Source organism: Chryseobacterium salviniae (genome assembly GCF_035819015.1).
In the GTDB taxonomy this organism is placed as follows: domain Bacteria; phylum Bacteroidota; class Bacteroidia; order Flavobacteriales; family Weeksellaceae; genus Chryseobacterium; species Chryseobacterium salviniae.
The window spans coordinates 57,672-115,342 of sequence record NZ_JAYLAA010000006.1; the positions used below are offsets into that span (position 1 = coordinate 57,672).

Sequence of the window (57,671 nt, forward strand, 5' to 3'; positions counted from 1 at the left end):
GCTGAACGGCTTTATGAAAAGCCTTTCAATCATGTACCGTACGTAAGCATTTCCTTTTTGGTAAATATAATCCATTCTGTTTATGCCGGTTATTACTTTTGTGATGTGATTGCTGGCGATTGATGTTTTCAGTTCCTCTACCAGCATCTGCAAAATACCTCCAAAATTGTGTTCAGTGTGCATCTGACTAATCTGATTTCTTATTGAAGGATAAAAAACTTTCATAAGTTCTACGGCCATTTTTTCATTTAATTTTTTCATCCCTTTACTTTTTTTAATTTTTAAAATTGCTACAGATACTGTAGAATTGCCGCTGCAATAAAAACTCCGGCAATTACAATAATATGAGTAGCATATACTTCTCTTTTGTGCATTCTGGAAGTCTTTCTCCATTGTTCCCAACTTCCGTTTTTTCTGATTTTCATATCTCTACATTTTAAAGTCCAGTTTTATAAACCTGTTGTAAATATTTAGTGTTAAGGCCGGCTGAAAGCAGTGAAAAAACTAATTTCCGTCTCTCGCTTCCACAGCTGAAAGTCATACTGTCAAGAGCATAAACAAATACATTTTCAATTGCATTTTTAAGAGCTGTATCTCCTTTATCATACAATTCATTCATCTTTTGCAAAGCATCTTTAAGAATTCTTTGGTTTTGATCCTGAATTAGATTTCTGATCTGCCTTGTAAATGTACTGATGACCATAAAAGAATTATTTGCTTTGTACGCTTCCTTAAATGCATTCTCACACGACGGGAGTGCAAGGTTAATCTCTGCAATAGCATCCTGATAATTCATAATTTTTTTTGAAAAGTTATGCCAAGATCTGTACCTTTTGGTATATGTAGCTTGTAATTGGTTAAAATAGAGTATGTTGTAGGTGTTGTGTTTTTCCTGAGGCTGGAAAAGTGTATCAAAATGAAAGGGTTTTATTAGTAATTTAAAAGACTTAAGTCCTGATATAAATATAAAAACACCTTTATGTAGATAAAGATGTTTTTGATGAATAATGAGGATGGAAAATTTAAATCGTCTTTAAATATAGTTCCTGAAGTTCTTCAGCAGAAAAGGCTTTTGATGAGAGATTTTGTATGAGTTCGCCTTGTTTCATGATCCCAATATTAGTAGCAACACTTACAGCATTGAAAATATCGTGGGTTGCCATAAGAACGGTTCTTCTTTCTTTTCCCAGCTGTCTTACAATCTCCGTAAATTCAGCTGTGGCAATAGGGTCGAGTCCGCTGGTTGGCTCATCGAGAAGAAGAACTTTGGCATCTTTAGCAAGAGCTATAGCAATTCCAACTTTTTGCCGCATACCTTTGGAGTAACCGCCTAAAGGTTTTTCATGGGCAGTTTCCTGTAATCCCGTACGCTTCAGAAACGCGGAAAGTTCTTTTTTAGAATAATTGAAACCTGCAATTTTCGAGAAGAAATCAAGATTTTCAATTCCGGTGAGGTTGGGATAAAGCAAAACGGTTTCAGGAATATAAGCCAAATGTTTTTTGATCTTTTCCGGATGGTCTTTTACCGAAATATTGTTGATGTATGCATCTCCTGAAGTGGCTTTGATTAATCCTAAAAGGATATTGATCGTTGTACTTTTCCCGGCTCCGTTTTGTCCCAGCAGTGCAAAAATTTCACCTTCCTGAATTTCCAGATTGAGAGAGTGTAATGCAGTAAAATCGTTGTATTTTTTATGGAGGCTGATGGTTTTTAACATAGCTTTTTTAATGTATTTTGTGAAAGAATTAGCAATAATAAGATGAAAATCAAGTAAGGTAGAAACGCTGCTAAAATATTAGGTTTCTCCTGATCAATAAAGGTTTTTACAGTCTGTTTTGTCCAGTCGATAACTTTTCCGTTTGCATTTTCAAAGATATACGGATAAAAATACAGCCTTTGCTTTTCATGGAAATTCTTTAACGCTTCGGCATAATTCAGCTGGTTTTCCATGCCTGTTCCGGCGATTTTACTCTGAACAAGCTGTGTCTGAATATTCGGTAAAACATATCCCAAATAAACGGCTGCATTATTTCTGCGCTGCATTTTTTCATAATATTGTTTTGAAGATTCTGCCGATTCCACATCCGCCATGTGCTGCATAGCGTAGTACCAGGTGTAAGAATAACCGCTCTCTTCCGAAACGGTGTATTTGCTGAACTGCGGATATATTTTATGAAATTTCTTCATCGTAGGAACCTTTGCTTCATCCCATTTGTTGTGATATCCTTCACGCTGCTCAATTTGCGCCTGCAAACCTTCTTTTACAGGAATCACTTTCTGAATGATCATATTTCCGGTCATTGGAATAATGAAATTCATGCTCATCCAGAAAATCACCAAAGCCAAAGCATTCCATGAAGACGATTTTTGCAAACCGATAATCCACCGGCACAAAGCAAACCAGAAAATCAGATACAAAAGGCCTGAAAAAGTAAAAATAATGAAAGCGGAATTTACGGGAATTTTAATGTAAAGAACAGCGATGAGCAGTAATAAAAAGTAAACCGAACTTACTGCCAGTAAACGGATCTGCAGCTTAACATCAATTAGTTTTTTAATGTTTTGACTCTGTAGAGAAAGAAGTTTCCAGGTTCCTTTTTCCTGGTCTTCTGAAATAATATTATAACAAAACGCAATAACAACCAGCGGAAAAAGAAAAACCAGCACAAAAGAAAAGTCGAAATTTCCTACCGCAGCATTGGCCGGATTGAAAAAGTCGGAATTATTTTTCTGTTCTTCCAGGTTTCTTATGGTAACACTTTTTACGGAAGGATTCAAATCTCTCAGCCCGATATTCAAAGCTGCGAGTTTAGGCATTTTATTGACGAGATTAAATTTAACATAATACAATAGAAGACCGATGTCATCACTGTGTAAAGCTATATTTTTATCAAGACTATTTTTTTGATATGTTGCGCTTTTAGCAATGATATCTTCGTTTCGTTCCAGAAATTTTTTACCGGTGTACAAAGAACTCAATCCTGCAAAAAGTAATATTATTAAAGAAATAAGGTAAGCTTTATTTCGGTAAAACTGTTTATATAAGTAATGATTCATGAGAGTAATTTTAAATTTTTAGCACTTAATTCAACCATCAATATGCAGGCAAAAAGCCAGAAAATGATTGCCAGTAAGGGCAGAAGCTGTTTGCTGAGACTTTCTCCCAGGGAAATAAATTCATATTCAAAATCCGGAAATTTCTGCCAGTTTTCTTTACTCACCATGGCCTGTTTTTCTCCCGGCTCCGGCTTGCTGTTACTGATCTGCTCAATCTGCAGGTCGTTCATTCGCTGAGCAAGTTTGTAACGGTATTCTTCCGCCTGATTCTGAAACTGCCGGTACGCAAAATAATCTGTTCCGGAAGCCGTCATCGAAAGGTTTTTAATCGCCATTACCGGATTGATAAACCCGAAAATTTCATTCAGTTTCTGCTGTCGGCTGTATTGTTCCTGAAGTTGCTTCAGATGTTCCACATACAGTTTCGCACTGATTCTTTCTCCTTCTTTCATCACAATACCTCCATAGTTCACGGGAAGTTCGTCGGTTGTTTTTACCTTATATTGTGCCAGTAAAGAATCTTTAATATGTTTGAAATGCGGATCGTCGGGATTATGGCTGTCGCCCACTTTCAGGACATCTTCTTCTACACCGGTTTCAAAAGCAATCCTTGAAGGGGTAGGATAGAGGTTCTGAGCGGCAAACTGAATTCCTTTAGGTAAGAAAATAACGAGAATCAGCCAGGAACCGATTAAGCTTATTAAAGCTGATGACGAACTTTTGCTTGCTGAAGATAACAAAACCGTTAAAGTGCAGAAGAAAAAATAGTATACCATATACGCCGGAAAGATCACCATGATTCTTGATAAAATATCGGTGAAATCACTTGCTTCAGCCATGAATCCCATTAGTAAAACAACAGGGATCAGAGGAAGTAAAAACAGCAATGCAAACTGCCAAAGTCCAAAAATTTTTCCCCACAAAATTGATCTCGGGGATGCACCCTGAACGGTAAGGATCTTCAAAGTGGCATCTTCTCTTTCCTTAATAATGAGCCCGAATCCCAGAAATAAAATAATCAGCGGAACAATTGCCTGCAGAATAAATGCAGTGCTGAATGCTCCGAAACGCACGAGAATTCCAGAACTTCCCGCTTCAGAAAGATTGGCCGTGTTCTGTTTGTGGGCTTCCAGGAAAATAACATTTCCAAGATAATCATCCAGCCCATTATCAAAAATACTAAGGGGATGCCCGATCCTGAAAACAAGGTAGCCGTAATGTGCCATCCTGTGCGGATGTTTGTCTGGCCTCTGTTCCCAGTTTTCACGGGTTTCGTGACGGTATTGCTTTATATTTGAATAGTTTTCGCCGTATTTGGTAAATCCAATTCCGATGCTTAAACAGCAAAACAGGAGAACGGTGGCGGCAATGAGCAGGTTTTGTCTGCTTTTCAGCAAATCCTGCCGGGTTTTTCTTACAATGAGCTTCAAGCTTGAAAAATCCATATTTTTAAAATTTATAAGTTGTGGTGAATAAATAACTTCTTGGTGTTCCAGGGAAAAGACGCAGGTAATTTTGTGCACCTACCCAGTATTTTGTATTCGTAATATTGTTCGCATTCAAAGCCAGCTGAAGCCCGGTTTGCGGAACGGAATAATACATTTCTGCATCTAAAGTGGTATAAGCCGGAAGTTCAAAACTAATTTTTAATATCGCCGGGATAAAGAATAATCAGTTTCATAAACCGGAATATTCACAAAAAAGAAGCTACAGATTAAAAAAATCTGTATTAAAGAATTTTAGCTTAAAAAAGAACGGGCGGTGCCCTTGAAGAGAAATAATCGAGAAGGCACCGATAGGTTTTTGCCTTTTGCTGAAGAAATTTATTAGTTGGCTTTTCTGAAACGTTAAAATCGGGCAAAGCAAAATCCGGTAGCAAGACGTTATTCATTTGAAAATGAAGGGCGCACTGGCATTCATCATCCTGAGAAAAGGAGGCCGCTTTATCTCCTTTAGCGTGCTTTTTCTCAATGGTTTTGGTCGTGAGATGGGTTGCGTGATCCAGACACACGCTTACACCGCCGACATTTGAAATGAAAATCAGTAACAGTGAAAAGATGAAAAATGTTTTCAGTGTTTTTTGCATAAGGATTGACAAAAGTAAACATAATATTTTAGATTGCTTCTTTTGTAAGCAAAAATTAAGAAAGTTTTAAAGATGGTTGTAATATAAAAAAATTGGCTCCATTTATATTCAATGGTGCCAATCTTCTGCTTTGGATCTAACCGTTAATGCTTTCACATAATTATCGGCCTCCTGAATTGTCTGATGATAAGAATTCCCTGATTACCCGGATTATCTCATTTGGGTTTTCTTCAAACATATAATGACCGGTGTCTGCAAGGTGTACAATTTCGTAATTTTCTGCCTGCTGAGGCATTGCATACTGGTAAAATCCATAGGATACATTGCTGGCAATACCCAAAACCGGCATTTTAAGTTTAGCATAATCTTTACTGTCTTCAATATCCTGATAAAAGCTTTGATACCAGGCATTTGATGCACGTATTCTTTCAGGGTCATTGTAGGCATGGGCATAGACCTGTTTTTCAAATTCAGTGATTTTACTCTCGTCAATCATCACATAATGAAACAGCCAATCCAGCAAATGGTAATATCTTCCTTCCAGAAGCTTTTCCGGCAGGTGCTTGATCTGGTTGAAACCCATCCACCAGGTATAGGGCTGATTAACGTTGATTTTATCCTCAAATGTTCCTGCTGGCGGAATCATCGGCATCTGGAGCATTCCTTCATTAGGATGCAGCCCATCGGCAATCATAAGACGAGAGACGACTTCAGGAAAATTATATGCCAGGCTCATTGCTGCCATTCCGCCGATATCGTGTCCTAATACGAAAGTTTTCTGAATACCAAGCGCTTGTATAAGTTCATATATATCTTTAGCCATTGTCTTTTTATCATATCCTGAAACGGGAGTTTCCGAAGTTCCCATTCCTCTTAGATCAACAACAATAACCCGGAAATGCCTTGCAAGTTCAGGGGCAATGTTGTTAAATGAATAAAACGTCTGTGGCCATCCGGGAAGGCAGATCAGAGGAGCTCCTTTTCCTCCTTCCACGTAGTGCAGTTTTGTACCGTTTACTTCAATCATGTGGTTTGTAAATCCTTCCCAGTTGCGGAGAAGAAATTCATCAGTGTATTGGCTTTCCATATTTTCAGTTAATTTCTTTTAAAACTTTTTCAGCGGGAATCCATTGTATTCCTGAATACCTTTCATTTTCGGTTTTCTGATGATGAGCGGCAAACATACAGTACAGATACTGCATTTGCTGCCAGGAAGGATAAAGTTCTTTTTCATCTTCCGGATGTTCTCTGCGAATTTTGTTTATGGTTTCCATGAAGTGATCCATAGTCCCTAAGTTCTGAAGCTGAAAAGGAGTGTTGTACATGTTTTCGGAAAGAGCCTGAAGCTCAGAAGGGCTTATTTGAAAATCTGCAATGCTGAGTGAGCGCGGCGCATGGTCATCCAGGGCGGCACACGCCGTAAAAGCTGCTGTGTTCTCAAGGGTCGTAAAATCAATTTTCCAGTCGGATTTATCTTCAAAATAACCGATTGAATGTTTTTTAATATCCAGAAGTGGAATATTGTACTTCAAAACATAGGAAAAAGCACCGTTGAAAATAGAAGTTGCCTGTATGGAACTGTTATTGATAGTTTCTGAAAAGGCTTTCCGGAGATCGAAATTCCGGTTGACTCCCAATGGCAAAAGTGTATAATCGGTACAGAAATCGGAAGGTATAAATCGGGGAACTTTTGCCTTTATTGCTGCATAAAGCAAAGCCGACTGAGTGTTTATAATAACTTCTTCCAGTCCTGCAAGTGCGGAAATTACACATGATGCCCCTGAACAGGCGGATTCAAGTATTGATGGATTGTTAAAATCTACTTCAATAATCGTTACTCCTGCATTTTTCAAAGCTGTTACTTTCCCGGGATCGCTGCCTGAACGAACTGCTGCCTTTACATCTGCACCCTGCTTCAGCAATTCTCCGCATATTTTTTCTCCGAGATTTCCCGTAGCCCCTGCTACTAAAATTGTTTTTTTCATAGTAATGATCTTATTTGTTGATCAAAACTATAGATTAATCAAAACGGTACAACTACCATTTGGTAGATTTTATTTTCGTATGTTTTTCCGAATGCGGCTCAATGCATTGGGTGTGATTCCTAAATAGGAAGCCAGTTGCTTTACCGAAACGCGCTGCATAAATCCGGGCTTTTGTAAAAATTCAAGATACCGCTCTTCCACAGTCATGGTCTGAAACCGGATAATTTCATCAATCATCCGTATCGCCATCGATTCCCATATTTTTCTTCCGAATTCCTGCCATGCCGGGATTTGGCGGTAAAGAATTTCCATATCTTTTCTTTCAATGTAATACAATTCGGTTTCCTCAATGGCTTCTATATTGAAGCGTGTTGGTTCCTGATACTTAAAGCTCGAAATTTCTGTAAAAAATTCGCCGGGAAGTACTACCCATGCAGTGAGTTCCCGTTCTTCTCCGTACACAAAACGCAGCGCGCCACAGGAAACATAATAATACCGGTCTGCTACCTGTCCTCTTTTCAGCAGAAGCTTTCCTTTATCTAAGTTCTTTGAATGGAATTTAGACATAATCAAATACAATTCATCTTCAGAAAAGCAGCCATTAATGTTAATAAAATCGGATAAATCTTTCATAAAAATGATTGTATTTATTGATAAAACTTTATAACAGACCTTTTTGATCAGCCATTTAATTTTTTTATTACTTTTTCAACGGTAACGCCCTGAACAATAATCGAGAAAATAACAATCACAAAAGTAATGGATACGATAATATTTTTAAAAGGACTTGATGGAAGGGATAACGATAATGCGATGGATATACCGCCTCTCAGGCCTCCCCAGGTCATGATCAGCAGGGATTTCGTTCCCAGCTCTTTTTTAAACCTGAAAAATAGTGCAGGAAAATATAGGGAAAAGAATCGGGCAAAAATAAGAACGATTGCCATGATAACACCAATAATGAAATAATCCGGCTCAAAAGTCACTACAACAATTTCAAGGCCTATCAGCATAAACAGAATGGCATTTAGCACCTCATCAGTCACTTCCCAGAACTTTCCGAAATAATCCCGTGTAATGTCGCTCATTGCTAATTCCGTACCTCTGTTTCCTGTGAGAATTCCTGCTACAACCATCGCTAAAGGCCCCGATATGTGCAGATAATGGCACAAACTGTAGCCTCCCATAACCATAGCCAGCGAAATGAGAATCTCAGTCTGAAAATGATTTATGGATTTTATCAGCCGATATCCTGTATACCCGATGATCAGACCTGCCAGAATTCCCCCGATGGCTTCCTGCAAGAAGAGTTTTGCAATATCTGCGGTGCCAAAATTATCAGTTCCTGCTACTGCTATTTGGGATATGGTAGCAAAAATCACTACTCCGATGCCGTCATTAAAAAGAGATTCGCCTACAATATTGGTTTCAATTTTTTTGGAAAGATTGGCTTTTGTAAGAATTCCCATTACGGCAATAGGGTCTGTGGGAGAAATTAAGGCCCCGAAAAGAAGACAGTAAATAAGCGGTATATTTTGTCCGAAAAGCGGCAATATATAAAATAAGGCAAATCCTACGGCGGCGGTTGAAATAAGGGTTCCCAGCGTGGCAAAGCTTACGATGCTTTTGGATGAAGCTTTCAAATCCGGGAAAGATATATGCAATGAGCCTGCAAATAGCAGAAAGCTTAATAATATTCCCAGAAGAAACTCTGAAAAATCGATTAACAATAATTTTTCTGTGATAATTTCGGTAAACCCTTTCGAAAAATATCCGGCAATAATGACTCCCATTGCCGCAATAACGCCCATTAGCATGAGGCTTATTCCCGAAGGAAGCCTGAAAAACCTTACATTTAAATAAGAAAAGAAAGCAGCCAGTGTCATTAAGCTGGAAAAAAGTATAAATAGCTCCATGTATTAGTTCATATTATCTGCAAAAATACTTAAAATTAAATGGAAACATTGAAACTAAAGGTTAAACGAAACCTATCCATAAAAGAATTTTGTTAGGAGCCTGCTTCAAATTCGTATTTTAAAGTTACCATGTGTTTTTATGATTTTGCCAATCTTCGTCAATTTATTCAAAATTAAACAAGGAAAATTTACTAAACGCCGAATGGTGGGATGTTTGCAGGTAAAGCCTGATAAGCAATTAATATAAATAAGGATTAATTAAAAAAACAATGTATGGATAGTATATTTTTTGAAAGCTGGACTAAAGTAGGACATGTTGCCTTGCTGACGATTATTGCTTTTGTAACACTTTTCCTGTTCATAAGAATTTCAGGAAAACGAACACTTGCGAAGTTTAATGCATTCGATTTTGTGGTAACGGTAACACTCGGATCGGTTTTAGCCTATATGATGCTTGCACAGGTGAATCTTACAGAAGGTACCGTGGTACTGCTTCTTATTATTGCAATGCAGTTGCTTTTTGCGAAACTTTCCAGGAGATCCGTTGTTATAGAAAGGCTGCTCAACGCCTCCCCGAAGCTGTTGTTTTATAAAGGCTCTTATCTTGAAAATAATATGGAAAAGGAATTGGTTACCAGGCAAGAAATTTTGGCCTCCATCCGTCAGAAAGGAATTGGGAATGTAGATGATGTACTGGCGGTAGTGATTGAAGCGAATGGAGATCTAAGTGTTATTAAAAAGTCTCATAACAGCAATACAAACAGTTCATTAAAAGGAATAGAAAGCCATGAAAATGAAACGGTTTAAAACAATTATTTTTAGCTTTTTACATTACCACAAAAATCACAAACTGCAAATAAAAAAGCCATAATATCTATAAATTAATTTAATCAGGTTTAAAATTGAAAAATGAAAACTTTTGCATACATAATGCTATTTTATTCTGTTTCACTCTTGATTATTTTTACGTTTTTTTCATTAAGCCTTTTTTGCAGCCACCTGCTCAGCTGATCCTGATCGATTTCATTCCCGGAATACAATAAAGTGAACTGAAGTCTCGTACTGTCGGTATTCGGGTACTGTTCAATCTTTCCGTAAGAAACATTAGCGATCTTCGGGTATAGGATTTCTATTTCTTTAAGAAGCGTAGAATCGCCTACTTTATAAGAATCCAGCTCCTGCCGGAGTTTTGAGATAGCGATATCTTTTTCCGAAATATTGCTGTCAAATTTATTGATCTCGCTTAATATTTCAGATTTAATGTCGGTTTCATTCTGTCGGATAGTAAGCTGTGTATCCAAAAGCCCGTGATCTGCAAGCATTTTGTTGAACGAAGCAATTTCTTTTTCCGTAAATTTTTTATTAAGGAAGGCCAGGTCAATCGTTTTGGGACTTGAATTATAATTGATTTTTTTATAAATTACCGTATAGCCATTGTTTTCAAATTCCTTTTGAATAAACGTTTCCGCTGTTTTATTAAACTTTTTTTCATTGAATAAACTGTACGCCAGATAGAAGCTGGGAACAATCATCACAATAATCAAAATTGAAATGCCGTACCTGATCCTTTTTTCGTATTTGCTTTCAATGAGCGAAGAAGGATACTGGAGAAATTTCACCACAAAAAACGTGGCAATACAAATGAAAAAACAATTGATGGTATACAGATAAAAAGCACCGAAAAAATAAGAAAAATTAAATGTTGCCAACCCGAATCCTGCAGTACAAAGGGGCGGCATCAATGCGGTTGCAATGGCTACACCGGGAATGGGATTCCCTTTTTCAACCCTGGTGATGGCAATAACCCCCACCAATCCGCCAAAAAAAGCAATCAGCACATCGTAAATCGTAGGTGCTGTACGTGCTAAAAGTTCTGACTGAACATCTTTAAACGGACTGATATAAAAATAAACAGCAGAAACCGTAAGGCTCACAAACGTGGCAATCAGAAGATTTTTGAATGACTTTTTAAGCAGAGAAAAATTATAGGTTCCCAGCGCAAAGCCCGCACCAACGATAGGTCCCATCAACGGGGAAATAAGCATTGCTCCGATAATTACCGCTGTTGAATTTACATTCAGCCCAATGGAAGCAATGATGATGGCACATGCTAAAATCCAAAGGTTAGAGCCTCTGAAGGATATATTTGCAATGACATTATCAAGAACTTTATCTTTACTTTCTTCGCCATTATGAAGATTGATAAAATTGAAGATATTTCTAATCATATTACTTTTATTTTGCAGATCTTCCAAGTACCTTAATTTCTCTGGAAGATGCCACAAAAATAAAGATTTTTAACTGTTGATGCTATTTTTATTGAAATAAACCATCCGGTACAGCTTTATACCTTAAAATTTATTATAAAAAAATTGTCATTCCAGCGATAAAAAAATGTAAGGTTAATAACTACAAAAGAAAATGAAGGGTTGTTCAAAAAAAATCTTTGATTTTTATTCTTTTGAAAGTTCTGAATATCTTAATTATTGCGTCATGATGATATGTTCAGACGAAAATTGAATAAAGAAAAACAATAGAATTTTAGCCTCGTTCATTTGCTCTTTCTTTTAAGGTTGGAAGAAAAACGATTTACTTATATTTGTCCAGCAAAGCCCATTCAAATGTTTAAAAAAATTTTTACTGTACTTATTCTTAGCTTTTATACGGTTTTTTGTTCGGCCCAACAGGTGCGGCCTGCAAAATCTTCTGACATTTACCGTGAACTTAAAACACTCAAAAACCTGCCTAAAGTGTTATACCTTGCCGCTCATCCCGACGATGAAAACACCGGACTCCTTTCCTGGCTGGTAAACGACCGGAATGTGGAAACGGGATATTTGTCATTAACCAGAGGTGATGGCGGTCAGAATTTATTAGGTACCGAGCAGGGTGCAGCATTGGGTTTAATCAGAACGCATGAACTTTTAGAAGCCAGGAAGTTAGACGGAGCACAGCAGTTTTTTACCCGCGTCATTGATTTCGGGTTTTCTAAAAACACCACCGATACTTTTAAACAGTGGGATGAAAACAGTATTGTTGCGGATGTAGTCTGGGTAATCCGGAAATTCCGTCCTGATGTGATCATCTGCCGTTTTCCGCCTACGGCTGCGGCGGGTCACGGGCAACATGCAGCTTCGGCAGTGGTGGCAGAAAAAGCGTTTAAGCTTGCAGGCGATAAAACGGCTTTCCCCAATCAACTGAAATATGTTAATGCATGGCAGCCAAAACGCCTTATGTGGAACACATTCCGCTTTGGTTCCGTAAATACTACCGCAGAAAATCAACTGAAAATTACAGTCGGGCAATATGATCCACAGTTGGGAATGGGCTATGGTGAGCTGGCCGGAATCAGCAGAAGTCTGCACAAAAGCCAGGGTGCAGGAACACAATCTGTCGCCGGAATTAAAACGGAATATTTTTCACACGTTGCCGGTGAGCCTGCCAAAGCAAATCTTTTTGACGGAATCAGTAAAGCCTGGACTAAAGAAGGAAACCCGGATATTGACCAGTCTTTGGATAAAATTATTTCTGATTTCAATTTCAATCATCCGGAAAACAGTTTGCCTGCTTTGCTTGCATTGAGAAAAAAAGTAATAGCATTAAAGGATTCGGATTTGAAAAAAGATAAACTTACATCTCTTGACCAAATTATTGTAAGCTGTGCCGGTTTTATGGGCGAGGTGGTGACGAATCAACCCGAAGCGGTTGCCGGAAATCAATATAATTTCAGGTTAAATGTAATTTCAAGGGCTGAAAATCCAGTCATTTTAGAAAAGGTAAAATGGCTCAATACATCAGAAAATTTCAACAGAAAATTATCCAAAGATTCATTAATTACCATTCAGCATGAAATTCAGATTCCGGAAGAAGCAGCACTCACAGAACCTTACTGGCTGGCAAAACCACCCGTAAATGCGGCGATGTTTTCCGTTTCGAGTGACACGCTGATCGGTTTGCCCGAAGCAGAATCACCGCTGAATGTTTGGGTTGATTTAAAAATTGGCTCGGAAAAGTTTCAGGTTAAGCTTCCTTTATCTTTTAAAAAATTAGACCCGGTTCGCGGTGACGTAGTCGAACCTTTACGCATTGTTCCTGCATTGGAAGTGAAATTTACCCAGCCGCTTTATCTGGCAAAAGAAAATGAAGATGTGAAGGTAAGTTTACAGTTTAAAGTAAATTCAGACAAACCGTTCCGCAATGGTACAGTAAACCTGATGTATAACGGAGAACGGTTAGGCGGCGGTGATCTTCAATCGTTCAATGGAAAATATGTTACCGTAGATTATACAATTCCAAAAACAAAGCTTGCTTCCATACCATCCAATCGACTGCAACTGGATGCAAATTTCGTTGCAGACGGAATCACGTATAATAAAAAACAGGTGTTAATTCAGTATCCGCATTTGCCTTCCCTGCAATATTTTGCACCTGCGTCGGTGACTGTAATGAAAGGCGATATTCAGTCAAATGTTAAAAAAGTCGGTTATATTGAAGGTGCGGGAGATTTTATTCCAGAGTTTCTCCGTATCGCAGGAATTCAGGTCGATGTCCTAAAAGACGAAGATTTTTACGGCAAAGCAGATGAATCCGGAAGCGGTACTCAAAATAAGCTGTCGCAATATGATGCCATTGTGATGGGTGTTCGTGCCAATAACACGGAGAAAAATCTGGGCAGGTGGATGCCGTTTTTATGGTCTTACGTGAAAGCCGGGGGAAATCTGGTGATGCAGTATAACACCAACCAGGATACCACGGTTGATCAGCTGGGAATGTACAATTTCCGTATTGCCAATAAACGCGTTACCGAAGAAAATGCAGCGGTTACCTTTGTAAACCCCGACCATAAACTGCTGAATTTCCCCAATAAGATTACTCAAAATGATTTCAACGGCTGGGTACAGGAACGAGGTGCGTATTTTCCGGATCAATGGGATGCAGCTTATGAGTCGCTTTTTGAAATGCACGATACGGGTGAAGAGCCATTACAGGGTTCAACCTTATATGCAAAATATGGGAAGGGGAACTTCATTTATACGCCGTTGGCGTTTTTCCGACAGCTGCCTGCCGGAAATGTGGGAGCCGCAAGATTGTTTTTAAACTTTTTATCTGCACAGAAAAACTGATGAATAAGAGAATTAATTGGGAGATCTGGTATCTGTTATTAGCATTTGCTTTAGTATTGCAGATCGTATTGTATTATTGGTTTACTAAATTCTGGGCATGAGCACAATAGATTGGACAGTTCTTATATGTACTCTGGTTGCGGTGGTTGTTTACGGCGTTTTCATCGGGCGTGGACAGAAAAGCAACGCATCCTACCTGAAAGCAGATAATAAAATGCCGTGGTACATTGTGCTCATCGGGATTATGGCAACGCAGGCAAGTGCGATTACTTTTCTTTCGGCGCCGGGACAGGCGTATACCGACGGAATGCGTTTCGTGCAGTATTATTTCGGGCTGCCTTTGGCGATGATCGTGATCTGCATTACTTTCATCCCGATTTTTCAGCGTTTAAATGTGTACACGGCTTACGAATATTTAGAAAACCGTTTTGATAAAAAAACAAGAGTACTCACTTCACTGCTTTTCCTTTTTTCCAGAGGGTTGTCTACAGGAATCAGCATTTATGCACCGAGCATCATCTTATCCAGCGTGTTGAACTGGAATATTTATTTAACCAATGTTTTAACAGGCGGAATTTTATTGATCTACACCTATATTGGAGGAGCAAAAGCGATTGCACACACCCAAAAACTGCAATTTCTCATTATTTTGGGAACCATGGCTTTTGCCGGGTATTTGCTTATTCAAAATATGCCGAACGGAATCGGTTTTAAAGATGCGCTTTATCTGGCCGGGAAATCAGGAAAACTCAATGTCATCACTACAGAGTTCGACTGGAAAGACAAATACAACATCTGGAGCGGAATCATCGGCGGATTTTTCCTTGCCCTTTCTTATTTCGGGACAGATCAGAGTCAGGTGGGAAGGTATATTACCGCGAAAGACAATACCAATGCAAAAATGGGCTTGCTGCTGAACGGGTTGGTTAAAATTCCCATGCAGTTTGCGATTCTTTTAATTGGTGCTTTGCTTTTCGCTTTCTTTTCCCTGAAACCGGCTCCGATTTATTTTAACGAACGTTCTTATCAGTATTTAAAAGAAAATCAACCGGAGAAAGCTGAGGTATTTGAAAAAGAACATCAGGATTTACAGGCAAAATTCAATACAGAATCAAAAGAAATTTTAAAGCTGAAAGAAACAAATGCGCCACAATTGGAAGCAAAAATTCAGGATTTTAAAAATACGCAGGCCCAGGTAAAAGATCTTCACGGAAGGGTAGAGGAAGCGATCAACCGCTCAAACTTTAATGCCGAGAAAACGGATACCAATTATATTTTCCTGTATTTCGTGAAAAATACGCTGCCGGTAGGAATGATCGGGTTGCTGTTTGCCGTTATTTTCCTGGCGAGCTGGGGTTCTATTTCGGCGGCGCTGAATTCTCTGGCAGCCTGTTCGGTAAAAGATATTCATCTGATCTTTAAAAAAGAAATTCCGGATGAAAAAACCGAACTGAAGTACAGCCGACTGCATACGTTAGCCTGGGGAATTTTTTCGATTGGCGTTGCCATGTTTGCCACGCAGATGGGTTCGCTCATCGAAGCGGTGAATGTATTAGGCTCCCTTTTCTATGGCCCGATCCTGGGGATTTTCCTGGTGGCATTTTACTATAAAAAAATCAACGGACAGAATGTATTTATTTCTGCCATCTTAGCTGAAATTACGGTCATTGCGGTGTATCAGTTCGATATCGTTTCTTTTCTCTGGCTCAATGTGATCGGTGCGGCGGCGGTCATTTTATTTTCTTCCATCGGGTTATTGTTTTATAAGCCGAAAGCAGTACATTCGTAAACGAAAAAGAATAATATAAAAAGCCTGTTTACATTTTGGCAGAAAACCAAAGGCTCACGCAAAGTATGGTGATGACGCAGATATCTACGCAAAAAAAATCTGCCAAATCTGCCCGATCTGCGAGCGTATTATTAGCATAAAGGGAACATCAGCCTAAGAACAGGTAAAAAATATCATTCTGAAAATATACTTTGACAACAAACAAACAAATAAAGTGTTATGAAAACAATTTTTAAATCTGCTACCGTACTTGTTGCTGCGATGACGATTTCCGTAAACGCCTTTGCACAGGAAACTAAAAAACCGGCAAGTCCTCCAATGACGGCTACGGGAAAAATCAAAGATGCCGACATTACCATCAACTACAGCAGTCCTTCTGTGAAAGACCGCAAAATATGGGGCGACCTGGTTCCTTACGATAAAGTTTGGCGTGCAGGTGCCAATGAGGCAACGACTTTTGAAACAAGCAAAGACATTACCGTTCAGGGTAAAAAACTTCCTGCCGGAAAATACAGCTTTTTCCTGATCCCTAAAGCCAGCGGTTTGTGGACGGCCATCTTCAACAAAGAGCCAAAACAATGGGGCGCTTACAAATACGAACAGGCGAAAGATGCGTTGCGTGTAGATGTAAAAACAAAAGCGTTACCAACAACCCAGGAAGCGTTGGTGTACAAGATCAACAAAAACGGATTCACCATGGATTGGGATCAGATCTCTGTTCCTGTGGAGGTAAAGTAAGCTTGAATATGAAATTTGAAATCCCGGTTTTGCCGGGATTTTTTTTGATTATCTGTCAAGATAAGTATGTCAAATTTCATATGCTAAAATAGTAAGGCTGAAGAACACTAAACCCTATATTTTAGAGGGTTTTAATTATTTTTTAGAAGATTTTGATTTTACAACAGCATTCACTTTAATTCGACCATTATGTAATTTCTCAATTTCAAAATTACCATTAAAGGTGCTTATATTCGCTAACCTTAACAAATCTTGGTGAGAAAATTTATGATAAGGGTTAGAAATATCATTTCTTGTTTTAGAATTATATGTAATTTTCTTTAAAGACATTACCATGTATTATTCAAACAATCATACAACAAATCGTATGCCTGTTTTTGAGTATCCAAAGTTAAACAATAATCTTTCTTTCTTCTATTATTTTTTAACGCAACAATAGTATATTTATTATTCGTGTCGTTATATGTACAAGTTACTACATAGTTTTGTTTCTCCCATTTTTCGAGATTAGTGGTCTTTGAATATACCCAATCATCGCTATTATTTATTTTGCTTAAATCATTCAACATTTCTAAAACTGAATCATATCTTTCATTTGGATCAGCCTTAAGTGCTTTTCTGATTACTTGTATAATACCTTTTGGTATATGTGGTAAAAAATAATTTCTAATTGGAAATTTTTCACGAATTAAATTATTGATAAAGATGCCATCATTGGTAACGCCCTTAGATGTAAAAGATTCATCTAATTGTTGAAAAAAGATGTCATCACCATTGCACATTCTAAATAAAGTTAATCCTGATTGATAAATATCAAATTTAATATTATGTGCTGGTTGTGAAAATAATTCTGGGGGCGCAAATTCTTTAGTTGTACCTCTGATATTAGCAAATCCATAGAACCCTAAGTATTCTGCTAATCCAAAATCAGATATAGATGCAGTATTAGTGTTGTCAATTAATATATTTTCAGGTTTGATATCATAATGTATTAATTGTTTTGAATGAATAAAGTTTAACCCTGAAAGGAATTGTAATGAATATCTAATTATTTCTCTGGATGTTAAGAATTTATCATCAATTATAGATTTCAGGGATCCTTTTGGATATAATGGCATGGCGAGATATATAAAATCATTATCTTGACAGCCATACATTACTTTTACAACATTATGGTGAGATGAGAAGTATAATTTTTGTGATTCTTCAAAATACTTATCAATATCAGTAAAATTACTTTTTGGAATCTTTTTAATTACAATTTCAGCATTTAATTGTGTGTCTATAGCTTTATATACAGTAGCTTCGCCGCCAGAGCCAATTCTGCTACCAAGTGTGAAATTTAATAAGGTATTTGTAAACATAATTAAAGATTTAGCGCAGCATTTGCAGTTAAAATAGTTTCTCTTTCTTCCAATGATAATTTATCCCAATTGATTTCTGTTGGGATATTCTCATAATGTAAGTCTGCTTGTGCATATTTCTTAAACTCATCCCTTTTAATTCCTAAAAGTGATGTAAATTCTGCAATTTGTCCAGCTTTATATTTTTCTACGTTAGAACTTGCAATCGTTTCTTGTAAGACACCCTCTATATAGACCCTCTCATTTATTGTACTATTGAAAGTTATACCAAATTCACAAATTCTTATTATTGCCTTCTTAACCCCGTATTGAAGAAGAATATCCAATATTGTATTACGAACAAAGTTTAAAGCTTCTGGCCAATTAAGTGCTAATGGTATTTTTAAATGTGTAATGTCAACGTAGTTAAGTGAGCCATCTGGTAACTCTTCTAGAATGCAATAATAAATCTTACTATTAGATTTTACTCTTAAACCGATTACTGTCATGAAATATTTGTTATTAGTTTTTTCAAATATAAAAATATTTTTCACATCGGATTTACGGTTTTCCGTAAAGATTATTATTATACTGCTTCTTCTTCTAAATTTATATTTTCCTAATAATTTCCTGATTTTCATCAACCTGTTTTTCTATATTTTCTTGAACAGTTGTAAAAGTCGAATTTTCTAATTTTCTGCGATGAATTCTTTTAATGATTTCATAATATTGAATTTATAGTATATATGTATTGTATCTAATAATGATGGCTTTTCTGTTAATTTAGTTATTGTAAAATACTTAAACAAAATGAATGATATTAATTGACAATTAATAAATTTACAGTAAAATAATAAACTAATACTATGAATCGTATAATATTAATTGGAAATGGTTTTGACTTAGCTCATGGAATGAAAACAAGTTATGGCGATTTTATTGACGATTATTGGATGACAAAAAAACAAGATATGTTTGATAATCACATAGGTGAAAAATATCAAGATGACTGCATATCAATTGATAGGATACCTAATGCAAGATTTGTTGACAGTGAAAATGATTACCAAAATATTCTGAGAAGTTTAAGCAGTATTGGTCAAAAAATAAGCTATAAGAATGAGTTTTTTAATCTTCTTAACAAAAATAAATCAACATTAAATTGGGTCGATATTGAAAATGATTATTACCTTTTGTTAAAAGCTTGCTATAAAAAACCATCAAAATATACCATAACAAAATTAAATAAAGAATTTGCTGTTATAGAATCTTTACTAGAAAAATATTTGACAAAAGTCCAACAACAATTTTCTATAAGTTTCCCAATTTCTGCTGAAGATATTAGTTTTAGAAATTCAATCAATGAAGTTATATATTCTGATTTTAATTTGAGAGATTTTTCAGAAGCTACTATTAATCAATTGACAGAAGAAATTTTTCAGAAATTTCATTCTAATATTAAAGATTTAGAAAAGGGTCATATTGATATTGAAGACCTTAATTTAAATGAAAGAGAAAGTAGATTACATATTGCTTTAAGCAATATAAGTGATAAGAAAAAAAAAATAAAAGAATTATTAACTTCTAATTCGTCACTAAATTATTTTCGATATAGACCAAGCGAAGTGTTATTTCTAAATTTTAATTATACTTCAACTGAAAACTTTTATGATAGTAGACCAACTGATAGAGAATTTGGCAATGATATATCAACTGATGTAATTCACATACACGGAATTTTAAATAATAAAACTGATAACAAGATAATTTTTGGCTTTGGAGATGAAATAGATAAAGATTATTTAGAAATAGAAAATCTTAATGACAATGAATATTTGCAAAATATTAAATCAATGAAGTATCTTGAAAGTGATTCTTATAAAAAATTATTGGAATTTATTAACTCAAATAATTATCAAGTATTTATATTTGGTCATTCTTGTGGTATTTCTGATAGAACTTTATTAAATACTTTATTTGAACATAAAAATTGCAACTCAATAAAACCATATTACCGACTTAAAGACGATGGAAAAGACAATTATAGTGAAATGATTAGAAATATTTCGAGAAATTTTACAGATAAGGCATCAATGAGGGATAAAGTTGTAAATAAAGAATATACAAATGCACTATTTAGATAGTAAAATGGAGAACACAATGTTCTCCATTTTTATAGCTGTAATGTTGTTTACTTAACTTGGTATTAACTAATATATCATTATCAATTATAATTACTTATAATAGGTGAAGAATATAAATACTGTTTGTAGAAGTTTATAAAACCCCAACTCTCGTCAGGATTCTTAATATATTTACTTTAAAGCCCAGCCATTTCAAAAAATTTAGATAATTTAATATTTTGGGCTTCACATATTCTCATGATGGTAATTAAACTGATCTGATAATTTTCATCTTCCCTAATTCTTCTTACCGTCTTTTCATCAATATTATTTTCATTAGCAAATTGGCTGTTATTGTTCATAGGAATAACCCATTTATCCCTTATAAATTCAACGATCTTTCTATTTGCAATTTCCATAGAAACAAATAAAAGCGTAATTCTGTAAAACAATTCGGACTGAAATCCGAATTGTGGCAAATTTTTATTACATTTGCAAAGTCCGCTATCAAAAAAACCCAAAGAAAAAAACACCCATGAAAAAAAACAAAAACTTCGAATCCCGTTTCTGGTCCGGCCGGAACAAACATTCCGCATTGGCGCTGATGGAAGTATTTTTCCAGTTCCATGACCTGGTCACCGCCAAAGAACGGCTCCATCACATCATACAATACGCTGCACAAAAGAAAACCCGTATCCCGGAAGATCCTTCCGTTGTCTTTCACTTTCACCAGTCGTTGAGGTCGTTTATTCGGGCAGGGTGGTGCCTTCAAAAGAAATGCAGGAAATGGCGGGTTCATACACTTCCGGAACAAAGCAGTCCGCTCTTGCAAAGTTCACTGTCGGAAGAAGAATACCGCAATCCGGCAAAAGTTTTCCAAAAAGCTTTTAAAGAATACGATCTTGAGGAATTCGGGGAGTTCCTGTCGGAAGTCGTACATTTCTCACTCGGCACGTTCAATAATACTCCGGAGCGAAATATCGTAGGTCCGTATCTGCACCTCACCAAAATGCTGGATGCATCATGGCTCATCCTCGAGAGAAAAAACAGCAAAAAAGAATCTTCCATCTAAGCTCTGTTTTACAACGCCTGCAATACTATCCATGTTGGATTCTGGTGTGCTTTACCATGCTAAACAGCTTCTGTATTCTGTTAAAAATTACTATAAAAGCACATCCATCAGTGTGTTAATGCGGTCATTGTCTTTGCACTCAATTAATAATCTGCTCATTATCATTTCATTTTTTCTGAAAACTTTAGATACCACATAGAACCATAATTATGGCGAAACCCGTAATGGCGGTCTCTGTTTTGCTGTAAGTACTGCAACACCAATAAAAAAATATAATATGTTAGCAATGAATTTTCGCGGACCCTTCCGCGTACGGGCAGACCATAATATGCCCGAACCGAAAATAGAACATCCTGAAGACGCTATTGTGAAGGTATTGAGATCCTGCATCTGCGGATCGGATCTGCATCTTTATCACGGACTGGTTCCCGATACACGAACAGGAACTACTTTTGGCCATGAGTTTATCGGAGAAGTGGTTGAGATCGGCTCTTCCGTACAAAACCTGAAAGTGGGCGATAAGGTAATGGTTCCTTTTAATATTTCCTGCGGTAAATGTGCTTTCTGTAAACAGGAATTGTATGGCAACTGCCATGAATCTAATCCGATGGCCACTGCAGTAGGCGGTATTTTCGGATATTCTCATACGGCCGGTGGTTATCAGGGCGGACAGGCAGAATATGCCCGCGTTCCTTACGCAGATGTAGGCCCAACCGTCATTCCCGACTGGATGGATCCCGATGATGCCGTGCTTCTTACCGATGTCGTTCCAACAGGATATCAGGCGGCAGAAATGGCAGGAATTCAGAAAGGCGATACGGTAGTGGTTTTCGGAGCCGGACCAATCGGTATTATGGCAGCAAAATCAGCATGGCTTTTCGGAGCCGGAAGAGTAATCGTGATTGACGAGCTGGAATACAGGCTTGATTTCGTGGCGAAATATGCTCAATGTGAAGCTTATAATTTTAACAGCATCGGCGACCCGGTGGTTTTCATAAAAACACAAACCGATTCTCTGGGTGCGGATGTCTGCATCGATGCTGTGGGCTGCGAGGCAAAAGGAAATCTTATGAATACCATTATGGGAACCAAGCTGCTTTTACAGGGTGGTTCTACCACGGCGCTCCATTGGGCGATTAATTCTGTGAAAAAGGGCGGAATTGTTTCTATTGTAGGGGTTTACGGCCCTACGGATGCTTTGGTGCCGATAGGAAATGTGGTGAATAAAGGAATCACGATCCGGGCTAACCAGGCCGCGGTAAAACGCAACCTGCCAAAGCTGATTGAGCACGTAAAAAACGGAATTCTCAATCCGAAAGCGATCATTACCCACCGTGTTCCGATGGAAGAAGTAGCGGATGCCTACCATATATTTTCAAGAAAGCTTGACGGCTGCATAAAGACTGTGCTTATTCCGCCAACCGCTTAAAAGTTTTAACCTAAAAAATAGTACAACATGATTACAGACGAAACAAAGCCTTCCGACTTTAAAAAAAGCGAACAGGCAGATTATACGCATATAAAAGGGTGGGGAATCGATGCCGATCCTGAAAACGACCCCGTTTATCCCATGAAAAAACGAACCAATGAAGAACATGAAGGTTATTCCTGGCAAAGACCGGAACAGCAGCCTGAAGAGGTTGAAATTTTAAAATCCGTGGAACGTCCCAATTTAACAGCAGCTTTCGGAACGGCTTCACCGCCGGAAGGACTTAATGGAGAGATCAGGAAATTTGCTTTTAAATACAGTGAATCCAGCTATGGAAGATGGCTTCCGCTGGTATTGGCAGACCGTATCGGCGCTATAGAAGGGATTATTGAAGACCTGAAAAAAGGTCATGTTCCCAACATTTTTGCCGAACGCGGCTGGGGAGCCGAATGGAAATACAACAGAAAGAATTTTCTCCTTAAGATTGCTGCGGTAGCGGCTGTAACTGCCGTTACCATAAGTGTGCTGTCGGCGAAAAAGAAAAACAAAAACTGATGTACATGAGGCTGTTTCAAAGTGTCATTCTGAACGAAATGAAATGTAGTGAAGAATCTGATTATTGATTTTTATAGATTCTTTGCTGCTCTCAGAATGACAAAAATTTATTTGTTTGACTTTTGGGACAGCCTCGTTTTTAATTGTAAAATCGATTTAATACTACTTCGTCCATATCTGCAGGACATTCTGGAAGTGGTACTGCTTAAAATAATTATGTTAAAAAAATCAATGACTGAAAAGCAACTGAAAATCCGGCAGCAGGCATTCGCACTAAGTATCTGTACTATCGTATTCATGATCGTTTACAATCTTTGCACATGGCATGCGACTTCTTTGGAAAATTTACCATCATTTACTTTTGAATTCGAGAGATCAATCCCATTTATTCCTTTGTCAATCATTCCGTATATGGCGAGTGGCGTTTTCTTCTGCCTCGTATTTTTTTCATGTAAAAATAAGCATCAGCTAAAAATACTAACATGGAGAATGCTTTTTGTAACGATGGTTGCCGGAATATTTTTCATAATCTTTCCTTTACAGTTTTCATTGACAAAACCGGAAGTATCCAACACCATCCTGAATCTTCCTTTCTCTTTTTTACAAACCTTTGATTCGCCCTTTAACCAATCGCCTTCGCTGCATATTACGTTTGCTTTTATATTCTGGTCGGTATTTAAAGACCTTACCAAATGGCGTACTTTCTTACTGGTCTGGCTGATTCTTCTGGGAATTTCAACATTGACGACCTATCAGCATCACGTCGTTGATCTACTAACCGGAGCCATTCTTGCGCATATCAGCTTTATCATCATTCCTTACCGAAAAAGCGATCGCAAATACCGAAATTGCTGGATGGCAAACTATTATTTTTTAGCGGGCTGGATCTTCATTGCAGCGGCTTTATTGTTTCATCAGTACTTCGGAACCGAAGGATTACTATTTTTACTGCCTGCATTATTCACAATGATAATTGGTTATCTTTATCAAAAAAATATAGCTATTGTTTTTCCGTTTATGATAACTGTGAAACAAAATATTCGTCAGTCCGGTGAAAATTAATCTCAGTTAATCTTTCTAAAATCCGATAGCCGGTTTAAAATACAGACTATTTTTAATATTTTATGATTACAATGAACTGCATTTTAAAAAAATTCAAAGCTTTGGAAGTGCCAAGTGGTTTTTATTTACCCAATGAATAATCTGTGTAGTGATTTCACTACATGAAATTTCTTTTTTCAGCTACAGATAAACATTTATTGCTGCCGTAGATTTGTAGTGTTCAAAGAGAATAATTAAACAAGAATAAAAAAAATAATATTACTGTCATGACAAAGCAAATAACAATGACAGTTGTGTAATAAATAGAGTATGACAATCTTACAGTTGTTTTAAATTTTTTAAAAATAATTTCTTGCAAAATAAGTATATAAAAATAATTTTATGAAAAAATTTTTACCGTACATCGCTGTACTTACCTTTTTAACAGTTTTATCTTGTCAGAATGACGAAAACGACTTTCAGGATCAACAGGAAACTGGTCCTATTTTGAGTTCTGATGCTGGTGCATTAAGCAAAAGAATTGACTTTGGAAACGCCGGAGTATTGGATATGAAGCCAGGTTCCGGTGGAAAAACCGTAACGGCAGGTAATTTCCCCCTGGTATTGGTAGCTGAAGTAGCACCGCCGGTTTACAACGGGAAAACCCTCAGAGCAACACATGTTACGGTAGAAGGAAATTATGCCTATGTTTCCTACAACACAGAAGGAGAAACCTATCTTGGAGCCATCGAGGTTTTGAATATCACAAATCCGAATGCTCCACAGCTTGTAATGCAGGCCATTCTTCCGGATACGGATGTAAGTTCGGTACGATATGATAACGGTAAATTATATATTGCAGGGGCGAGAGATATTTATGCTTCAGGAGCATCTTCGCCTGCTTTTGTAGGAAGCATGACGCTTAACGGCGGTATGCTTACCAACTCCCTTCAGCAGACTGTTCTTACCGGTAAAGTAGGAACGGATGTTACTGCAGGCAGTTCCAAATACTATGCAGTTTCTGGTGCGACGGGTGTTTTGGCACAGCTTAATAAAAGCAGTCAGCAGGTTGAAATGTCTATTCCTCTTAACGATCTCAGAGCATTGGGATATAACAACAATAAAATTGTTGTACTGAGCGGAACGGAAGGGGTGAAAATCTATGACGCAAACGGTCTTAATTTAATCACTTCTTTCTCAACTTCTGCGGATGTGGCAGAAGCCAAAAGAACAATAGATTTTATCGACGGAAAATTATTGGTGTCGGAAGGATATAACGGAGTAGGAGTTTATAATTTGACTTCAGGTACAAAACTTCAGAAACTTTCCTTACCAGCACAGGTTCCGGGTGTTAATCCTTCGGATATCGTAAGCAACGCCGTATCCGTAAATTCAGGAAGAGTATTTGTAGCCAATGGTGGAGCCGGTCTTTATGTTTATACGACAAACAATACTCAGCTTAGCCTTTTGGGTTCGCTTGATTTAACAGGCTCATCGAACTTTGTAATGAGTAAAGGGGAATATATCTTCGTGGCAACAGGAACGGGAGGTTTGAAAATTATAAAAACGGTAGCTCCTGAAAGTGGCGCTCCCAACTGTTCCGGCTATGCAGTTTACAACGGAAGTGATTGGCTGAATGTAAATTCCGGGCAAACACTGGAATATTCAGGAACAAAGAGCCTTCAGGGAATCAATGTAAACCAGAAACTTACCTGGTGTGGCGCATTAACCGCTTCTCAGGCAGTTAACCTGAACAGCAATTCAACATTCAATATGTACGGGCAATTTTATCAGGGTACCCAAAACAATCCGTGGAATTCTCTTAATATCAACAGTGGAGCACTCCTTAACCTGAAAGGCAACCTTACAGCCTACGGACACATGATCCTTAACAGCAACGCCAACTGGAAAATTGAAGGGAACGTAACCATCTTCGGAAACCTTACGATTAACCAGGGATCCAAGATTGAATTTATAGGAACAAACTCAACCATTACCATTCACGGAACAGTTACCAAAAACGGTACTTCAACCATCACCGGAACATTTACGGATGTGAAAAATAAATTGTAATGCTTAATAAATAAATCTTACATGATTTTAAATATTGTAGTCTTATATAATTAAATTTCAATAGCCATTTCGATCGAAATGGCTATTGAAACTAAAAAAGTCGCTATTTTTATAATGAATTAAATGTTATGATGGATAATGATTTTATTTATTTAGATTACAACGCAACAACTCCGGTTGATTCCAGGGTATTGGATGCCATATTGCCTTACTTTAATCAGTTCTATGCAAATTCAGGAAGCTCCCATCTTTTCGGGCTTACGGTAAAAGAAGCGGTGGAAAATGCAGCAGAAGAAGTAGCGGAGCTTATTGGCGCAGATTCTAAAGAAATTATCTTTACGTCCGGAGCTACTGAATCTGTAAATCTTGCGTTAAAAGGATTTAAAACAGATACCAATAAAAACCATATCATTACAGTTACCACAGAGCATAAAGCCGTTTTAGACACTTGTTCGCAGCTCGAAAGAGATGGATTTTGGGTTGATTATTTAAGTGTTGACCATTTGGGAAATATTAATCTTTCTGAGCTGGAATCTCTGATCACTGAAAGAACTTTGATGGTCTGTATCATGTTGGTTAATAACGAAACAGGAGTCATTCATCCCATCAAAGAAATTGGCGAAATCATTCACCGAACAGATGGTTATTTTTTTTGTGATGCAACGCAGGCAATAGGGAAAATACCGGTTGACGTAAAGGATCTTAATATTGACCTGATGGCTTTCTCTGCCCATAAATTTTACGGACCGAAAGGTGTAGGCGCACTTTATATATCATCTGCCGTTAAAAATAAGATGCAATCGCAGATTCAGGGAGGGGGGCAGCAGAATAATCTGAGAAGCGGAACGCTAAATGTACCGGGAATTATCGGATTGGGAAAAGCAGCCGAAATCGCACTTATGGAGATGGAAAAAGATGCGCAAAAAATTAGAATGCTAAGAGCCCATCTTGAATATGAATTGCTGAAAATTCCTGAGACGTTTATCAATGGAGATCATTCTGCAAGAATTTTTAATACTACAAATATTTGTTTTGAAGGTATTAATTCGGAAGAGCTGATTTTATCCTTGGGAAATATCTGCATTTCAAGCGGTTCTGCCTGTAATGCCGTTACAACCAAGCCTTCTCATGTCCTTCAGGCAATGGGAATGAGTGACGCGAATGCATTATCTTCCATACGATTCAGCATAGGGAAATACACTACACTTTCAGAAATTGAAACCGCTGTAGAAAAAATAGAGAAAACACTTCTTCTCCTGAGAAATAGATAATTAGTGAGTTTGAAAGAACAACGCAAAATATTGATAGGAATGGGCTTTAGCCCACTTTAATGATTAAGATGGAAAATTGGCTTTAGCCAAAACTTATACTTGATTTCGGATGGTTAATTTTAATTTGGGATCTTTACATCGAGCCGAAGCCTAATATAATTGATAAAATACAACATTTTGACTATCAATTAATTTTTAATCTTTTTTATATTGAACTTAAGTTAGAATTAAATTTCATTTGTAACTTCTACATAAGATTGTTTAAAGTAAAAGAATTTTGCTCCTTTAGGAGCAGAATCTGTGTAGATAAGAATACATCCATCAATCAATCCGTAGGATTGATATCTATAATACGATAATATCCTAAAGATAGCGTTCCTACGGAACGCCAAACATCTTCCGAATATGGTGTCTACACAGATAAAACTCCATGGAGTTTTTTAACTATTTACTTTTAGCTACATAGAAATGAAACTCAACATCGTTAATGTCGGTCTCCATTCTTCACAGAAAATACGTGTAAAATCTGCGGAAACAGTGCCTGGAAATATTCTTTTACCGCACCGGAAGATCCGGGAAACGTTAAAATCAGTATGTCATCAGAAAATCCGGCAATTCCTCGGGAAAGCATTGAGGTTTTCACACGATCCTGTCCGTAGTTTCTTGCCGTTTCCATAATTCCCGGAATTTCTTTGGTAATGAATGGCAAAACCGCTTCCGGAGTAACATCACGATCCGAAAGGCCCGTTCCGCCTGTAAAAACAAGAAGATGACAGCCTTTATTTTTAAAAAATTCTATCTTTTCCTGAATGGCAGAAACATCATCCGGAACCACTGAATAATCAACCTTGCTGATTCCCTGGTTTTTAATCGATTCAACCAAAAGTTTTCCGGAAGTATCATTTTTAATTCCCTGAGATACAGAATCACTGCAAACAACAACTGCGGCAGTAAGATTTTCCGTTTCAATATTTTTCTGACTGCTTTTTCCCCCCTGCTTTTCCAAAAGCCGGATATTGGAAATCTCAACATTTTTATCGATAGGTTTCAGCATGTCATAAATTACCAGAGCAGCTACAGAAGCGCCATGCATTGCCTCCACCTCAACGCCGGTCTTATAAATGGTATGAACTTCAACGGTGATGTTGATATTCAAACCATTCATTTCATAATTAATGGCTGCAAATTCCACAGGCAAAGGATGACAATCCGGAATAACATCGCTGGTTTTTTTTATCGCCAGTAAAGCGGATGCTCTTGCAAATTCCAGAACGTTACCTTTCGGGACGGTTCCGTTTTGTACGGCTTCTACCGTTGAAACAGCCGAAGTTTTTATGGTAGCCGAAGCAATTGCTTTTCGCAGGCTAAAGGTTTTAAACGTAATATCTACCATGTTTTATTGGTTTATTTTCCATTGATGCGTTTCATCTTCAAAAATTTCCCTGCCCCAGATCGGAAGTTCTTTTTTGATGCGTTTAACGACTTCGTTGCAGGCTAAAGTTGCTTCGTTACGATGTTTGGATGAGGTAAACACAAAAAGACATATTTCTCCTGCATTCACAATGCCTAAACTGTGATAAATATGCATGCAGGTAAGATTGTATTTAGCAAAAATTTCTTCCCGTATCGTTGCCATTTGAGTAAGGGCTACATCTTCATAAGCCGTATATTCTATGGCTTTCACTTTCTTATTGTCGGTTTCATCTGCGCGGATCTGTCCCAGAAAAATCTGATGGGCTCCAATTTCCGTTTTTGTGGCATGTTTGGTAATGCTTTCCGCGATGAATAAAGGTGAAATAGGGCTGTTCTGAAATATATTTTTAATCTTATTCATGAGTTTCTTTGTTTAGATGATTGATTCCGCCTTCCAGATGACTGATGCTGTATTCCGTTCCTAAAATTCCCTGTAAAATTTTTGCCCCGGTTATGCTCCTTTTACCTGATTGACAGACCACAATGATATTCCGATTTTGAATCTGACCGGAATTTTCCTTTAACTGAGATAAAGGTATTGAAATGTAAGGAAGATCAAGCTTTGGCTGTTCTTCCGGTTCACGAACATCAAGCACGACGGTATCAGGAAGGATTGCTTTTTGATTAAATTGTAAAGGAGAAATATTTTTAATTCCGCTGTATTCTACTCCGCAGTGAAGCTGGTAATTCATGTTCTCAAATTCTTCAATGCTGTAAGGAATATTTTTATCCGTTAAATTCATCGAAGGAATTTCAAAAACAGCAGTCTGATAATTCAGAACATTGATGGTCATTAATTTATTGGCTAATGCTTCGCCGATTCCTGTAATCAATTTAATTGCTTCTGTCGCCTGTAACGTTCCAATTACTCCGGGTAACACGCCCAAAACGCCTGCCTCATTGCAGTCCGGAACTTCTCCAGGTTCAGGTGGTTCCGGAAAAAGATTTCGGTAATGGGTGGCAAACCCTTCTTTACTTCTGATATTAAAAACGGCAACCTGGCCTTCATATTGATAAATTGCTCCGAAAACTAAGGGTTTTTCCAAAATCCTGCATGCATCATCAAGCAAATACCTTGTCGGAAAATTGTCGGTACAGTCTATAATTACATCATATTCGGAGATTATATTAACTGCATTTTCGGTGGTAATCCGCGTGGAAATACTGTTGAATTGCACTTCGGGATTCATAGCGCTTAATCTTTCAAAAGCTGCTTCGGTCTTCAGTTTTCCAATATCATCCGAAGTATAGAGAATCTGCCTGTGTAAATTGCTTAATGAAACATGATCTTCATCCACAATGCCTATATTTCCGACTCCTGCTGCCGTTAGATATAGGAGAACCGGGCAGCCTAAACCACCAGCTCCAATCACCAGCACTCTTGCGGATGTAAGTTTACGCTGAGCTTCGATGCCGAAACCCTGTAATTTGATTTGTCTGTCGTATCGTTCTGAATTTAACATAATTTATCCTCCTGAATAAGGTGGCATTAAGGCTACCACATCATTATTTTGTAAAGCCGTGTTTTCTGAAATGATTTTCTGATTCACCGCAATTTTCAATTTTAAATCTTTCAATTGGGGAAATTTTTCTATCAGCTGATTGAGCAGTTGATCGGTATTTTCCGCTTCCGCTTCAAAATCCGGACCTAAAATTTCTTTCAGTCTGCCGAAGCTTATTATTTTTACAGTACTCATTCATTTACTTTTTTTAGCTGCATTGGATTATCTTCAGTTATTTAAATGGTGCTTGATATTAATTTATAGGAAGCCATTAAAAGTACAACAGCAAGTACATATTTCAGGCCGTTCTGATTCAGTTTTTTTGAAGCTAAATAAGCACCAAGCAATCCTCCTGTAAATGCACAGATGATGTACATCCACATATCGCTGGTAAAGGCGATCTCTTTGGTGAACATTCCTCCTAAACCCGCCACGGAATTAACAAAAATAAAAGCTGCGCTGATTGCGGCAGTCTGTTTTTGGTTCGTCCATTTCAGTAAAATAAGAACCGGAGATAATAAAATTCCTCCGCCAATGCCGATCATTCCTGATAATAAACCGATCACACCTCCAAATAACAAAGATAAATAGATTTGGGGATCTTTCAGCTCGCTGTCTTCCGGACTTTTAAAAAAGAAAAAACGGAAAACAGGAAAAAGTAATAAAATACCTAAAATACGTTTGTATAGTGTATCTTCAATATGAACCATTCCACCCAAAAAAGCAAGAGGAATGGATGCCATAGCAATCGGAATAAAGATCCGGAGTTTGAAATGCCCTCCGCGATAATATTGTATAAAAGAAGTGAGTGACACAAACAGATTAAGCACCAATGCAGTTGGTTTCATCTCTTTAGGAGCGATACCGTATAAAGCCATTAATGCCAGATAACCGCTTGCACCACCGTGCCCTACTGCCGAATATAAGACTGCGATAACAAATAAAATCAGATAAAAAAATTCAACATTCATTATTTGATCTTTACTTTAATAGTATAATTTCAATCTCATCATCTTTTTTACAGCCTTCCGAATTTTCAGGTAAAATCATCAGGCAATTGGCTTCTGCAAAAGACTGGAGACGATATGATTCCTGCGCATGAAGTGGCGTCACTTTTCCGTTTTCATACGTTGCTTTTAAAAAATGCGTAAGACCGGGTTTCTTTCCATACGAAGAAGTGGAAGTTGCATTGGTTCTTTCCGTAATCGCCGGACGTTTAATCATTTTTGAAAGTAATGGCGCAATATATAAATAAAAACACGTTAATGCCGATGACGGATTTCCGGGTAATCCGAAAATAAGTTTTTCTCCCTTCGTTCCGAAATAGAAAGGTTTTCCGGGTTTTTGCCGGATTTTATGAAATTTCTGCTCAACGCCGCATTGTTTCGTGGCATCAATTACAAAATCATAATCGCCGACACTTACGCCGCCCACCAAAATCACAATATCTGTTTTGGAAATGGCCAGATGCAGCATTTTTCCAACTTCTGAAGGATCATCTTTTACCCAAAAACTTTTAATGGTAGTAATTCCACACTGTTTTAAAACACTTTCCAACTGATAGGAATTGGATTCGAAAACCTGCCCGAAGCCTAAATTTTCTCCTGGCCGCACCAGTTCGTTGCCCGTAAGAATTAACGAAACCGACGGGGCTGTAAAAACCTTTACTTCCGTACATCCGATTCCGGCAAGATATCCGATGGCAGCAGCCGAAAGATAACTTCCTGAACGTATTGCCACATTGTCTTTTTTTGCGTCGCTTCCGGCATTTCGTACGTGCAGCCCTTTTTCGAGCTCATTATCATTTACGGTAAGATATCCGTTTTCTATCAAGACTTTTTCCTGCATAACAACCGTGTCTGCGCCGATGGGAAGGGGAGCTCCGGTAAAAATACGACAGGCATTTCTTTTTTCGAGATGAAATTGTTTTGTAGAACCCGCCTGCATTTCGCCTGAAATTTTCAGCTTTAAATCTTTATCTTCAAAACGGATCGCATAGCCGTCCATTGAGGACTGGGAAAAATTCGGGATATCATATTTTGAATAAATATCTTCTGCGGTAGTGTGTCCGAATGCTTCTTTCAAAGGAAGAATCCGGGTTTTTCTTTCCGGAATATTTTGTCCGATTATTTTTTTTGCTTCCTTTACGCTTATCATGGTTGGGTTTTTAAATGATTGTAATCTGATGGAGTATCAATGTCAACAGCACCTTTTTCAAATTCAAAAGGTTCCACATCGTTCATATTCTGCTGAATGATCTTTTTAGCGCCCTGTTCACCGGTAAGTTCCATTAACGGTTTAAAATATTTCTTGGAAAATAAAACAGGAACGCCCAATGTATCGGCATATTTTGTGACAACAATTTCCTTTCCCGAAGTTTCCTGTAACTGAAGCATTTTTGAAAATAAATCACTCGTAAGATAAGGCTGATCGCATACCGAAATGAAACATCTTTCCATTTCCGGAAATAGAACGGACAGTTTTTTCATTCCTGTCTGTATGGAGGAAGCCATTCCTGATTCCCAGTTTTCATTGATAACGATGTGTATATTTCTATTTTTAATGACAGAAGCTATTTCATGATGACAGGCTCCGAGAACCAAAACGATTTGATTCGGATCAAATACTTCTAAAGCAGTATCAGTTATTCTTTCCAACAATGTTTTTCCCTGATATAACAAAAGCTGTTTCGGAGATCCCATTCTTGAAGAATTTCCGGCTGCCAATACTATAATTCCTGTATTTTTCATTATCCGCCAATATTGATCATGCTTCTGTTCTCAATGATGGAAGCATTTATTTTTTCAAATTGTTCATTCAGTTGTCCGCCTTGTGTTTTTGCTTTAGACCAGATGGCAGATTCTATAATCGGTAAAATATCTTCACCGTTTCGTAAAGGCGTAAGAAGATCGGTTTCTTTTTTTGAAAAGAGACAGTTCTTTAATTTTCCGTCTGCGGTAAGCCGGATTCTGTTGCAGCCGCTGCAAAACGGTTCGCTCATTGTACTGATAATGGAAAAACTTCCTTTATGACCATTAATGCTGAACTGTTTCGCGGTATCATGAAATCCAATTGGGAGCGGAATAAAATCAAATTTTTCTCTGACAATATCCAGAATATCTTTTTGTGTCATCACTTGGTTGCTGCTCCATCTGTTTCCGCTGAAAGGCATAAATTCTATAAAGCGCACTTCAACAGGATGATCTTTTGTAAAAGCTATAAAATCTGAAATTTCATCATCATTAATACTTTTCATGGCAACAACATTAATCTTGGTTTTGATGTTATGCTGCAGTAAAAGATCAATATTTCTGAGGACGCGGTCAAAATAATCGCGGCGGGTAATTTTCAGGAATTTTTCCTTCTGTAAAGTATCAAGGCTTATGTTGATGCTCTGAAAATCTGACTGAATAATTTCGGGAAGCATATCATCAATTCGAATTCCATTCGTGGTACATGTCAATTGTACAGGTAGTTTTCCCAAATTTCTGATGATCTTTGCCGCATCTTTTCTCACGAACGGTTCACCTCCGGTAAGTCTGATTTTATTAACACCATGCTTTACAAATAATTGGGCAATGGTATCAATTTCATCCGCCTGCATCAGTTTTGAATGCGGTGTAAAATCATAATTTTCTTCCGGCATACAGTAAAAGCAGCGCAGGTTGCAATTGTCCGTTAAAGATATCCGAAGATAATTATGGGTTCTCCCGAATTGATCTGTTAGCATAATTCTTTATATACTGAGAATATCAGTATGTATTTTTTCCGGCTTATCGCGTAATGATGAGCCTTTTCTTCCGCTTAAGACCGCTTTGATCTCTGCAATTACGGAAATGGCTATTTCTTCCGATGTCTCTGCACCAATATCTATTCCAACCGGCCCAAAAAGTTTATTTAATTCTTTTTCTCCGACCGTAATTCCTGAATTTTTAAGATCATCCATCATTCTGTTGAATCTTGTTTTCGGTCCCAGTAATCCGATATATTGCACAGGTTGATGAATGATGAGCTTCAGCAAAGCGAGATCATAATTATAATTGTGAGTCATCATCACAAAAATCGTTGTCTCATCAATTTTTATGGTCTTCATGATTTCTTCGGGTGTTGTGAGCAATACCTCATCTGCAAGAGGAAATCTTTTTTTCAGGGCATGTGTTGCTCTTCCGTCTGCAACTATTGTTTTCCAGCCTAAGATGGAAGCCGTTTCTACCAAAGGTTTAACATCGTTTCCCGCTCCTGCAATAATCAGTGTGGTCTGTGGCGGAACATATTGCAGCAGAATTTCATTCGACGAAATCTGAGTCAGTATATTTTGTTTTTTTTCTAAAACTTCTGAAGAAAACCGATTCAGTTCAATTTCTGAAATACAACATGAGTCCGATATTATTGTATTTTCCTCTTTTATCAATCCGACAGTTCCGGTCTGTTTATTTCTTTTTTCCAGTGAAAATAGGGTAATAATAACAGATTCATCTCTTTTTTCCGTTGTTTTCTCTAAAAGGGAGATGGGATTTTGAGGTGAATTTTCATCAATATACTCAAAAAGAATATGCACGATTCCATTACATCCCAACTGAACGCCAAATTCCAGATCATCAGGATTACTGGTGTCATAGGTAATGAGCTTATTGTTTTTCTGATGAATGGCAAGTAAAGCTTTTCTCAAAGCATCACCTTCCAGACATCCGCCGCTGATGGCACCCGTAAGCTGTCCGTCTTCCGTAACCAGCATTCTCGCTCCGGCCTGTCTGTAAGACGAACCTTGCACTTTTACAACTGTTGCCAGAGCAGCTTTTAATCCATTAACCTGCGCTATTTTATAAGCTTTTACAATATCATTGATCTCTTTCATCAGAATACATTTTTTATGGATTAATACTTGTCTTTAATTTTAAGTATGATTTTTGTTAAGATAAAATCATTAAAAAGTTATTATATATTCAAATTTACATAAATAATATCTGTTTTTTTAGAAGCTTTATTTAAAAGCTGCAATATTGGTATAAAAAACGATACTATGTATCAGTTTGTAATTTTATTTGATGATATTTGTTAAACTATATCCACATCCAATTATATTGATTAAAAACTAACTTATGGAATTAAAAGGACATTACAGCAGGAGAAGCTTCCTCAAAGTTTCCGGATTGCTTGCCGGTTTTATGGCTATTCCGTCTACGGTGAAAGCGTTTTATCAGGACGTAAAACAGTATCTTATTCCGAAGAAAAACGTATCCAGGCTTACTTTATCCATCAATAAAAAAAGTCATACCCTTTATGTTGATACGAGAACAACCTTATTGGATCTCTTCAGGGAACAGCTTAATCTTACCGGATCTAAAAAAGGCTGCGACCACGGACAATGTGGTGCGTGTACCATTCACATAAACGGAGAAAGAGCACTAAGTTGCCTTACTCTGGCGGCCATGGCTCAGGAAAAAGAGATCACAACCATCGAAGGTCTGGCAAACGGAGATGAGCTTCATCCGATGCAGAAAGCATTTATAGAATGTGACGGCTTCCAGTGCGGATATTGCACGCCGGGGCAGATTATGTCTGCTGTTGCCTGCGTCAATGAAGGACGTACAGGTTCTGTAGAAGAGATTAAAGAATATATGAGCGGCAATCTCTGTCGTTGCGGAGCGTATAACGGTATAGTTCAGTCCATTCAAAAAGTTGCAGCCAATGAGACCATTTAATTTTGAAAAAGTAAAATCCGCTGCTGAAGCTTCTTCCATGAAATCAGCAGTCAGCCAGTATATTGCAGGTGGAACGAATCTGGTAGATCTGATGAAAAAAAATATTGCCCATCCGGAGAAACTGATTGATGTTACCACAGCATTATCCGATGCAGTAAATCATCAGAATAACAGTTTGCAGATCGGTGCAATGGCAAGTAATAGCAAAGTTGTAAATAACAGAGAAGTTATTGAAAGATTTCCGCTGATTTCAAAAGCTATTCTGGCGGGTGCATCACCGCAGATACGAAATATGGCAAGTTCAGCTGGAAATTTGCTGCAAAGAACCAGATGTCCTTATTTCTATGATGTTACAACACCCTGTAACAAAAGAAAACCAAATAGCGGCTGTAGCGCCGTTGAAGGAGCCAACCGCATGAGTGCTGTTGCAGGATATAATAATCAGTGTGTTGCTGTTCATCCTTCCGATTTTTGTGTGGCTTTAGCTGCATTGGATGCAACCGTAACCGCACAGACAAAGGATCAGAAAGAAATTAAAATACCTTTTAAAGAGTTTCATAAACTGCCGGAAGATACACCGTGGCTCGATAACAATTTACCACAGGATGCGATAATAACGAATATAGAAATTCCGGATAATTCATTTGATAAGCATTCTGCTTATGTAAAAGTTCGGGACCGTACTTCATACGCATTTGCATTGGTTTCGGTTGCAGCAGCTCTGGATCTGGATGGGAAAAGAATAAAAAATGCGCGTCTGGCTTCAGGAGGTGTGGCACACAAGCCCTGGCGTTGGTTTGAAGCAGAAAAATTTCTGAGTGGGAAAAAAGCTACGGTAGAAACCTTCGAGGAAGCTGCGAAACTGGCAACCAAAGATCTGAAGCCCTTGTCTGAAAATGGTTATAAAATACCGATGCTTCAGGGCGCTATCGTAACCGCATTACAAAACTGTGTCAATCAATAAGGTTGGTGTATTAAAAAGTAACAATTATGGGATTACTCGAATTATTTAAAATCAAATCCAAAAGGCCCGAAGGACGTGTAGAAGGCATAGAAAAAGTTACCGGAATTGGTAAATATGCCGCTGAATACGAAGTTAAAAATATGTGTTACGCCGTATTGGTTAACAGCACAGTGCCTTCTGGTAGAATACAATCTATTTTTGTTGATAAAGCTAAGGAAGTGGAAGGTGTTATTGATGTGATCACCCATCTGCACAAACCCTTCGTTCCGGGTATGGCAACCGAAGAAAAAATCAAAGAATCGAAATTCGGATTGCCGGTATTTCATACAGATAAAATATTTTTTAAAGGACAGCCTATTGCAATGGTTATTGCCGAAACACTGGAAGATGCCACTTTTGCTGCATCGTTAGTAGAGGCTGAATACCAGAAAGATAGTTTTGCGGTTGATTTTGATTCTGCGAAAGAATCAGTTGCTTTAAAAGCTGAAGGAAAAGAACGTGGAAATTTTGACAGCTGGCAAAATGCACCGTTCGTAGTAGACCAGCAATACAATATTAAGGCAGATGTGCACAATCCTATGGAAATGCATGCCACTATTGCCCATTGGACAGGGAATGATACATTGAGGCTTTATGATAAAAACCAGGGCGTAAACAATGTCCAGAAGATATTTGCCAAATTATTTTCTCTCCCTGAAAAAAACATAGAGGTGTTCAGTGAATTTGTAGGAGGTGGTTTCGGATCAGGATTAAGAGTCTGGCCTCATGCTCTGGCTTCCGTGATGGCGGCAAAACAGGTTGGTCGTCCCGTAAAGCTGATGCTTACCCGTCCCCAGATGTTTGCGGCTACAGGATACAGGCCTGCCTCGTGGCAAAGAATAAAAATAGGATCAGATCCGTCTGGAAATCTTTCAGGAATCTTGCATCAGGCAAAGAACGAAACTTCAGTATATGAAAACTTTAACGACGGTATTACCCGTGTTACAAGATTAATTTACAAATTTCCGAATTTAAAAACAGAAGCAGCGAGTGTCCCTCTAAATTTAAGTACACCAACCTGGATGCGAGGTCCTGGTGACTGTACGGGAGTGTTTGCTTTAGAATCTGCTATAGATGAATTATCTTATAAGCTTAAAATGGATCCTGTAGCGTTGAGGTTAAAGAATATTTCACTGCAAAATCATCCTGATTCAAACCTTCCGTGGTCTACACATTTTCTCGATGAATGCATAAACAAAGGTGCTAAAATGATCGGATGGAATGCCAGAAAAGCAACTCCCGCTACTGTTAGTGATGGAGATTGGTATATTGGCTACGGAATGGCTGTCGGCATGTGGAATGCAGGAAGAAGAGAAGCAAAAGCCGCTATTATCATGCATAAAGATGGCAGTCTTGTTGTACAAACGGCAATGACGGACATCGGTACGGGAACAGGAACAGGAATGCAGAACATTGCCCACGAAATTACCGGAATTCCCAAGGAGAAAATCAATATTGAACTGGGAAATTCTGCGCTTCCTCCAGCGCCGAGCCAGGGTGGAAGTACAGGACTGTCTTCCGTAAGCGGAGCCGTCTATGATGCGAGCAATCAATTAAAACAAAAACTGGCAGAATATGCATCGTCATTTAATGAAAGCTTTAAAGGAGCTGCCCTGGAAAATATTCTTCTTTCAGATAAAAGCATCAGTTTAAAAAATAATTCAACTGTTTCTGTTTCTTACGAAGAACTGTTTGAAAAAAATAATCTGGATGAAATTCGTCTTGAAGTAGCTTCAAAACCGGGAAGCGAACGTGAGAAATTTGCCTTCTGTTCATCAGCGGCACATTTTTGCAAAGTCCGCGTCAATAAACGAACCGGAAAAGTAAAAATAGAAAAGCTGGTTGTGGTTGCAGATGGCGGAAAGATCATCAATAGCCAGGCGGCTGCCAATCAGATGTCGGGAGCCGCAGTTGGCGGTATCGGAATGACGCTCATGGAGGAAAATCAGATCGATGCAAAATTAGGTACCTTAATCGGAAATGATTTGGCTGGATATCATTTTGCCGTGAATGCCGATGCTCCGATTATTGAAGTCGACTTTATTCATAAACCTGATCCGAATATCAATCCCTCCGGAGCAAAAGGTCTCGGTGAGGTCGGAATTATAGGTACGGCTCCTGCAATAGCCAATGCTATTTATAATGCCATCGGTATACGGATGAGAGATTTGCCGATTACTCCTGATAAAATTTTAATGGCATTGTCACACAGATAGACTGCTGTTTAATATTTTATCATCATAATAAATATTCTGTATCTGAACGGTACAGAATATTTTTTGTTATGATCTGTATTCTTATTTAGATTGAATATATTTAAATCAATTTAAGGCTTTAATATACTTAACGGTTCTTTTTTTGTATCACTACCCATAACCAAATTACTGATCTATGTCAAATACCCAAAAACAATCTGTAACATTAAAAGTTAACGGAAAGGAACATCATCTTGAGGTACTTCCCTGGGTTTCACTGCTCGATGCTCTGCGAGAAAATCTGCATTTTACCGGAACAAAAAAAGGCTGCGATCATGGGCAGTGCGGCGCATGTACGGTTCTGATTGACGGCAAAAGAGTTTTGAGCTGCCTCAGTCTCTGCGTTATGAAAGCTGGTGCTGAAATTACAACCATAGAAGGGATTGCTTACGGTGAAAACCTGCATCCCGTTCAGAAAGCTTTTATCGATCATGATGCTTTTCAGTGCGGATACTGTACTCCGGGACAGATTTGCAGTGCCATAGGATTATTAAATGAAAACAAAGCGAATACCCGTGAAGAAGTTCAGGAGCTGATGAGCGGAAATCTTTGCCGGTGTGGTGCCAACAGAGGTATTATTAACGCTGTAATGGCAGTAAAACAAGGTCTTTATGAATAATTTTTCCTACACAAAAGCCAATAGCGTTGATGAAGCGGTTTCATTGACCCATGCAAATGAAAATAATAAAATCATTGCCGGAGGTACTAACATCATCGACCTGATGAAATATTTTGTTACCGAGGCTGATACTTTAGTTGATATTAACAGCATTGACGGAATAGGTGATATTACAGAACCTGATAACGGCGGAATCCGTATCGGGGCTTTGATGACCAATGCAGATACAGCGTATCATCCAACTATTGAAGAAAAATATCCTTTGCTTTCTAAAGCAATATTGGCGGGAGCTTCGGCGCAGATCAGGAATATGGCGACCAATGGCGGAAATTTATTGCAGCGCACGAGATGTTACTATTTTTACGATAGAGACACTCCGTGCAATAAAAGAGTTCCGGGTTCCGGATGTTCTGCGATTAAAGGATACAACCGAATTCATGCCATTTTAGGACACAGCGAAAACTGTATTGCTGTTTTTCCTTCGGATATGTGTGTTGCTCTGGCTGCTTTGGATGCAGTCGTTCATATATCGGGAATGGATGGACATCGAACATTGAAATTTTCAGATTTTCACAGACTTCCTGGAGATACTCCGGATATAGACAATAATTTAAAAAAAGGAGAGGTTATCACAGGAATTGAGCTGCCCGAAAAAGGATTTTCAAAAAATTATTCTTACCTGAAATTAAGAGACCGAAGTTCTTATTCGTTTGCATTAGTTTCTGTCGCTACTGGTCTTGAACTGGAAAACGCAATAATTAAAGAAGCAAGAATTGCTTTGGGAGGTGTTTCGCACAAACCGTGGCGTGTAAAAGAAGCTGAAGATTTTTTAGCAGGTAAAGAAGCAAACCCGGAAAATTTTGCGGCTGCGGCTGACATTATTTTGGAAGGAGCCGTAGGTTTTGAACATAACAGTTTTAAAATTAATCTCGCCAAAAAAGCAATCGTCAGAAACTGTATGATGGCTCTTGATCCGGCGTCTCAGAGACCCGGTGCTAAACCTTCTTTATAAATTATTATGAATGCTAATTAAAATTTTATGGAAAATACACCATCTGTCGGACAATCAATAAATCGTCTGGAAGGTCATCTGAAGGTGACAGGACAAGCAAAATACGCTGCGGAATATGATGCTCAGGATTTGTTGTACGGCTATATCGTGAACAGTACAATCACAAAAGGTAAAATTAAGACCATCGATACGTCAGAAATAAAAAAATTGGATGGTGTTGTTGAAGTTTTTACCCATGAAAATAAACCTTCAACTGCATGGTTTGATTTTCAGTATGCCGATATGGATGCGCCTCCCGGAACTGTTTTTAAGCCTCTTAAAGATAACGTAATCCGATATAACGGACAGCCTGTTGCCTTAATTGTAGCAGAAAGTTTTGAATTGGCACGCTATGCAGCAGCGAAAATAAATGTTGTTTATGAAAAAGAAGATTTTGAAACAGATCTAAAAACAAATATCGATACATCCAGAGATCCTAAAAAAGGTTTGGCTTCATTGCTGAAGCCACCTCCGCCAAAACCTACCGGTGACTTTCAGAAAGAATATGAAAATTCATTTGTAAAAACCGACAGCTTTTTCAGCCATGGAACCGAGCATCACAATCCTATGGAAATGTTTGCCTCTACCGTTATTTATGAAGGAAAAGATAAACTTACCATTTACGATAAAACACAGGGAACCATCAATTCCCAAATGTATGTTGCGAATGTTTTCGGGCTTAAAATGAAGAATGTGCAGGTTATTTCACCGTTTGTCGGAGGTGGCTTCGGTTCGGGTCTTCGTCCGCAGCAGCAGCTTTTTATGGCGGTAATGGCTTCGCTGGCTTTACAACGAAATGTTCGAGTCGTCTTGGATCGCGCTCAGATGTATATGATCGGACACAGGCCACCGACGTTGCAGCATACCAAATTCGGAGCTGATAAAGACGGTAAAGTGAATGCCATTTATCATAAAGCAACCGGTGAGACTTCACGGTTTGAAGATTATGTGGAAATTGTAGTAAACTGGGCCAATATGTTGTATCCTGCAGAAAATACGTTGCTGGAACACGAAATCGTCCCGCTGGATGTTTACAGCCCGCTTGATATGAGGGCACCCGGCGGAAGTACCGGAATGCACGCTATAGAGGTAACAATGGATGAAATTGCCTATAAACTGAATATAGATCCATTGGAATTAAGGCTTATCAATTATTCGGAAATAGATAAGAGCAGTGATAAAGAATATTCGAGTAAAGAACTCAGAAAATGTTATCTGGAAGGCGCCGAAAAATTTGGATGGAAAGAAAGAAATCCTGAACCCCGAAGCATGAAGCGCGGAAATAAGCTGGTCGGTTATGGAATGGCTACCGGAATTTGGGATGCCAATAGGATTTTCGGCCGTGCGGAAGCGATCATGACACCGGATGGAAAAGTTGAAATAAAAAGTGCCGTTACCGATATCGGAACCGGAACCAAGACCATCATGACCCAGATTGCAGCTGATGAACTTGGACTTCCTGTTGAGGATGTTACATTTTCGTATGCTGACAGCCAGATGCCTTTTGCTCCTATTCAGGGAGGTTCGTTTACTACGGCAACAGTAGGACCTGCGGTGCAGAATGCCTGTCAGGCTTTAAATAAAAAACTTTTCAAAAAAGCTAAAGATATAGAGGGATCAACATTAAGCAATGTTAAATTCAAAGATGTTAATTTTAAAAATGGTTTTATCACTGTAAAAGATCAGCCTGAAATACAGTTGGATATCAAACAAATTTTCAAAGCAAATGGAGGTAAAAAGATCAGCACCACAAATTCTGCAATGCCTAATCCTTTAACCTATGGAAAAAAAGCCAGAGCCGTTCACAGTGCGGTCTTTGTTGAGGTAGAAGTAGATGAAGAGCTTGGAGTTATTGAATTGAAAAGAGCTGTAACAGCCGTTGCAGCAGGGAAAATCATCAATCCTAAAACAGCAGAAAGTCAGGTTTTGGGAGGTATGATCTGGGGAATAAGCAAAGCATTGCATGAGGAGACCATTTTGGATCATAATCTGGGAAAATATATGAATGCTAATTTAGGGGAATATCACATTCCCGTTCATGCAGACATTCATGATCTGGAAGTACTATTTGTAGAAGAAAATGATCAATTTGTGAATGACCTGGGAGTGAAAGGCGTTGGGGAAATTGGCGGGGTAGGAATGCCTCCTGCTATTACAAATGCCATCTTCCATGCCACCGGAAAAAGAATTTATGATCTTCCTGTTCATTTTGACAAGTTGATGTAATTCTTTTTTGAAGGATTTGCATCAATCAGGTGTAATACAGAATTGTATATAATTAAATCACATCTTTTGCTTTAAACTGATGTGATTTTTTGGTATAGGATTATAAGCAGATAAATTATTCAATAGTGTTTCACTATCCGAAAACATCTAAAGTTGAAATGATCTCGTATATATATTCAGAAGGCCATTCGATCTTCAACTTTGCTGTATTGCTTTGTGAAGTAGTGATGTATCTTCTTTATAATTTTTGTTTATGAGTTTATTGATTTTCATTGTCCTTCATTGGTACACTTCTTTATTTTTTCAGTCTATATTCCATCACCGGTACGCAGCACATAATCTTTTCACCATGTCCAGATTCTGGGAAAAGGTATTTTATATAGGATGCTTTATCACGCAGGGCTCTTCATATATAAGTGCTTATACTTACGGCCTTATGCACCGTCTTCATCATGCCCACACCGACCTGCCTGAAGATCCTCATTCACCGCATAATGATCCCAATCCTTTTATCATGATGTGGACTACAAGAAACAATTATTTCAATTTGCATATTGGGAATGTCGGCACCGCAGAAAAATATAAGAAAAATCTTCCGGACTGGAAAAGCTTTGATAAGATTGCCCATAATTATATCACCAGAATCATATGGATAGGCATATATGTTTTAATCTATTTCTTTCTGGCAACAGCATGGTGGCAATGGCTATTACTTCCTGTTACGGTTCTCATGGGATCTTTACAAGGAATGGCTGTCAACTGGTGGGCGCATAAATTCGGATATCAGAATTACAGCATGAAAAATACCTCAAAAAATATTCTTCCGGTAGATATAATATTTTGGGGCGAGGCCTATCATAATAACCACCATAAACACCCTCAACGCCCAAATAATGCTTCCCGCTGGTTCGAGTGGGATATGGGCTTCCAAACGATGCGGCTGCTTCATCACTTTAAAATTATTACAATCAAATCTTGAGCAATCTTTTCAGGATCTGAGAATTCTTCGTATTTTTCTTCTGCCAAAGCTTTGTTCGCCTTTTTATCCTCATAATGGTGTAAGGCATGAAGATATAAGCGGAGTTCGAAACATGTTCCTGAATTTAGAATAAAGATTAAAAAGAACTCAGGTCTAGCTCAATCAGCTTATCACCGTTAATGAAAGGTTGTAGCGGATCGAGCCTTCGACTTAAATTGCTATTTTGCTTCTATATTAATTGAATTAGCAAAGTGACAAATCTAGAAAAGATCTTACTTTGCCGGATGACGTTCGTTACCTTGAGAAAATAGCGGCACTGAGCTATGAATGTAAGAAACTGAAAAAGATCCTTTTTTTCTTTGGAGCCTTATCATATGAAAGAATATTTACTGATTATACAGCCTGAGAATTTCCACCAGCTCGGGTACCGATTTTATTTTCAGCTTCTCAAAAAGCCTGTTTTTGTAAGTGCTGACCGTTGAAGAATGGATATTCAGCTGATTAGAAATTTCTTTAAGGGGAAGACCTTCTGCAAGCTTATTGGCAATTTGCAATTCGCGGTCTGATAACGCTTCAAAGGGAGAATCTTTTGTGGCGCCGGTTAATGATTCTAAAAGCATTGCTTCTTTTACATTATCACTGAAATATCGGCCCTTATCGAGCATTGCCGTCACAGCATCCTTCACCACTTCCGGGGAGCTTTGCTTGCTTAGGTAGCCGCCGGCGCCCATCTTCAGGTAACGTATTGCATACAGCTCTTCATCCTGAGAAGAAAATATTAAAATTTTTAATTCAGGTTTATGAATTTTTATGTAATGTATCGCTTCCTGAACAGTACCATTAGGCATATTAACGTCCATAATGGCCAAATCGAATTCTTCTTTAAGAATTATCTTATACAGCGATTTATAATCCTCTACTTCTGAAATCAGGGCATCGGGCTTGAGCCGTTTGACCGTTTGCACCAGACCCATCCGGACAATACCATGATCATCTGCAACAACAATACGAACATTTAATTTTAAATCCTTCATGCCGTAAATTTAGGCAAAAAAAGGGAAACAGATCTATTACTTTCAGACGAAATGATACTATATTTCCGCATAACAAGGATATAAAATTTTGTAATTTTCAAACCCAATCCGCTCAAAAAGTCAAATTTAGTTTACGAATGTAATAATAGATACAGAGCGCCTGGCAAATAGCTGGATATTTCAAAAAGTACATTATAATTTAATAGCTGTTATTTTTCTTTTTCTTTACTCAATGTTGATTCACAATATTAGACCTTTTAAATTTTACTCAATAATTTTTTATAGCTTTTTCTTAATTTTTTAAATAAAATAAACTTTGTTTATTCTTAAAATTAACAGTAAGAAATTCAGTAAGTTAACTGATTGTAATTAAGGAATCGATGCATTTTTTTTATTAAGTTTTTTAATATTACAGTGCTGTAAAGCTATAATAAACATTAATGGAGTAGGTCGTATTTTCTTTCCCTACCAAACTTTGGGCACCTGTAGGTGATATGGTGTATCTTACGTTCAGTTCCCGGTCCAAAACAGGTGTTCCGTTAAACAGGAGTTTTTGGGGAGTTTTCGATAAAGTGGCATTTACAGAGCTTCCTTCTACGCCTATTTGTAATATGTTGGAATTGATGTTGGTCTGCAGGCCGCCTTTCTTGAAATAATTTTCATCCGATTTTACATACAGTTCAAAACTTTCATTATTGGACAATATAATCTGGCTTGGAATCATTTGCGACTGGCCATTGGTGTAATGCGCAGCTGTATTAAAATTAAAGTTTACATTTCGCCCTGAAGAAGGAATAGTGATCTCTGAGCGGGGAAGCACCTTTATTTGAACAGCGGTATTTTGTAAACTGTTAATTGAATTATCGGTACTAGCAGCATTAAAGTTCAGCTCAAAAGTGTAAGTTCCCGCTTCGAAAAAAAAGTTCTTAAAATCTTCAGCAGATACATAAAGCTGCGGCGTGAAGCTGTTTCTGTTTCCGGCTACAACACTGAAATTTGCAGCGGAGAAATTCTGAAAATTGGCGGATAAGGCTTTGGTGGTAAGTCCAGCTCCATTACTGCCCAATTTAATGCTTCCTATACTTCGGGTTCCTGGTACACCTTTAGATGACGTGAACTGAATATTTGAAGCAGCAGCTTTCGCCCATACATTAAAATCGACCGTATGCGCAATTTCCGAATTGTCCAAACTAAACATTTGGGTGCCCGTAATTCGGTAGTCATTCAATGAAGATATTTCTATGTATTTTGTTAAAGATGTTGTGACCCATCTTACGGATGCAGGAATAACTAAAATTGTTTTAAAATTACGGGGCGTAAAATCATTGTAATTCTGAAGGATTTCCATAGAATAATTCCCGGCCCGGTAAGCATTGGCAGCAAACTGTGCGCCAGGGATTTTAAAAGTAAAATTGATATTCCCCTTGTTGAATCCTCCTCCAAAAATAATGGACCCCGGTGGTTCAAACCATCTTATAGCGCTTGTGTTGAACGACTGAAAACCTGGTAAGGAACCCGAAAATCCGGTAGATGGAAGCTGCCCGCCCATACTTTCCAGCTGCCACAGAAGCGCAGAGCTGGGTAAAGTAGACGAAGAAGTAGCGTGGGTAAAAGTAGGCCCGGATACAGAGGTAAATGTAGGAGCTATTGGCGCCAGTCCAAAAAAGGCATAATCCCAGTTTGTTCTGTTGGCGTTCACCATTACCCTTGTAGGTAGTGAGGTAAATTCGCTCCTGTTAAAAATATTATTCTCCGGAACCGACAGGTACACATCCTGAGCTTTCGCGACTGTTGACCCGCAGAGCACGGTTAAAATTCCTATTAAAAAAGCCCTCATCGTTTTCATACCTTTAAATTTAAAACTTTTTCACCTTAATGGTGGTGTCTTTCTTCTTATATTCAAAAACCACGGTTTCAGAATAGCCTTCTTTTGTCACCTGAATGGTTTGTGTGGGTTGCATATAACTGTATTTGTCATTTTCAATATAGAGGTCGTATTTTCCATCTTTCAGGAAAAACTCAAACTCATTTCTTTGGTTCACCACGGCGGTATAAATCGTACCATCTTCACTTCTTGCATACACTACTATTCCGGTTACATCCGTTTCCAAATCATCATAGGCTTGTTTGATTTCTGCTAATCTCCCAATTACCCTGATATTTTTTACCAAGCCCACTTTGCGGTTGATATTTTTATTAACTGTAATGACAGGATCCATCATCAATCGGGCACCTGCACTTTCGTTTACCTTCAGGGTGTAAATACCTTCAGGCACATTCTGGAAAACTACTTTTCCATTCTTATCAGTCAATGCAACAAAATTGTCCAGTTTTACTATTTCATTGGTAAGAATCTGTTCATCAGCTTCCAGAAGGCCATTAAAATTTTTATCTTCGAATAACTGCAGAGTTACTTTATGATTGCCAAAGGCTGTAGCTGCGGTAAAATATTTTTTAATTCCCACTCTGAACTGGTAGTAACTGCCACTGCTTGCATAAGCAGCCGTAGATTTATAACCCGAAAAATTAAAATAGCCTGTAGTAGACAACGAAGGCGAGATCTTATATTCCAGATTACCGGTTATATTGCTGTTTAAATTTTTATAAAGTTTCGAATAGGAAGTCCCTGCTGAAAAAGATCCAATCAGATTATTATTAAGCATCTGAAAATTATAAGACGCGTATACATTGTAGTTGGCGAAATTACGGTCTGCATTATCATAAGCAGTTAAATCAAAGACATTGGTAGCGTTCCATTGTGCGGTTCCGTTGAGGGAAAAGGATTTATACCTGTAAGACAAGGTTGTTTTCAGACTGTTGAACCAGTCTGTCTTAGTATTGTCTTTTGAATAGGAATATTCCGCCGTCCAGTTCAGTCCGTGCGCACCCATAGTAGTGCTGATGTTAGCTTCCAGCCGGTAAGAAAAAAGTTCCCGAGACATATAAAAATTGGCTGTTTTTTGTTTTTCAACCTTTGGGGACAATAGAAAATTCCAATGCTTTACAGAAAACTGGTACCCTGATCCCAAAGCTTCTGTGCTGTTGAAGTAATAGCGTAAATTTGAGGCATTCCCAGGTTCGATAGGGGCACTCTGAAAACTCAGGAACTCAGGGTTTATCTGCGAATTCTGATACTGTATAAAAGCGCGCTGGAAGGCAGAAAATTGGCGGCCGATCCGCTGATTTGTGAAAAAAGATCCCCGTTTGATCCCTGCATAGCTTTTGGTGGCGAAAGAATTAACAGACTGTATGTCCCATTTCCCTATTTTCCCCTCATAACTGGCTCCCATGGAAGCTCCGGTGTTTTCATCTTTGTTTGAAAGGCCTTTTTCGTGGCTCAGCCCCACCTCCGTGCGGATGGTGTGCTTATCATTAACTGAAAATGATGTTACCGCATTGGCCACCTGCGTATCGATATTAAAGCGTGGGTCATGGTCGAATATATAGGATACTTTCCCATTGAAAGATTTAGCATTCCCAAAACCATATTTTGCACCCACCATCTTAGATCCTTCAGTTTGCTGGAAATAATTACCATACAGGTTGTAATTATTTTCCAGCGCAAGAACTTCTATCTGGTTATTTTTACCAAATTTCGTTGAAAGTTTCCCTCCTCTCCCAAAAAGCGGGTAATCGTAATCGGTACTATTAACATTTCCTACCCGTAATGCCGTATTTTTTCTTTCCAGTTCAAGCCAGGTATCATACAGGTTATAACGGCTGTCTTCAACATAGTAATCTGCACCGAGATTGAAGCGTGATGTTAAACTTTCGCTCACCCGAAACGCGGTATTACCTCTCAACTGAAGATAATTGAAACCGGTATTGTTTCCGGTATAGCTCATTTCTGCAAAATTATTTCCGCTTACTGCTTCGTTTCCTCGCGCAATTTGTCTGTTGTTCGATAAGATGACTAAGTGTAGCGTGTTGCTTCCCACGATTTCATGAGTAAGCAAGTCTGTGACGGATGCATTAATACTAAATTCCGGAAAAAGCGTATTTTGTCTTCTGACTGCAATTTTGATCTCAACCGTTTGTTTTTCTAAACCTTCCAGAGATACGGTTTGTTGTCTGGGTATCATTTCTAAACCGTCAGGAATAGATTGCAGATCAATCTTAACGGTTCGTTTACTATAACCCTGGTTTTCTACAGTTAGCAGAATTGAGGAATCAGGTGCAGAAGGATTGATGAAATTTTCGTATGCTGCCGTATAAATTGCAATGTTTTTATTCTCTTCTTTTTTAACGAAGAACGAGGCGGTTTCAGTTCTGGTGGCCGTTGGTGTAGTATAAGAAACCTGGAATTTAATCTCATTTGACCTCAGTTTCATAAAATCTACATTGGCGATCAGTTTCACGGGGAAATTCTTAGACTGACCGGCGTCTACGGTAAAGTTATTTTTAGGATAGAAAAGCAAACCCGGATATGTTTCCTGAGGTATGATATTCTGGATGGTAATTCTTTCGGAACTTTTATTCTCAACAACCAGGAAATTAGTAAAAGTAGAACCCTTCTCAACAGCGATACTGTCATTTTCAAAATGGATTCGGATATCCGACTTTTCCTGCGCAAAGGCCAACGAAAAGTGTATAAGAACAAATGCAAATAATGCGAGTGTTATTCTCAGGATCAATCGGTATTCCATTTTGTAGTTTCAAGACGTGATTTTAAAATGTAAAGTTTTTTTCGCCTACGCGTAAATCATTGGATCCTGCCATTTTGATAATAGCCACCCCAAGGAAGCTCCCGGAAATGTTCTCCGGTAAAGAAAATTGAACGACCTGATTGGTGTCGGGAAGCATGGAGATGGATATGGCGGGTAATTTTATTTCCTTACCATTGTCTGTATTGGTCAGTTCAAACTCAACGGTCGCATCATTGATGGTATTTCCATCGTTATGGATGCTTACCGCTACTTTCCTGTTGGCTGCATTCTCGCTACTCGCCTCTGAAATATTGGTAATATCCAAACTTTTTACATTGTTTCCCGGTGGAGTATAAAAGATGTGAAGCCCCACCTCAAATAAGGTGATAACACCAATCCCGTTTTGAGCTCGTGCCTGATCTGCCTGTTGAGGAAGTTGGGTGAAAAACAACATGCTGTTCGTAACGGCAGATTTTGATGCGTTTGCCGGAATCTTCATGGTTACGACAATCTCTTTTGTACTCCTTGCAGGAACAGTGACCGTATTTTCTAAAGTGGACACCCAAGAGGCATTGGAAGTTTTTGAACTGCCTGCATCAAGATAGACCTTATTTCCGTCTTCTTCTCTAACCCAATCTTTATAGTTGAGATTAAAAACATAATCCTTATCCGAGCTGTTTTGAAGCGTGACCGTCTGTGTCACTTTGTCTCCCGGGTTACCGGTAAAAAACAATCGGGTAGGGGACATAGAGATGCTTTGTGCCAGAAGTGAAGAAGACCCGGTGAGGATAAAGAAAATGAAAAGGTGAATAAACTTGTGCATGGTGTGATGGTTTAAATATAAAAGATTCCCAAAACTAATGAAACTTAACTAAAGGAACCTTTACAAACTAAAAAAAATTATTATAAAGCAGTCGCAGTATACGTAACTGTTTGCGTATACGTTCCGGCCGGCTTACCTAAAATATCGGAAGAAGATGATTTCGCTGCGGGAATGGTGTAATCCAAGTTCAGAGTTAAGGCACTTCCCAGCGGTGCATTTGTTACTAAAGTCTGATCAGCCGCAGATAAAACAACAGCATTTTTTGTACCGCCCATGGTTCCGGCAGCTGCAGAAGCTTTGATGGTTAAAACATTTACAGGAATCAAGTTGGTTCCATTCATGAAATTAGCACCTCCTGCTTTTACTTTTACATTAAAATTCTTTGTTGAAGTTACTTTTAAAGAGTTGGCTTTGGTAATTGTCTGATCAGAATTATAATCTGCTGCAGTAGCGTAGTTAAAATCAACTGTGTTACCAATTGCCGTACTTCCTGCGTCGATAGAGATTACATCGTTCAGGGTAATGTTTACCGTTGTGGTTGCAGTTGTATTCTGAGCCTCAATAGTGTTAGTTCCTAATACGAATGCTCCGATAGTTAATGCTGCGATTGCGAATTGCTTTTTCATAATGATATTATTTTATTTTTTATTCTTATTTAATTGTTCTCTTTTGAACACTACAAATGTACAGCGGCAAAAAAAGTTTCTCTGTAGTGGAACATGGAAGTTCGTGTAGTGAAATCGCCACAGGTATTTTCGTTTATTGTTTTAAAAAGAAAAGCCCCCAACACTTTAAAATGTTGAGGGCATTTATGAATTCTATAATTCAGATTATTCTTTGTTAAATTATAAAAATTATGTTGTAACTCATATAAGTGCGTATTAATAGCCCAAGTATTTTTTGATTACACATTATTACCCTGGTAGTATTTCTGCATGCTAACCTTGAAAATATAATCATCATTATAAATGATAGTTTTTCCTAAGGCACTTTTCTTTATATCGGTATTAATACATACAAAATCAAAGGCCTCCCGTAGGAAGCCTCTGAAACACCAAATCACAAAATATTAATATGAAAAAAATTTACTTTCAGTCAGGAATAATTTTGCTATCATCCTGAGTTCGGATCTTGCAGCTGCAGATCTTTTAAGTCAACAATTTGCTAACAAATAAAATTAATTTTTTGATACTAATTCCAGTAGAATTTTCTTTAAAATTCAGCAATTTATAAAGCAGTCGCAGTATACGTAACTGTTTGCGTATACGTTCCGGCCGGCTTACCTAAAATATCGGAAGAAGATGATTTCGCTGCGGGAATGGTGTAATCCAAGTTCAGTGTCAATGCGCTTCCAAGCGGGGCATTTGTTACTAAAGTCTGATCAGCCGCAGATAAAACAACAGTGCTTTTTGTACCGCCCATGGTTCCGGCAGCTGCAGAAGCTTTGATGGTTAAAACATCTACGGGGATCAAATTGGTTCCATTTATGAAATTGGCACCCCCCGCTTTTACTTTTACATTAAAATTCTTTGTTGAAGTCACTTTCAAAGCGTTAGCTTGAGCTACTGTTTTTTCCGAATTATAATCCGCTGCAGTAACATAATTAAAGGCCACTGCGCCGCTTATTGCCGTACTTCCTGCGTCGATAGAGATTACATCGTTCAGGGTAATGTTTACCGTTGTGGTTGCAGTTGTATTCTGAGCCTCAATAGCGTTAGTACCTAATACGAATGCTCCGATAGTTAATGCTGCGATTGCGAATTGCTTTTTCATAATGATATTATTTTATTTTTTATTCTTATTTAATTGTTCTCTTTTGAACACTACAAATGTACAACGGCAAAAAAAGTTTCTTTGTAGTGGAACATGGAAGTTCGTGTAGTGAAATCGCCACAGGTATTTTAGTTATTGTTTTAAAAAAAAAGCCCCCAACACTTTAAATGTTGAGAGCTTATATAAATTGTTTTTGTTTTTTATTATAAAGCAGTCGCAGTATAAATTATTTTTTGCGTATACGTTCCTTTAGGTTTTCCCAGAAGTACCTTTGATGCTTTTTCTGCAGAAATAGAATAGGCAATGTTTAAAGATTGTTTTGCCCCTAAGCTTGCATTACTTACCAGAACCTGATCGGCTGTAGATAAGGTAACCTCATTCAGCGTTCCCGTTAAGCTTCCGCCTGATATTGCTTTTACCTGTAATACATCTACAGGAATAACATTTGAACCGCTTACAAAATTTGCGCCTTCAGATTTTACTTTTACATCGAAATTTTTGGAGGAAATGATGACTAAACTATTCGGCACCGTCACATTTTTTGAGGAATTATAATCTGTTGTATTCACATAATTAAAATCCACAGCGCCACCTGAAGCAACAGTTCCTACGTCCATTGAAATAACATCTGCTAAAATAATGTTGACGGAGGTATGAACCTGATCAGAATTTTGTGCCAGAACTTGGTTGCTTCCTAAAGCGATTGCTCCCCAAGACAACGCAGCGATAACGATTTTTTTTTTCATGATAGGTAGGTTTTATGGTAGTAAATTGCTGTTATTCAAATTAATTACACTGACAAATATCACTAAAATCAAATTTAATAACATTATTTGACATAGCCAAACTCTTATTGTTATTAATTAAGTATTTGTTAATCTGAAGGTTAATGTTTTTTATTTTGGAATCCAGATAATTCTTGCGATGATATTTCACTCACAAATGATGAATAATATGGATTTTTGAGAAAATCATTATTTAAACAATACGATTAAACAATATATTATGAAATGCCGTTGTATATATTCTATTTTATTATCGTGTGCAGCCTATCAGAAAAAAAAATATTGTCCCGGAAAGTAAACAACCTGATATTAAAACAATAATAAAATGCTCCCGTCTCGGTGGAAAACGTTGCAAATCTCTATCAACAGGGCGATTTATGTTTCAAACAACTAAAATGAACAATGTTGCCCAATATATCTATCGGTATAACGGTTGTTTAGAAAATAAAAAAACCGACATAAGAGAGTGAAAACTCCAAATGCCGGTCTTGTGACCAAGACGAGCGTATCTTCAAACACTTTTATAGATGATCTGGTTCGATTGAGTCAAATTAAACAAGAATTACAAATCCCATTTATCTGGTAATTTTTGTAGTTTGATTTTCTTAACTTTGAAAAATGAAAGAAAAGGTAAAAAGAGTTATTTCAGAATTTAATACTGTGTTAAAACTAAAAGGTTTTCGTGCGTTTCAAATTGAGCAGGACGGAAGCGAAACCCGTGTGTACAGCAGAAAAGAATTCTATAAAATCTGCCTTACGACTGGGAAAAGTAAAATTCATTATTCTGATAAAAGTTTCGAGCAGGAAGGAACTGTGCTTTTTTTCGGAAATCCGCATATTCCTTATTCCTGGGAAACGATTTCAACGACTTATAAAGGGTATACCATTCTTTTTTCTGAGGAATTTTTCAAGAACTCTGAACGTTCCGAAAGTTTGCAGCAGTCTTCTTTCTTTAAAATCGGTGGAACTCCCGTTCTGAAAATTACCGAAGAACAAAGACAATTTCTTAACACGATTTTCCAAAAGATGATTGCGGAACAGGAAAGTGATTATGTTTATAAGGATGAATTGATACGTGACTACATAAGTCTTATCATTCACGAATCTCTGAAGCTGGAACCTGCAGAGGATTTCGACAAGAATAAAAATGCGGCATTAAGATTATCATCTGTTTTTCTGGAACTGTTGGAAAGACAATTTCCCATTGAAACTACGGATCAATCTCTGCAATTGAAATCAGCTCAGGATTTTGCAAAAAACCTGAATGTCCACGTTAATTATCTCAATCGTGCTGTAAAAGAAGTTACCGGAAAATCTACGACGGCTCATATCACAGAACGCATTCTCACAGAAGCAAAAGCATTGCTGCAGCACACTGACTGGAATATATCAGAAATTGCTTTCGCACTCGGATTCGATTATCCGACATATTTTAATAATTTCTTTAAAAAACAAACAGGCACAAATCCAAAAGCATTTCGTTTAACGGAAGTTTGAATTTCTTAATTTTTGGTTTGATTATCATTAACTGTTAGCTCCTCGTTATTTCTAATTTTGTATCAGTAATTTTTAATACAAAATTCAGATATGAAGATAGCAACAACAGTGATGGCTTTGTCCTTTCTTTTCATCGGACAGACATTTGCGCAGAATAAAAAATCAAATCAAAAAACAATGAGTGCAACCGAACAAACCGAACATTATACATTTAAACTAAGCGATAAAGTAAACCGAAAAGCCGTTACCTTCAAAAACCGTTACGGAATAACGCTTTCCGGAGATTTATACCTTCCCAAGAATACTGGAAAAGAAAAATTAGCAGCTTTGGCAATCAGCGGACCGTTTGGTGCGGTAAAAGAACAGTCTTCAGGTTTATATGCCAATCAGATGGCGGAAAGAGGTTTTGCCGTTATCGCTTTTGATCCTTCTTATACCGGCGAAAGTGGAGGTGAGCCGAGAGATATTGCTTCCCCCGACATCAATACCGAAGATTTCAGTGCGGCAGTTGATTTCTTAGGACTTCAACACAATGTAGACCGAAATAAGATCGGTATTATCGGAATTTGCGGATTTGGAGGGATGGCTCTGAATGCTACGGCGATAGATAAGCGGATAAAAGCCGTTGCCACCACCAGTATGTATGATATGACAAGAGTAATTTCTAAAGGATATAATGATGTAGTTACACTTGAACAACGAACAAAAACGCTCGAAGATCTGAACCAACAAAGATGGAAAGATGCGGAAACAGGAGAACAGGCATATACATCTTCTCATCTCCCGGAAAAATTAACGGGTAGCGAGCCTCAATTTATAAAAGATTATTTTAATTATTACAAAACACCAAGAGGTTTTCATGAACGTTCGGTAAATTCAACAAAAGGATGGAGGCTAACAAGCGCACTTTCATTCATGAATATGCCTATTTTAAGCTACATAAAAGAAATTTCACCTAGACCTATGCTTTTAATTGCTGGTGAAAATGCACATTCAAGGTACTTCTCAGAAGACATTTATAAAATGGCTGCCGAGCCGAAAGAATTAATGATTATTCCGCATGCAGTTCATGTAGATTTATATGATAGAGTGGATGTGATTCCTTTTGAAAAACTGGATAATTTCTTTAGAACGAATTTGAAATAATTGAACATTGCAATATTTTAAATCCGCTTTAAAATGGCAGATTTTGCGTTTTATTTTCTAAATATTTAAAATGAGCTTTAATAAAGATATTTTCACTAGACTTCGGAATGGTGAAACGATAATGCCTGATAATCCTGAACTTCATAAACTGCTGCAAGCTTCTTATGAAGTTAAGAAACAGTTAATTCTATTAAATACTTCCACAGAACCGAAGGAGATTTTAAAAATATTAAGTGAGATTGTAGGTGAAAAATTGGAGAATGTAGCGGTCTTTACACCCATTTATATCAACTACGGAAAGCATCTCAACATCGGTAAAAATGTATTCATTAATTTTGATTGCACTTTTCTGGCTTTGGGCGGAATTACGATTGAAGACGAGGTATTAATCGGCCCGAAAGTTAGTCTGATAACTGAAAATCATCCTTTAGAACCTCAACACAGGAAAGGATTGATAGGAAAATCTATTCATATTAAAAAAAATGCGTGGATTGGAGCAAATGCAACCATTCTTCCCGGAGTTACGATTGGCGAAAACGCTGTGGTTGCAGCCGGAGCCGTGGTTTCTAAAGATGTTCCAAATAATGTTGTGGTGGGAGGGATTCCCGCAAAAATCGTAAAAACAATTGTATGATAAAATATTTAATCATCATTCTTTTAGCGATCAGTCCAACTGTAATCGCACAAAATAAAGAAAATTCAAACAAAATAAAATCTAAGAAAATGAGTACAGATATCCCTAAAATAAGTGATTTTCCGACAGGCGAAGAAAACACGGCTTTTGCACAATATTTTATTGGCAAATCTTATTTGGCGCCCTTGACAAGCAATAAAGAATTGAATGTTCCCCTTTCCAACGTTACATTTGAGCCCGGTTGTCGCAACAATTGGCACAGCCATACCTGCGGACAGCTTTTGATTGTTGTTGGTGGTGAAGGCTTATATCAGGAAAGAGGGAAATCTGCTCGTCGTTTAAAATCTGGTGATATTGTAGAAATTGCTCCAAATGTTGAGCATTGGCACGGCGCAACTGCCGAAAGCTGGTTTTCACATTTAGCAACAAATGGTAATCCGCAAACCAATCAAAATAAATGGTTGGAAGCTGTCTCAGATATAGAATACGCTGAAGCCAACAAAAAATAATTTTCTATAAAGAGCAAACAAGTATTTCCAATGGATAATTGCATTATAGCTACCTTTTTTGCACACATAATTGTGTTAATTTAACAAAGACTTTGTAGCAATTAATATAAGAAAATAAAAAATAGCGCCAACTGAAGACAGTTGGCGCTATTTGGCTGTTGGTGACCTCGACAGGATTCAAACCTGTAACCTTCTGAGCCGTAATCAGATGCGCTATTCAGTTGCGCCACGAGGCCAGTGTTTAATGGTTTGCAAATATAACACTTTTTTACTTTCTTTGAAAGATGAAACTAAGAATTTTACTATTAATCGCGTTTTTCACGCTAACGGCTTGTAAAAGAGAACAAAAAAAATCGGCTTCAGAACCTGTTTCCATTTCAAATCATGTTCACTTTACCGAAGAAAAGGGAGC

Annotated in this window: 56 protein-coding genes and 1 tRNA gene (2 of these 57 cut by a window edge); 23 read left to right on the forward strand and 34 right to left on the reverse strand. The window is 37.8% G+C overall.

Annotated features, from left to right (window positions below; genetic code table 11):
• From SOP96_RS01275 to SOP96_RS01330, 12 genes are all read right to left on the reverse strand, one after another.
• On the reverse strand, positions 1-261 hold the 5' portion of the coding sequence (locus tag SOP96_RS01275; protein ID WP_326319420.1) for a DUF7674 family protein. It extends 114 nt beyond the left edge of the window; the window shows 261 of its 375 coding nt (coding positions 1-261); it begins with the start codon at positions 259-261; its stop codon lies off the left edge, out of view.
• A gap of 29 nt (positions 262-290) precedes the next feature.
• The gene (locus tag SOP96_RS01280; protein ID WP_326319421.1) at positions 291-425 is read right to left on the reverse strand and encodes a hypothetical protein; all 135 of its coding nucleotides are present in this window, start codon (positions 423-425) and stop codon (positions 291-293) included.
• Between the two features lie 11 nt (positions 426-436).
• Complete coding sequence (locus SOP96_RS01285) at positions 437-796, reverse strand: DUF7674 family protein (protein WP_326319422.1); 360 nt, start codon at positions 794-796, stop codon at positions 437-439.
• A gap of 226 nt (positions 797-1,022) precedes the next feature.
• Positions 1,023-1,718, reverse strand: a complete 696-nt coding sequence (locus SOP96_RS01290; protein WP_326319423.1) for an ABC transporter ATP-binding protein — start codon at positions 1,716-1,718, stop codon at positions 1,023-1,025.
• On the reverse strand, positions 1,712-3,058 hold the full coding sequence (locus SOP96_RS01295) for a DUF3526 domain-containing protein (protein WP_326319424.1): 1,347 nt from the start codon (positions 3,056-3,058) through the stop codon (positions 1,712-1,714). Before SOP96_RS01295 ends, SOP96_RS01290 begins: the two co-directional genes overlap by 7 nt.
• On the reverse strand, positions 3,055-4,503 hold the full coding sequence (locus SOP96_RS01300; RefSeq protein WP_326319425.1) for an ABC transporter permease: 1,449 nt from the start codon (positions 4,501-4,503) through the stop codon (positions 3,055-3,057). The genes SOP96_RS01295 and SOP96_RS01300 overlap by 4 nt, the downstream gene beginning before the upstream one ends.
• Before the next feature lie 4 nt (positions 4,504-4,507).
• Positions 4,508-4,660 (reverse strand): hypothetical protein, encoded by a 153-nt coding sequence (locus SOP96_RS01305; RefSeq protein ID WP_326319426.1) that lies wholly within the window; start codon positions 4,658-4,660, stop codon positions 4,508-4,510.
• Between the two features lie 142 nt (positions 4,661-4,802).
• Positions 4,803-5,144, reverse strand: coding sequence for a hypothetical protein (locus tag SOP96_RS01310; RefSeq protein WP_326319427.1), 342 nt, complete (start codon positions 5,142-5,144; stop codon positions 4,803-4,805).
• A 160-nt stretch (positions 5,145-5,304) separates the two neighbouring features.
• A complete protein-coding gene (locus tag SOP96_RS01315) occupies positions 5,305-6,231 on the reverse strand; it encodes an alpha/beta fold hydrolase (RefSeq protein WP_326319428.1) in 927 nt (308 codons plus the stop codon).
• 4 nt (positions 6,232-6,235) lie between these two features.
• Positions 6,236-7,129, reverse strand: coding sequence for an NmrA family NAD(P)-binding protein (locus tag SOP96_RS01320; protein WP_326319429.1), 894 nt, complete (start codon positions 7,127-7,129; stop codon positions 6,236-6,238).
• Between the two features lie 69 nt (positions 7,130-7,198).
• Positions 7,199-7,762 (reverse strand): Crp/Fnr family transcriptional regulator, encoded by a 564-nt coding sequence (locus tag SOP96_RS01325; RefSeq protein WP_326319430.1) that lies wholly within the window; start codon positions 7,760-7,762, stop codon positions 7,199-7,201.
• Between the two features lie 47 nt (positions 7,763-7,809).
• Positions 7,810-9,045, reverse strand: a complete 1,236-nt coding sequence (locus tag SOP96_RS01330) for a cation:proton antiporter (RefSeq protein WP_326319431.1) — start codon at positions 9,043-9,045, stop codon at positions 7,810-7,812.
• 273 nt (positions 9,046-9,318) lie between these two features.
• Here SOP96_RS01330 and SOP96_RS01335 point away from each other — a divergent pair, with 273 nt between their 5' ends.
• Positions 9,319-9,852: a DUF421 domain-containing protein gene (locus tag SOP96_RS01335; protein ID WP_326319432.1), complete on the forward strand. Its 534-nt coding sequence runs from the start codon at positions 9,319-9,321 to the stop codon at positions 9,850-9,852.
• A gap of 131 nt (positions 9,853-9,983) precedes the next feature.
• Here SOP96_RS01335 and SOP96_RS01340 read toward each other — a convergent pair whose 3' ends face one another.
• The gene (locus SOP96_RS01340) at positions 9,984-11,273 is read right to left on the reverse strand and encodes a DUF389 domain-containing protein (RefSeq protein ID WP_326319433.1); all 1,290 of its coding nucleotides are present in this window, start codon (positions 11,271-11,273) and stop codon (positions 9,984-9,986) included.
• Between the two features lie 393 nt (positions 11,274-11,666).
• Here SOP96_RS01340 and SOP96_RS01345 point away from each other — a divergent pair, with 393 nt between their 5' ends.
• The 3 genes from SOP96_RS01345 (at position 11,667) to SOP96_RS01355 (ending at position 16,695) form a co-directional block, all read left to right on the forward strand.
• A complete protein-coding gene (locus tag SOP96_RS01345) occupies positions 11,667-14,168 on the forward strand; it encodes a PIG-L family deacetylase (RefSeq protein WP_326319434.1) in 2,502 nt (833 codons plus the stop codon).
• Positions 14,169-14,265: 97 nt separating this feature from the next.
• Positions 14,266-15,957 carry a sodium:solute symporter family transporter gene (locus tag SOP96_RS01350; RefSeq protein ID WP_326319435.1) on the forward strand — a complete coding sequence of 564 codons (1,692 nt, stop codon included), beginning with the start codon at positions 14,266-14,268 and terminating at the stop codon, positions 15,955-15,957.
• Positions 15,958-16,176: 219 nt separating this feature from the next.
• A complete protein-coding gene (locus tag SOP96_RS01355; RefSeq protein WP_326319436.1) occupies positions 16,177-16,695 on the forward strand; it encodes a DUF2911 domain-containing protein in 519 nt (172 codons plus the stop codon).
• A gap of 135 nt (positions 16,696-16,830) precedes the next feature.
• On the opposite strand, the gene SOP96_RS01360 is transcribed toward SOP96_RS01355, so the two are convergent.
• From SOP96_RS01360 to SOP96_RS01370, 3 genes are read right to left on the reverse strand one after another with little or no spacing between them, the layout of a single operon-like run.
• Positions 16,831-17,025 carry a hypothetical protein gene (locus SOP96_RS01360; RefSeq protein ID WP_326319437.1) on the reverse strand — a complete coding sequence of 65 codons (195 nt, stop codon included), beginning with the start codon at positions 17,023-17,025 and terminating at the stop codon, positions 16,831-16,833.
• Positions 17,025-18,059 carry a serine/threonine-protein kinase gene (locus SOP96_RS01365; RefSeq protein ID WP_326319438.1) on the reverse strand — a complete coding sequence of 345 codons (1,035 nt, stop codon included), beginning with the start codon at positions 18,057-18,059 and terminating at the stop codon, positions 17,025-17,027. The genes SOP96_RS01360 and SOP96_RS01365 overlap by 1 nt, the downstream gene beginning before the upstream one ends.
• Before the next feature lie 2 nt (positions 18,060-18,061).
• Positions 18,062-18,679, reverse strand: a complete 618-nt coding sequence (locus SOP96_RS01370) for a hypothetical protein (RefSeq protein ID WP_326319439.1) — start codon at positions 18,677-18,679, stop codon at positions 18,062-18,064.
• 225 nt (positions 18,680-18,904) lie between these two features.
• Between SOP96_RS01370 and SOP96_RS01375 the strand changes: the two genes are divergently transcribed.
• A complete protein-coding gene (locus SOP96_RS01375; RefSeq protein WP_326319440.1) occupies positions 18,905-20,182 on the forward strand; it encodes an AbiH family protein in 1,278 nt (425 codons plus the stop codon).
• Positions 20,183-20,358: 176 nt separating this feature from the next.
• Here the strand turns inward: SOP96_RS01375 and SOP96_RS01380 are convergent, their stop codons facing one another.
• On the reverse strand, positions 20,359-20,580 hold the full coding sequence (locus SOP96_RS01380) for a helix-turn-helix domain-containing protein (RefSeq protein ID WP_326319441.1): 222 nt from the start codon (positions 20,578-20,580) through the stop codon (positions 20,359-20,361).
• Positions 20,581-20,696: 116 nt separating this feature from the next.
• Here SOP96_RS01380 and SOP96_RS01385 point away from each other — a divergent pair, with 116 nt between their 5' ends.
• From SOP96_RS01385 to SOP96_RS01410, 6 genes are all read left to right on the forward strand, one after another.
• Positions 20,697-21,233 (forward strand): hypothetical protein, encoded by a 537-nt coding sequence (locus tag SOP96_RS01385; RefSeq protein ID WP_326319442.1) that lies wholly within the window; start codon positions 20,697-20,699, stop codon positions 21,231-21,233.
• A 277-nt stretch (positions 21,234-21,510) separates the two neighbouring features.
• The gene (locus tag SOP96_RS01390; RefSeq protein WP_326319443.1) at positions 21,511-22,662 is read left to right on the forward strand and encodes a zinc-dependent alcohol dehydrogenase; all 1,152 of its coding nucleotides are present in this window, start codon (positions 21,511-21,513) and stop codon (positions 22,660-22,662) included.
• Between the two features lie 27 nt (positions 22,663-22,689).
• Positions 22,690-23,217 carry a hypothetical protein gene (locus SOP96_RS01395; protein WP_326319444.1) on the forward strand — a complete coding sequence of 176 codons (528 nt, stop codon included), beginning with the start codon at positions 22,690-22,692 and terminating at the stop codon, positions 23,215-23,217.
• Between the two features lie 216 nt (positions 23,218-23,433).
• A complete protein-coding gene (locus SOP96_RS01400; RefSeq protein WP_326319445.1) occupies positions 23,434-24,279 on the forward strand; it encodes a phosphatase PAP2 family protein in 846 nt (281 codons plus the stop codon).
• Between the two features lie 381 nt (positions 24,280-24,660).
• Positions 24,661-26,331 carry an LVIVD repeat-containing protein gene (locus SOP96_RS01405; protein WP_326319446.1) on the forward strand — a complete coding sequence of 557 codons (1,671 nt, stop codon included), beginning with the start codon at positions 24,661-24,663 and terminating at the stop codon, positions 26,329-26,331.
• Between the two features lie 128 nt (positions 26,332-26,459).
• Entirely contained in the window at positions 26,460-27,602 is a 1,143-nt protein-coding gene (locus SOP96_RS01410) for a cysteine desulfurase family protein (protein ID WP_326319447.1), read from the forward strand.
• A 484-nt stretch (positions 27,603-28,086) separates the two neighbouring features.
• On the opposite strand, the gene moaCB is transcribed toward SOP96_RS01410, so the two are convergent.
• Genes moaCB through SOP96_RS01455 form a run of 9 tightly spaced genes read right to left on the reverse strand, consistent with a single transcriptional unit; the run spans position 28,087 to position 35,432 of the window.
• On the reverse strand, positions 28,087-28,995 hold the full coding sequence (gene moaCB / locus SOP96_RS01415) for a bifunctional molybdenum cofactor biosynthesis protein MoaC/MoaB (RefSeq protein WP_326319448.1): 909 nt from the start codon (positions 28,993-28,995) through the stop codon (positions 28,087-28,089).
• A 3-nt stretch (positions 28,996-28,998) separates the two neighbouring features.
• Positions 28,999-29,436: a molybdenum cofactor biosynthesis protein MoaE gene (locus SOP96_RS01420; RefSeq protein WP_326319449.1), complete on the reverse strand. Its 438-nt coding sequence runs from the start codon at positions 29,434-29,436 to the stop codon at positions 28,999-29,001.
• Complete coding sequence (locus SOP96_RS01425; protein WP_326319450.1) at positions 29,429-30,538, reverse strand: HesA/MoeB/ThiF family protein; 1,110 nt, start codon at positions 30,536-30,538, stop codon at positions 29,429-29,431. The genes SOP96_RS01420 and SOP96_RS01425 overlap by 8 nt, the downstream gene beginning before the upstream one ends.
• A 3-nt stretch (positions 30,539-30,541) precedes the next feature.
• Positions 30,542-30,772, reverse strand: a complete 231-nt coding sequence (locus SOP96_RS01430; RefSeq protein WP_326319451.1) for a MoaD/ThiS family protein — start codon at positions 30,770-30,772, stop codon at positions 30,542-30,544.
• Between the two features lie 41 nt (positions 30,773-30,813).
• Positions 30,814-31,548 (reverse strand): sulfite exporter TauE/SafE family protein, encoded by a 735-nt coding sequence (locus tag SOP96_RS01435; RefSeq protein ID WP_326319452.1) that lies wholly within the window; start codon positions 31,546-31,548, stop codon positions 30,814-30,816.
• Positions 31,549-31,558: 10 nt separating this feature from the next.
• Positions 31,559-32,734, reverse strand: a complete 1,176-nt coding sequence (locus tag SOP96_RS01440) for a molybdopterin molybdotransferase MoeA (RefSeq protein WP_326319453.1) — start codon at positions 32,732-32,734, stop codon at positions 31,559-31,561.
• On the reverse strand, positions 32,731-33,327 hold the full coding sequence (locus SOP96_RS01445; RefSeq protein ID WP_326319454.1) for a nucleotidyltransferase family protein: 597 nt from the start codon (positions 33,325-33,327) through the stop codon (positions 32,731-32,733). The genes SOP96_RS01440 and SOP96_RS01445 overlap by 4 nt, the downstream gene beginning before the upstream one ends.
• Positions 33,327-34,307, reverse strand: coding sequence for a GTP 3',8-cyclase MoaA (gene moaA / locus SOP96_RS01450; protein WP_326319455.1), 981 nt, complete (start codon positions 34,305-34,307; stop codon positions 33,327-33,329). Before moaA ends, SOP96_RS01445 begins: the two co-directional genes overlap by 1 nt.
• Positions 34,308-34,313: 6 nt before the next feature.
• Entirely contained in the window at positions 34,314-35,432 is a 1,119-nt protein-coding gene (locus tag SOP96_RS01455) for an XdhC family protein (RefSeq protein ID WP_326319456.1), read from the reverse strand.
• 244 nt (positions 35,433-35,676) lie between these two features.
• Between SOP96_RS01455 and SOP96_RS01460 the strand changes: the two genes are divergently transcribed.
• The 7 genes from SOP96_RS01460 (at position 35,677) to SOP96_RS01490 (ending at position 44,412) form a co-directional block, all read left to right on the forward strand.
• The gene (locus SOP96_RS01460) at positions 35,677-36,279 is read left to right on the forward strand and encodes a (2Fe-2S)-binding protein (protein ID WP_326319457.1); all 603 of its coding nucleotides are present in this window, start codon (positions 35,677-35,679) and stop codon (positions 36,277-36,279) included.
• Entirely contained in the window at positions 36,266-37,243 is a 978-nt protein-coding gene (locus SOP96_RS01465; protein WP_326319458.1) for an FAD binding domain-containing protein, read from the forward strand. Before SOP96_RS01460 ends, SOP96_RS01465 begins: the two co-directional genes overlap by 14 nt.
• Positions 37,244-37,269: 26 nt before the next feature.
• Positions 37,270-39,498 carry a xanthine dehydrogenase family protein molybdopterin-binding subunit gene (locus tag SOP96_RS01470; RefSeq protein ID WP_326319459.1) on the forward strand — a complete coding sequence of 743 codons (2,229 nt, stop codon included), beginning with the start codon at positions 37,270-37,272 and terminating at the stop codon, positions 39,496-39,498.
• Between the two features lie 175 nt (positions 39,499-39,673).
• Positions 39,674-40,156, forward strand: a complete 483-nt coding sequence (locus tag SOP96_RS01475) for a (2Fe-2S)-binding protein (RefSeq protein ID WP_326319460.1) — start codon at positions 39,674-39,676, stop codon at positions 40,154-40,156.
• The gene (locus SOP96_RS01480; protein WP_326319461.1) at positions 40,149-41,168 is read left to right on the forward strand and encodes an FAD binding domain-containing protein; all 1,020 of its coding nucleotides are present in this window, start codon (positions 40,149-40,151) and stop codon (positions 41,166-41,168) included. Before SOP96_RS01475 ends, SOP96_RS01480 begins: the two co-directional genes overlap by 8 nt.
• A 27-nt stretch (positions 41,169-41,195) precedes the next feature.
• A complete protein-coding gene (locus SOP96_RS01485) occupies positions 41,196-43,433 on the forward strand; it encodes a xanthine dehydrogenase family protein molybdopterin-binding subunit (RefSeq protein ID WP_326319462.1) in 2,238 nt (745 codons plus the stop codon).
• Positions 43,434-43,686: 253 nt separating this feature from the next.
• On the forward strand, positions 43,687-44,412 hold the full coding sequence (locus tag SOP96_RS01490; RefSeq protein ID WP_326319463.1) for a fatty acid desaturase: 726 nt from the start codon (positions 43,687-43,689) through the stop codon (positions 44,410-44,412).
• A 386-nt stretch (positions 44,413-44,798) separates the two neighbouring features.
• On the opposite strand, the gene SOP96_RS01495 is transcribed toward SOP96_RS01490, so the two are convergent.
• From SOP96_RS01495 to SOP96_RS01525, 7 genes are all read right to left on the reverse strand, one after another.
• Positions 44,799-45,446 (reverse strand): response regulator transcription factor, encoded by a 648-nt coding sequence (locus SOP96_RS01495; protein WP_326319464.1) that lies wholly within the window; start codon positions 45,444-45,446, stop codon positions 44,799-44,801.
• 409 nt (positions 45,447-45,855) lie between these two features.
• Positions 45,856-47,292 (reverse strand): hypothetical protein, encoded by a 1,437-nt coding sequence (locus SOP96_RS01500; RefSeq protein WP_326319465.1) that lies wholly within the window; start codon positions 47,290-47,292, stop codon positions 45,856-45,858.
• A gap of 10 nt (positions 47,293-47,302) precedes the next feature.
• A complete protein-coding gene (locus tag SOP96_RS01505) occupies positions 47,303-50,092 on the reverse strand; it encodes a hypothetical protein (protein ID WP_326319466.1) in 2,790 nt (929 codons plus the stop codon).
• A 22-nt stretch (positions 50,093-50,114) separates the two neighbouring features.
• Positions 50,115-50,915, reverse strand: a complete 801-nt coding sequence (locus SOP96_RS01510) for a fimbrial biogenesis chaperone (RefSeq protein ID WP_326319467.1) — start codon at positions 50,913-50,915, stop codon at positions 50,115-50,117.
• Positions 50,916-50,995: 80 nt separating this feature from the next.
• Positions 50,996-51,541, reverse strand: a complete 546-nt coding sequence (locus SOP96_RS01515; protein ID WP_326319468.1) for a peptidoglycan-binding protein LysM — start codon at positions 51,539-51,541, stop codon at positions 50,996-50,998.
• A gap of 601 nt (positions 51,542-52,142) precedes the next feature.
• On the reverse strand, positions 52,143-52,688 hold the full coding sequence (locus tag SOP96_RS01520; protein WP_326319469.1) for a peptidoglycan-binding protein LysM: 546 nt from the start codon (positions 52,686-52,688) through the stop codon (positions 52,143-52,145).
• A gap of 203 nt (positions 52,689-52,891) precedes the next feature.
• The gene (locus tag SOP96_RS01525; RefSeq protein WP_326319470.1) at positions 52,892-53,434 is read right to left on the reverse strand and encodes a peptidoglycan-binding protein LysM; all 543 of its coding nucleotides are present in this window, start codon (positions 53,432-53,434) and stop codon (positions 52,892-52,894) included.
• Positions 53,435-54,091: 657 nt separating this feature from the next.
• On the opposite strand from SOP96_RS01525, the gene SOP96_RS01530 reads away from it, so the two are divergent.
• The 4 genes from SOP96_RS01530 to SOP96_RS01545 all read left to right on the forward strand — a co-directional run bounded on the left by SOP96_RS01530 (position 54,092) and on the right by SOP96_RS01545 (position 57,259).
• Positions 54,092-54,970, forward strand: coding sequence for a helix-turn-helix domain-containing protein (locus tag SOP96_RS01530; RefSeq protein ID WP_326319471.1), 879 nt, complete (start codon positions 54,092-54,094; stop codon positions 54,968-54,970).
• Between the two features lie 90 nt (positions 54,971-55,060).
• Positions 55,061-56,116 carry an alpha/beta hydrolase gene (locus tag SOP96_RS01535; RefSeq protein ID WP_326319472.1) on the forward strand — a complete coding sequence of 352 codons (1,056 nt, stop codon included), beginning with the start codon at positions 55,061-55,063 and terminating at the stop codon, positions 56,114-56,116.
• Between the two features lie 70 nt (positions 56,117-56,186).
• Positions 56,187-56,750 (forward strand): DapH/DapD/GlmU-related protein, encoded by a 564-nt coding sequence (locus SOP96_RS01540; protein WP_326319473.1) that lies wholly within the window; start codon positions 56,187-56,189, stop codon positions 56,748-56,750.
• Complete coding sequence (locus tag SOP96_RS01545; RefSeq protein ID WP_326319474.1) at positions 56,747-57,259, forward strand: cupin domain-containing protein; 513 nt, start codon at positions 56,747-56,749, stop codon at positions 57,257-57,259. The genes SOP96_RS01540 and SOP96_RS01545 overlap by 4 nt, the downstream gene beginning before the upstream one ends.
• Before the next feature lie 159 nt (positions 57,260-57,418).
• On the opposite strand, the gene SOP96_RS01550 is transcribed toward SOP96_RS01545, so the two are convergent.
• A tRNA-Arg gene (locus tag SOP96_RS01550) sits at positions 57,419-57,495 on the reverse strand.
• A gap of 48 nt (positions 57,496-57,543) precedes the next feature.
• Between SOP96_RS01550 and SOP96_RS01555 the strand changes: the two genes are divergently transcribed.
• Positions 57,544-57,671, forward strand: partial view of an ABC transporter substrate-binding protein gene (locus tag SOP96_RS01555; protein WP_326319475.1) — the beginning only. It continues 919 nt past the right edge of the window; the window shows 128 of its 1,047 coding nt (coding positions 1-128); it begins with the start codon at positions 57,544-57,546; the stop codon falls past the right edge of the window.

Coding starts and splice junctions, on each gene's coding strand:
- SOP96_RS01535 (WP_326319472.1), top strand. CDS start 55,061: ATGAAGATAGCAACAACAGTGATGGCTTTGTCCTTTCTTTTCATCGGA.
- SOP96_RS01470 (WP_326319459.1), top strand. CDS start 37,270: ATGGGATTACTCGAATTATTTAAAATCAAATCCAAAAGGCCCGAAGGA.
- SOP96_RS01315 (WP_326319428.1), bottom strand. CDS start 6,231: ATGGAAAGCCAATACACTGATGAATTTCTTCTCCGCAACTGGGAAGGA.
- SOP96_RS01405 (WP_326319446.1), top strand. CDS start 24,661: ATGAAAAAATTTTTACCGTACATCGCTGTACTTACCTTTTTAACAGTT.
- SOP96_RS01290 (WP_326319423.1), bottom strand. CDS start 1,718: ATGTTAAAAACCATCAGCCTCCATAAAAAATACAACGATTTTACTGCA.
- SOP96_RS01455 (WP_326319456.1), bottom strand. CDS start 35,432: ATGAAAGAGATCAATGATATTGTAAAAGCTTATAAAATAGCGCAGGTT.
- SOP96_RS01285 (WP_326319422.1), bottom strand. CDS start 796: ATGAATTATCAGGATGCTATTGCAGAGATTAACCTTGCACTCCCGTCG.
- SOP96_RS01375 (WP_326319440.1), top strand. CDS start 18,905: ATGAATCGTATAATATTAATTGGAAATGGTTTTGACTTAGCTCATGGA.
- SOP96_RS01345 (WP_326319434.1), top strand. CDS start 11,667: ATGTTTAAAAAAATTTTTACTGTACTTATTCTTAGCTTTTATACGGTT.
- SOP96_RS01485 (WP_326319462.1), top strand. CDS start 41,196: ATGGAAAATACACCATCTGTCGGACAATCAATAAATCGTCTGGAAGGT.
- SOP96_RS01525 (WP_326319470.1), bottom strand. CDS start 53,434: ATGAAAAAAAAAATCGTTATCGCTGCGTTGTCTTGGGGAGCAATCGCT.
- SOP96_RS01310 (WP_326319427.1), bottom strand. CDS start 5,144: ATGCAAAAAACACTGAAAACATTTTTCATCTTTTCACTGTTACTGATT.
- SOP96_RS01305 (WP_326319426.1), bottom strand. CDS start 4,660: ATGTATTATTCCGTTCCGCAAACCGGGCTTCAGCTGGCTTTGAATGCG.
- SOP96_RS01430 (WP_326319451.1), bottom strand. CDS start 30,772: ATGAGTACTGTAAAAATAATAAGCTTCGGCAGACTGAAAGAAATTTTA.
- SOP96_RS01350 (WP_326319435.1), top strand. CDS start 14,266: ATGAGCACAATAGATTGGACAGTTCTTATATGTACTCTGGTTGCGGTG.
- SOP96_RS01540 (WP_326319473.1), top strand. CDS start 56,187: ATGAGCTTTAATAAAGATATTTTCACTAGACTTCGGAATGGTGAAACG.
- SOP96_RS01325 (WP_326319430.1), bottom strand. CDS start 7,762: ATGAAAGATTTATCCGATTTTATTAACATTAATGGCTGCTTTTCTGAA.
- SOP96_RS01545 (WP_326319474.1), top strand. CDS start 56,747: ATGATAAAATATTTAATCATCATTCTTTTAGCGATCAGTCCAACTGTA.
- SOP96_RS01390 (WP_326319443.1), top strand. CDS start 21,511: ATGTTAGCAATGAATTTTCGCGGACCCTTCCGCGTACGGGCAGACCAT.
- SOP96_RS01410 (WP_326319447.1), top strand. CDS start 26,460: ATGATGGATAATGATTTTATTTATTTAGATTACAACGCAACAACTCCG.
- SOP96_RS01520 (WP_326319469.1), bottom strand. CDS start 52,688: ATGAAAAAGCAATTCGCAATCGCAGCATTAACTATCGGAGCATTCGTA.
- SOP96_RS01320 (WP_326319429.1), bottom strand. CDS start 7,129: ATGAAAAAAACAATTTTAGTAGCAGGGGCTACGGGAAATCTCGGAGAA.
- SOP96_RS01370 (WP_326319439.1), bottom strand. CDS start 18,679: ATGAAAATCAGGAAATTATTAGGAAAATATAAATTTAGAAGAAGAAGC.
- SOP96_RS01330 (WP_326319431.1), bottom strand. CDS start 9,045: ATGGAGCTATTTATACTTTTTTCCAGCTTAATGACACTGGCTGCTTTC.
- SOP96_RS01475 (WP_326319460.1), top strand. CDS start 39,674: ATGTCAAATACCCAAAAACAATCTGTAACATTAAAAGTTAACGGAAAG.
- SOP96_RS01395 (WP_326319444.1), top strand. CDS start 22,690: ATGATTACAGACGAAACAAAGCCTTCCGACTTTAAAAAAAGCGAACAG.
- SOP96_RS01295 (WP_326319424.1), bottom strand. CDS start 3,058: ATGAATCATTACTTATATAAACAGTTTTACCGAAATAAAGCTTACCTT.
- SOP96_RS01340 (WP_326319433.1), bottom strand. CDS start 11,273: ATGATTAGAAATATCTTCAATTTTATCAATCTTCATAATGGCGAAGAA.
- SOP96_RS01480 (WP_326319461.1), top strand. CDS start 40,149: ATGAATAATTTTTCCTACACAAAAGCCAATAGCGTTGATGAAGCGGTT.
- SOP96_RS01510 (WP_326319467.1), bottom strand. CDS start 50,915: ATGCACAAGTTTATTCACCTTTTCATTTTCTTTATCCTCACCGGGTCT.
- SOP96_RS01335 (WP_326319432.1), top strand. CDS start 9,319: ATGGATAGTATATTTTTTGAAAGCTGGACTAAAGTAGGACATGTTGCC.
- SOP96_RS01280 (WP_326319421.1), bottom strand. CDS start 425: ATGAAAATCAGAAAAAACGGAAGTTGGGAACAATGGAGAAAGACTTCC.
- SOP96_RS01500 (WP_326319465.1), bottom strand. CDS start 47,292: ATGAAAACGATGAGGGCTTTTTTAATAGGAATTTTAACCGTGCTCTGC.
- SOP96_RS01425 (WP_326319450.1), bottom strand. CDS start 30,538: ATGTTAAATTCAGAACGATACGACAGACAAATCAAATTACAGGGTTTC.
- SOP96_RS01460 (WP_326319457.1), top strand. CDS start 35,677: ATGGAATTAAAAGGACATTACAGCAGGAGAAGCTTCCTCAAAGTTTCC.
- SOP96_RS01420 (WP_326319449.1), bottom strand. CDS start 29,436: ATGAATAAGATTAAAAATATATTTCAGAACAGCCCTATTTCACCTTTA.
- SOP96_RS01380 (WP_326319441.1), bottom strand. CDS start 20,580: ATGGAAATTGCAAATAGAAAGATCGTTGAATTTATAAGGGATAAATGG.
- SOP96_RS01445 (WP_326319454.1), bottom strand. CDS start 33,327: ATGAAAAATACAGGAATTATAGTATTGGCAGCCGGAAATTCTTCAAGA.
- SOP96_RS01385 (WP_326319442.1), top strand. CDS start 20,697: ATGAAAAAAAACAAAAACTTCGAATCCCGTTTCTGGTCCGGCCGGAAC.
- SOP96_RS01495 (WP_326319464.1), bottom strand. CDS start 45,446: ATGAAGGATTTAAAATTAAATGTTCGTATTGTTGTTGCAGATGATCAT.
- SOP96_RS01360 (WP_326319437.1), bottom strand. CDS start 17,025: ATGTCTTTAAAGAAAATTACATATAATTCTAAAACAAGAAATGATATT.
- SOP96_RS01365 (WP_326319438.1), bottom strand. CDS start 18,059: ATGTTTACAAATACCTTATTAAATTTCACACTTGGTAGCAGAATTGGC.
- SOP96_RS01435 (WP_326319452.1), bottom strand. CDS start 31,548: ATGAATGTTGAATTTTTTTATCTGATTTTATTTGTTATCGCAGTCTTA.
- SOP96_RS01400 (WP_326319445.1), top strand. CDS start 23,434: ATGTTAAAAAAATCAATGACTGAAAAGCAACTGAAAATCCGGCAGCAG.
- SOP96_RS01515 (WP_326319468.1), bottom strand. CDS start 51,541: ATGAAAAAGCAATTCGCAATCGCAGCATTAACTATCGGAGCATTCGTA.
- SOP96_RS01490 (WP_326319463.1), top strand. CDS start 43,687: ATGAGTTTATTGATTTTCATTGTCCTTCATTGGTACACTTCTTTATTT.
- moaCB (WP_326319448.1), bottom strand. CDS start 28,995: ATGGTAGATATTACGTTTAAAACCTTTAGCCTGCGAAAAGCAATTGCT.
- SOP96_RS01530 (WP_326319471.1), top strand. CDS start 54,092: ATGAAAGAAAAGGTAAAAAGAGTTATTTCAGAATTTAATACTGTGTTA.
- moaA (WP_326319455.1), bottom strand. CDS start 34,307: ATGCTAACAGATCAATTCGGGAGAACCCATAATTATCTTCGGATATCT.
- SOP96_RS01440 (WP_326319453.1), bottom strand. CDS start 32,734: ATGATAAGCGTAAAGGAAGCAAAAAAAATAATCGGACAAAATATTCCG.
- SOP96_RS01505 (WP_326319466.1), bottom strand. CDS start 50,092: ATGGAATACCGATTGATCCTGAGAATAACACTCGCATTATTTGCATTT.
- SOP96_RS01465 (WP_326319458.1), top strand. CDS start 36,266: ATGAGACCATTTAATTTTGAAAAAGTAAAATCCGCTGCTGAAGCTTCT.
- SOP96_RS01300 (WP_326319425.1), bottom strand. CDS start 4,503: ATGGATTTTTCAAGCTTGAAGCTCATTGTAAGAAAAACCCGGCAGGAT.
- SOP96_RS01355 (WP_326319436.1), top strand. CDS start 16,177: ATGAAAACAATTTTTAAATCTGCTACCGTACTTGTTGCTGCGATGACG.